The sequence below is a fragment of the Halomonas sp. ALS9 genome (genome assembly GCF_001651035.1).
Classification (GTDB): Bacteria; Pseudomonadota; Gammaproteobacteria; order Pseudomonadales; family Halomonadaceae; genus Vreelandella.
This window is the reverse complement of the sequence record NZ_LXRG01000201.1, coordinates 114433-171584: the sequence shown is the minus strand read 5'-3', so window position 1 is coordinate 171584 and position 57152 is coordinate 114433. Positions and strand designations below refer to the sequence as shown.

Annotated in this window: 51 protein-coding genes (2 of these 51 only partly in view); 17 read left to right on the top strand and 34 right to left on the bottom strand. The window is 56.5% G+C overall.

Annotated features, from left to right (window positions below):
* Positions 1 to 236: the 5' end (the start) of a metal-dependent hydrolase gene (locus A6R74_RS18635; protein WP_064235968.1), read on the bottom strand. The gene continues 835 nt to the left of window position 1, outside the view; only the first 236 of its 1071 coding nucleotides appear in the window; it begins with the start codon at positions 234 to 236; its stop codon lies off the left edge, out of view.
* 129 nt (positions 237 to 365) lie between these two features.
* On the opposite strand from A6R74_RS18635, the gene gloA reads away from it, so the two are divergent.
* Positions 366 to 806 (top strand): lactoylglutathione lyase, encoded by a 441-nt coding sequence (gene gloA, locus A6R74_RS18630; RefSeq protein WP_064235967.1) that lies wholly within the window; start codon positions 366 to 368, stop codon positions 804 to 806.
* Positions 807 to 914: 108 nt separating this feature from the next.
* Positions 915 to 1376, top strand: coding sequence for an META domain-containing protein (locus A6R74_RS18625; RefSeq protein WP_064235966.1), 462 nt, complete (start codon positions 915 to 917; stop codon positions 1374 to 1376).
* A 22-nt stretch (positions 1377 to 1398) separates the two neighbouring features.
* Here A6R74_RS18625 and A6R74_RS18620 read toward each other — a convergent pair whose 3' ends face one another.
* Both A6R74_RS18620 and A6R74_RS18615 read right to left on the bottom strand, forming a co-directional pair.
* On the bottom strand, positions 1399 to 2538 hold the full coding sequence (locus A6R74_RS18620; RefSeq protein WP_064235965.1) for an FAD-dependent oxidoreductase: 1140 nt from the start codon (positions 2536 to 2538) through the stop codon (positions 1399 to 1401).
* Positions 2539 to 2570: 32 nt separating this feature from the next.
* Positions 2571 to 3965 (bottom strand): GGDEF domain-containing protein, encoded by a 1395-nt coding sequence (locus A6R74_RS18615; RefSeq protein WP_064235964.1) that lies wholly within the window; start codon positions 3963 to 3965, stop codon positions 2571 to 2573.
* A 165-nt stretch (positions 3966 to 4130) separates the two neighbouring features.
* Here A6R74_RS18615 and A6R74_RS18610 point away from each other — a divergent pair, with 165 nt between their 5' ends.
* Positions 4131 to 4526, top strand: a complete 396-nt coding sequence (locus tag A6R74_RS18610; protein WP_276204812.1) for a transcriptional regulator — start codon at positions 4131 to 4133, stop codon at positions 4524 to 4526.
* 39 nt (positions 4527 to 4565) lie between these two features.
* Here A6R74_RS18610 and A6R74_RS18605 read toward each other — a convergent pair whose 3' ends face one another.
* The 7 genes from A6R74_RS18605 to A6R74_RS18575 all read right to left on the bottom strand — a co-directional run bounded on the left by A6R74_RS18605 (position 4566) and on the right by A6R74_RS18575 (position 12776).
* Positions 4566 to 6728, bottom strand: coding sequence for an FAD-dependent oxidoreductase (locus A6R74_RS18605; protein WP_064235963.1), 2163 nt, complete (start codon positions 6726 to 6728; stop codon positions 4566 to 4568).
* An 89-nt stretch (positions 6729 to 6817) separates the two neighbouring features.
* Positions 6818 to 7429: a TIGR04282 family arsenosugar biosynthesis glycosyltransferase gene (locus A6R74_RS18600; RefSeq protein ID WP_064235962.1), complete on the bottom strand. Its 612-nt coding sequence runs from the start codon at positions 7427 to 7429 to the stop codon at positions 6818 to 6820.
* Positions 7419 to 8153 (bottom strand): TIGR04283 family arsenosugar biosynthesis glycosyltransferase, encoded by a 735-nt coding sequence (locus tag A6R74_RS18595; protein WP_240488269.1) that lies wholly within the window; start codon positions 8151 to 8153, stop codon positions 7419 to 7421. The genes A6R74_RS18600 and A6R74_RS18595 overlap by 11 nt, the downstream gene beginning before the upstream one ends.
* Positions 8140 to 8802: an ATP-binding cassette domain-containing protein gene (locus tag A6R74_RS18590; RefSeq protein ID WP_064235961.1), complete on the bottom strand. Its 663-nt coding sequence runs from the start codon at positions 8800 to 8802 to the stop codon at positions 8140 to 8142. The genes A6R74_RS18595 and A6R74_RS18590 overlap by 14 nt, the downstream gene beginning before the upstream one ends.
* A complete protein-coding gene (locus A6R74_RS18585) occupies positions 8799 to 10481 on the bottom strand; it encodes an ABC transporter permease (RefSeq protein WP_082906747.1) in 1683 nt (560 codons plus the stop codon). The genes A6R74_RS18590 and A6R74_RS18585 overlap by 4 nt, the downstream gene beginning before the upstream one ends.
* A 3-nt stretch (positions 10482 to 10484) precedes the next feature.
* The gene (locus tag A6R74_RS18580) at positions 10485 to 11702 is read right to left on the bottom strand and encodes an ABC transporter substrate-binding protein (protein ID WP_064235960.1); all 1218 of its coding nucleotides are present in this window, start codon (positions 11700 to 11702) and stop codon (positions 10485 to 10487) included.
* Between the two features lie 30 nt (positions 11703 to 11732).
* Entirely contained in the window at positions 11733 to 12776 is a 1044-nt protein-coding gene (locus tag A6R74_RS18575; protein WP_064235959.1) for an aminoglycoside phosphotransferase family protein, read from the bottom strand.
* A gap of 458 nt (positions 12777 to 13234) precedes the next feature.
* Between A6R74_RS18575 and A6R74_RS18570 the strand changes: the two genes are divergently transcribed.
* A complete protein-coding gene (locus A6R74_RS18570; RefSeq protein WP_064235958.1) occupies positions 13235 to 13759 on the top strand; it encodes a GNAT family N-acetyltransferase in 525 nt (174 codons plus the stop codon).
* Positions 13760 to 13820: 61 nt separating this feature from the next.
* On the opposite strand, the gene A6R74_RS18565 is transcribed toward A6R74_RS18570, so the two are convergent.
* From A6R74_RS18565 to A6R74_RS18555, 3 genes are all read right to left on the bottom strand, one after another.
* The gene (locus A6R74_RS18565; RefSeq protein ID WP_064235957.1) at positions 13821 to 14897 is read right to left on the bottom strand and encodes a TauD/TfdA dioxygenase family protein; all 1077 of its coding nucleotides are present in this window, start codon (positions 14895 to 14897) and stop codon (positions 13821 to 13823) included.
* A 204-nt stretch (positions 14898 to 15101) separates the two neighbouring features.
* Complete coding sequence (locus tag A6R74_RS18560) at positions 15102 to 17996, bottom strand: valine--tRNA ligase (RefSeq protein WP_064235956.1); 2895 nt, start codon at positions 17994 to 17996, stop codon at positions 15102 to 15104.
* Between the two features lie 95 nt (positions 17997 to 18091).
* Positions 18092 to 19279 (bottom strand): MFS transporter, encoded by a 1188-nt coding sequence (locus A6R74_RS18555; protein WP_064235955.1) that lies wholly within the window; start codon positions 19277 to 19279, stop codon positions 18092 to 18094.
* A gap of 161 nt (positions 19280 to 19440) precedes the next feature.
* On the opposite strand from A6R74_RS18555, the gene A6R74_RS18550 reads away from it, so the two are divergent.
* Positions 19441 to 19899 (top strand): Spy/CpxP family protein refolding chaperone, encoded by a 459-nt coding sequence (locus A6R74_RS18550; protein WP_064235954.1) that lies wholly within the window; start codon positions 19441 to 19443, stop codon positions 19897 to 19899.
* 98 nt (positions 19900 to 19997) lie between these two features.
* Here A6R74_RS18550 and A6R74_RS18545 read toward each other — a convergent pair whose 3' ends face one another.
* The 3 genes from A6R74_RS18545 to A6R74_RS18535 all read right to left on the bottom strand — a co-directional run bounded on the left by A6R74_RS18545 (position 19998) and on the right by A6R74_RS18535 (position 23314).
* Positions 19998 to 20429, bottom strand: coding sequence for a DNA polymerase III subunit chi (locus A6R74_RS18545; protein WP_064235953.1), 432 nt, complete (start codon positions 20427 to 20429; stop codon positions 19998 to 20000).
* A gap of 100 nt (positions 20430 to 20529) precedes the next feature.
* A complete protein-coding gene (locus tag A6R74_RS18540; protein ID WP_064235952.1) occupies positions 20530 to 21627 on the bottom strand; it encodes a branched-chain amino acid aminotransferase in 1098 nt (365 codons plus the stop codon).
* Positions 21628 to 21793: 166 nt separating this feature from the next.
* On the bottom strand, positions 21794 to 23314 hold the full coding sequence (locus A6R74_RS18535; RefSeq protein ID WP_064235951.1) for a leucyl aminopeptidase: 1521 nt from the start codon (positions 23312 to 23314) through the stop codon (positions 21794 to 21796).
* 146 nt (positions 23315 to 23460) lie between these two features.
* On the opposite strand from A6R74_RS18535, the gene lptF reads away from it, so the two are divergent.
* From lptF to A6R74_RS18505, 6 genes are all read left to right on the top strand, one after another.
* A complete protein-coding gene (gene lptF / locus A6R74_RS18530; protein ID WP_082906746.1) occupies positions 23461 to 24540 on the top strand; it encodes an LPS export ABC transporter permease LptF in 1080 nt (359 codons plus the stop codon).
* Positions 24540 to 25619 carry an LPS export ABC transporter permease LptG gene (gene lptG, locus A6R74_RS18525; RefSeq protein ID WP_064235950.1) on the top strand — a complete coding sequence of 360 codons (1080 nt, stop codon included), beginning with the start codon at positions 24540 to 24542 and terminating at the stop codon, positions 25617 to 25619. Before lptF ends, lptG begins: the two co-directional genes overlap by 1 nt.
* A 68-nt stretch (positions 25620 to 25687) precedes the next feature.
* A complete protein-coding gene (locus A6R74_RS18520) occupies positions 25688 to 26164 on the top strand; it encodes an RDD family protein (RefSeq protein WP_064235949.1) in 477 nt (158 codons plus the stop codon).
* A 169-nt stretch (positions 26165 to 26333) separates the two neighbouring features.
* The gene (locus tag A6R74_RS18515) at positions 26334 to 26540 is read left to right on the top strand and encodes a (2Fe-2S)-binding protein (protein ID WP_040479399.1); all 207 of its coding nucleotides are present in this window, start codon (positions 26334 to 26336) and stop codon (positions 26538 to 26540) included.
* Between the two features lie 191 nt (positions 26541 to 26731).
* Positions 26732 to 27214, top strand: coding sequence for a bacterioferritin (gene bfr / locus A6R74_RS18510; protein ID WP_009288515.1), 483 nt, complete (start codon positions 26732 to 26734; stop codon positions 27212 to 27214).
* A 273-nt stretch (positions 27215 to 27487) separates the two neighbouring features.
* Positions 27488 to 29659 (top strand): esterase-like activity of phytase family protein, encoded by a 2172-nt coding sequence (locus A6R74_RS18505; RefSeq protein ID WP_064235948.1) that lies wholly within the window; start codon positions 27488 to 27490, stop codon positions 29657 to 29659.
* Positions 29660 to 29824: 165 nt separating this feature from the next.
* Here A6R74_RS18505 and A6R74_RS18500 read toward each other — a convergent pair whose 3' ends face one another.
* The 9 genes from A6R74_RS18500 to A6R74_RS18460 all read right to left on the bottom strand — a co-directional run bounded on the left by A6R74_RS18500 (position 29825) and on the right by A6R74_RS18460 (position 40212).
* Positions 29825 to 31291: a carbon starvation CstA family protein gene (locus A6R74_RS18500; protein ID WP_064235947.1), complete on the bottom strand. Its 1467-nt coding sequence runs from the start codon at positions 31289 to 31291 to the stop codon at positions 29825 to 29827.
* A 189-nt stretch (positions 31292 to 31480) separates the two neighbouring features.
* Positions 31481 to 32032: a superoxide dismutase family protein gene (sodC, locus tag A6R74_RS18495; protein ID WP_064235946.1), complete on the bottom strand. Its 552-nt coding sequence runs from the start codon at positions 32030 to 32032 to the stop codon at positions 31481 to 31483.
* Between the two features lie 80 nt (positions 32033 to 32112).
* On the bottom strand, positions 32113 to 33285 hold the full coding sequence (locus A6R74_RS18490) for a M20 family metallopeptidase (RefSeq protein ID WP_064235945.1): 1173 nt from the start codon (positions 33283 to 33285) through the stop codon (positions 32113 to 32115).
* Positions 33270 to 34691: a M20 family metallopeptidase gene (locus tag A6R74_RS18485; RefSeq protein ID WP_064235944.1), complete on the bottom strand. Its 1422-nt coding sequence runs from the start codon at positions 34689 to 34691 to the stop codon at positions 33270 to 33272. Before A6R74_RS18485 ends, A6R74_RS18490 begins: the two co-directional genes overlap by 16 nt.
* A 38-nt stretch (positions 34692 to 34729) precedes the next feature.
* The gene (locus tag A6R74_RS18480) at positions 34730 to 35743 is read right to left on the bottom strand and encodes an ABC transporter ATP-binding protein (RefSeq protein ID WP_064235943.1); all 1014 of its coding nucleotides are present in this window, start codon (positions 35741 to 35743) and stop codon (positions 34730 to 34732) included.
* The gene (locus A6R74_RS18475; RefSeq protein ID WP_064235942.1) at positions 35740 to 36789 is read right to left on the bottom strand and encodes an ABC transporter ATP-binding protein; all 1050 of its coding nucleotides are present in this window, start codon (positions 36787 to 36789) and stop codon (positions 35740 to 35742) included. Before A6R74_RS18475 ends, A6R74_RS18480 begins: the two co-directional genes overlap by 4 nt.
* The gene (locus A6R74_RS18470) at positions 36782 to 37690 is read right to left on the bottom strand and encodes an ABC transporter permease (protein WP_064235941.1); all 909 of its coding nucleotides are present in this window, start codon (positions 37688 to 37690) and stop codon (positions 36782 to 36784) included. Before A6R74_RS18470 ends, A6R74_RS18475 begins: the two co-directional genes overlap by 8 nt.
* A gap of 11 nt (positions 37691 to 37701) precedes the next feature.
* Positions 37702 to 38619, bottom strand: a complete 918-nt coding sequence (locus A6R74_RS18465) for an ABC transporter permease (protein WP_064235940.1) — start codon at positions 38617 to 38619, stop codon at positions 37702 to 37704.
* Between the two features lie 75 nt (positions 38620 to 38694).
* A complete protein-coding gene (locus tag A6R74_RS18460; protein WP_064235939.1) occupies positions 38695 to 40212 on the bottom strand; it encodes an ABC transporter substrate-binding protein in 1518 nt (505 codons plus the stop codon).
* A gap of 234 nt (positions 40213 to 40446) precedes the next feature.
* On the opposite strand from A6R74_RS18460, the gene A6R74_RS18455 reads away from it, so the two are divergent.
* Entirely contained in the window at positions 40447 to 41430 is a 984-nt protein-coding gene (locus tag A6R74_RS18455) for a LysR family transcriptional regulator (protein ID WP_064235938.1), read from the top strand.
* Here A6R74_RS18455 and A6R74_RS18450 read toward each other — a convergent pair.
* The 4 genes from A6R74_RS18450 to A6R74_RS18435 are packed head-to-tail and all read right to left on the bottom strand — an operon-like array spanning position 41369 to position 46084.
* Positions 41369 to 42784: an ABC transporter ATP-binding protein gene (locus A6R74_RS18450; protein ID WP_064235937.1), complete on the bottom strand. Its 1416-nt coding sequence runs from the start codon at positions 42782 to 42784 to the stop codon at positions 41369 to 41371. The two genes, A6R74_RS18455 and A6R74_RS18450, sit on opposite strands and share 62 nt — an antisense overlap.
* Complete coding sequence (locus A6R74_RS18445) at positions 42781 to 43608, bottom strand: ABC transporter permease (RefSeq protein ID WP_064235936.1); 828 nt, start codon at positions 43606 to 43608, stop codon at positions 42781 to 42783. The genes A6R74_RS18450 and A6R74_RS18445 overlap by 4 nt, the downstream gene beginning before the upstream one ends.
* On the bottom strand, positions 43605 to 44564 hold the full coding sequence (locus tag A6R74_RS18440) for an ABC transporter permease (protein WP_064235935.1): 960 nt from the start codon (positions 44562 to 44564) through the stop codon (positions 43605 to 43607). The genes A6R74_RS18445 and A6R74_RS18440 overlap by 4 nt, the downstream gene beginning before the upstream one ends.
* Complete coding sequence (locus A6R74_RS18435; RefSeq protein ID WP_121499425.1) at positions 44561 to 46084, bottom strand: ABC transporter substrate-binding protein; 1524 nt, start codon at positions 46082 to 46084, stop codon at positions 44561 to 44563. The genes A6R74_RS18440 and A6R74_RS18435 overlap by 4 nt, the downstream gene beginning before the upstream one ends.
* Before the next feature lie 174 nt (positions 46085 to 46258).
* On the opposite strand from A6R74_RS18435, the gene A6R74_RS18430 reads away from it, so the two are divergent.
* Genes A6R74_RS18430 through A6R74_RS18420 form a run of 3 tightly spaced genes read left to right on the top strand, consistent with a single transcriptional unit; the run spans position 46259 to position 48143 of the window.
* Positions 46259 to 47032 (top strand): pseudouridine synthase, encoded by a 774-nt coding sequence (locus A6R74_RS18430; protein ID WP_064235933.1) that lies wholly within the window; start codon positions 46259 to 46261, stop codon positions 47030 to 47032.
* A 53-nt stretch (positions 47033 to 47085) separates the two neighbouring features.
* The gene (gene tcdA, locus A6R74_RS18425; RefSeq protein ID WP_064235932.1) at positions 47086 to 47928 is read left to right on the top strand and encodes a tRNA cyclic N6-threonylcarbamoyladenosine(37) synthase TcdA; all 843 of its coding nucleotides are present in this window, start codon (positions 47086 to 47088) and stop codon (positions 47926 to 47928) included.
* The gene (locus A6R74_RS18420) at positions 47925 to 48143 is read left to right on the top strand and encodes a DUF1653 domain-containing protein (protein ID WP_064235931.1); all 219 of its coding nucleotides are present in this window, start codon (positions 47925 to 47927) and stop codon (positions 48141 to 48143) included. The genes tcdA and A6R74_RS18420 overlap by 4 nt, the downstream gene beginning before the upstream one ends.
* A 51-nt stretch (positions 48144 to 48194) precedes the next feature.
* Here the strand turns inward: A6R74_RS18420 and A6R74_RS18415 are convergent, their stop codons facing one another.
* Positions 48195 to 49163: a helix-turn-helix transcriptional regulator gene (locus tag A6R74_RS18415; RefSeq protein ID WP_064235930.1), complete on the bottom strand. Its 969-nt coding sequence runs from the start codon at positions 49161 to 49163 to the stop codon at positions 48195 to 48197.
* A gap of 228 nt (positions 49164 to 49391) precedes the next feature.
* On the opposite strand from A6R74_RS18415, the gene A6R74_RS18410 reads away from it, so the two are divergent.
* On the top strand, positions 49392 to 51587 hold the full coding sequence (locus A6R74_RS18410; RefSeq protein ID WP_064235929.1) for a CHASE2 domain-containing protein: 2196 nt from the start codon (positions 49392 to 49394) through the stop codon (positions 51585 to 51587).
* 7 nt (positions 51588 to 51594) lie between these two features.
* On the opposite strand, the gene A6R74_RS18405 is transcribed toward A6R74_RS18410, so the two are convergent.
* From A6R74_RS18405 to A6R74_RS18390, 4 genes are all read right to left on the bottom strand, one after another.
* Complete coding sequence (locus A6R74_RS18405; protein ID WP_064235928.1) at positions 51595 to 53277, bottom strand: FecR family protein; 1683 nt, start codon at positions 53275 to 53277, stop codon at positions 51595 to 51597.
* Between the two features lie 9 nt (positions 53278 to 53286).
* Entirely contained in the window at positions 53287 to 54711 is a 1425-nt protein-coding gene (locus A6R74_RS18400; RefSeq protein ID WP_064235927.1) for a hypothetical protein, read from the bottom strand.
* A 108-nt stretch (positions 54712 to 54819) separates the two neighbouring features.
* Positions 54820 to 55578 (bottom strand): 3',5'-cyclic-nucleotide phosphodiesterase, encoded by a 759-nt coding sequence (locus A6R74_RS18395; protein WP_064235926.1) that lies wholly within the window; start codon positions 55576 to 55578, stop codon positions 54820 to 54822.
* 103 nt (positions 55579 to 55681) lie between these two features.
* The gene (locus A6R74_RS18390) at positions 55682 to 56317 is read right to left on the bottom strand and encodes a cyclic nucleotide-binding domain-containing protein (RefSeq protein ID WP_064235925.1); all 636 of its coding nucleotides are present in this window, start codon (positions 56315 to 56317) and stop codon (positions 55682 to 55684) included.
* A gap of 165 nt (positions 56318 to 56482) precedes the next feature.
* On the opposite strand from A6R74_RS18390, the gene A6R74_RS18385 reads away from it, so the two are divergent.
* Positions 56483 to 57152, top strand: the 5' portion of a protein-coding gene (locus A6R74_RS18385; protein WP_064235924.1) for a RecQ family ATP-dependent DNA helicase. Its footprint extends 1337 nt past the window's final position; only the first 670 of its 2007 coding nucleotides appear in the window; it begins with the start codon at positions 56483 to 56485; its stop codon lies off the right edge, out of view.

The window sequence follows — 57152 nt, the reverse complement described above, 5'->3', positions numbered from 1 at the left end:
AATCGCGTACATAGCAGCGCCAACAGGGTAGCTAGCCCTGTGAGTACAAAAAGCGAATGGCTAAAACCGCGATGCTCGGTGACATTGGCTACGGCATCGCCATAATCCAACGCGACATCAAGATCTGGCAGGGTGCCCACTATGGCGCCGATAAGGATGGCCTTGCGGCCAAGGCGTCGGCCTAATACGGCACCGCCAATGGCTGCGCCGAGCGCGGCTTGAGTGACTGAATCCATAGGTTTCTCCGACGGGTAAACCCAGCTAAGATAAATGGTATTGTTTAATTATACAGCGTTGCAGCGGTTTATTTCTGCTGTCACGTTTTTGTAAAGTATGGCAAAGGTGTTTTTCTCTCAGGAGTCGATATGCAATATCTACATACTATGGTGCGTGTCAGCGACCTAAAGGCTTCGCTGCATTTTTACTGCGATCTACTGGGTCTTAAAGAAGTTCGCCGTAAAGAGAATGAGAAGGGGCGCTTCACTCTGGTATTTCTGGCCGCACCAGAAGATGCGTCACGTTCAGAGCGGCTGACGGCTCCGGAACTTGAACTGACTTATAACTGGGATCCCGAAGAGTACACCGGTGGGCGTAATTTCGGCCACCTAGCCTACCGGGTAGATGATATATATGCGCTCTGCCAACACCTTCAGGATAATGGCGTGACGATTAACCGCCCACCTCGTGATGGCCATATGGCGTTTGTTAAATCGCCGGATGGCATCTCTGTAGAGCTACTGCAAAAAGGCGATGCCTTGGCGCCGCAAGAGCCATGGGCCTCAATGGAAAACACCGGTAGCTGGTAAGGGCTCGTCGTTAAGCGCTTGTTGTTAAGAACTGTTTTTAAGAACTGTTTTTAAGAACTGCTTTTTTAAAAACCAGCGGGTAATCGTTTAAACAAGGGAAAAATCACCATGACCATGAAAGGTTGGCGTTTACTGCCACTCTTAGCTTCGGCTGCACTGCTGTTAAGTGCGTGTAGCAGTGCGCCAGGGCCAAGCACTGCGCCGCAATCAGGGCCAAGTGACGCCTCGCTATCGGGGGCTATCGTTGATCAGCGCTGGAACCTGCTGTTAGTGGGCACCGATGAGCGGCTCTCCATGCCGGAAACGCCTTTTTTCCAGATATCTCGCGATGGCAGTGTCAGTGGCCACGACGGCTGTAACCGCTTTACCGGGCAAGTCACCCTGGGCGAGAACCAGCGTATTGAGTTTGGCGATCTAGCCACCACTCGCATGGCGTGCCCGCAAATGGCCAATGCTAAACGGGTCACGGATATGATGGAGACCGCCTATCGATACCTGATTGACCATGACCGGTTAGTCTTTTTTGGCCCAGACAGCCGGGTCTTAGGCGGTTGGCGCGAAGGAAACTAGCTGAGCCAGTTAGTCCTCAAAATTAGTCCTCAAAAGGCGGATTGAAGCGGGCAATAAAGCGCGCGTCAATCCGCTTTTTCCATTCCCATACCCACTTTCCTGATACCCCAAAGCCGCCCCGGCTGGCAATGGCGCGGCGATCGCCGGTACCAATCAGCGCCAATACGCGTTTGGGGGGGTGCCAGGGGGCTAGCGGCTCACCGCGGCAGACGAGGCGCAGGTTGTTCGCTAAGTGTGGCCCCATGCGCACTGCATATACACCCGCATTGGGCAGCGCTGGAGTAAATCCTGCACAGTCGCCAACGGCAAAAATATTCGGCTGGCCGGTGACTTCCAGTGTGTTTTCTACGCGGATAAAACCGTGTTTATCCAACGGCAGCGGGCTGTCTGCAAGCCAAGGGTGGCCAACCGCCCCGGTTGCCCACAGCACAATATCCGCATCGAGGCGTTTATCGTTCTGGGTTGCGACGCCACCTTCAATCAGTGTTTCTCCGCGCTGTTCAAAGTGAACGGTAATAGCAGCTTTGGAGAGCGCTCGCTTTATTAGCCAGCGAGGCAGGTGCCCGGCACCTGGCAGCAGTTCGTTAGCGGCGCTGAGTAAGTGCCCCTGCCACTCAATATCCGGGCGCTGTTGGCGCAACTGAGCCAGTACGCTCATTAGCGTTTCACAGCCTGCGGCGCCTCCGCCAACGCCCATCACCCGTTGGGTGCCGCCGTTAGGTAAATGGCTAATCTCGTTTTGCAGTGCCAGCCAGCGCTGGTGCAAACTGCTTAATGGGCGCATGGCGAGTAGCTTGGGGAGGCTCTCTCCAAGCTGCTGGGGAAGCGTCAGTGTCGAGCCGATATTGAAGGAGGCTACGTCAAAATTAACGCACTCGCCGTTCGCCAGTGCTACGTAACGCGGCTGAGTGCTGATCATGCTCGCTGGGGAAAGAATGAGTCGAGCGTTGGCTCTTTGGCACAATGCCGCCACGTCGATTTGTGTCTCACGCAGCGTACACTCTCCCGCTAACCATGCTGGTACGCTGCCGGAGTAAGCCGCTAAAGGATTATCGCTAACCACGGTAATCGCGATGTTGGGTTCAGGCTTTTTGGCAAAGGCTTCGAGTACAAGGGCGTGAGCATGGCCCGCACCAATCAGTAATAATTGCTGCATGGGCATCGCCTATAGAGAAGCAAGGTGCTATTGGATGTTTAGCAGACAAAGGCTTGGTTTTTACCCGCCATTTTGGCTAGATACATACCTTGATCCGCCCGTTCAAATAGCTGTCGAGGCTGGTCGCCGGGCTGTAATAGGGTCAGACCGATACTCACCGTTATATGGTCGGCGATGGGGAAGCTGTGTTGCTCCACGCTGCGGCAGAGACGATTAGCCAGCTTCAAGCTGGCGTCTTGGTCAAGTTCCTTGGATATGATGACGAACTCTTCGCCTCCCCAGCGACCAAGGTGGTCATCAGCTCTCAGGGTCTGCTGCACTAACTGCGCTATATCACACAAGATATCATCACCGATGGCATGCCCATAGGTATCGTTAATATTTTTAAAATCATCAATATCAAACATCAACATGGCGAAACTGACTGACGAATGGAGCAAGTCCTCAATCACCAGTTCTGTATAGTAACGGTTCCAGCATTTTGTTAAGGGGTCGGTATGGGCCAGACCCTCAAGACGTCGATTAGATTTGGTGAGCTGACGATTAAGATGAACGACTTCCAAGGCAGTGATGGCTACTGCCAAATCGTCGGCCAGCTCAACCACCATGGAAGCTTCCCGCGGCATCCAATAACTTAAGGCGTCTTGAAGCGTCGTATTAGTAACCAAAGCGGGGAGGAGAGGCTGTTGGCGAAACAGCACTAGCCAGCCTAACGAGGCATTCGCAACGCAGAGATGGGTCGCCAAGCCCCCTTGACAACTGCCGGTTAGCTCGGCGATTTCGTTATGGGTGCTCTGGTGGTTTAACTGCTCTAGCTGATGAAATAACTGGTGCTTAGAGGGGTATTCGCCATAGCAGTGTAGATCGCCCTGATAAGCTAGCGCGATGCCTTCGGCCTGAAAAATATCGCACCAGCTAGCGCCATGATGGTGCAAAATATCATCAATGGAAGTCAGTCGTTTAATATCCCTGGAGAGTAATTTGCGGCGCGACTTTAAACCTAACTGACGAGTGGCCATACGTTCCGCTTTTAACAAGCGTAAGCGTTGGGAAGCAATATCGATGAGTAGCTCGATCCACTTGCCTGGCCCTGTGTAGTCTGCAGGTGGATGCCCAATATACCCCCACACTTCATGCTCACCATTTAGCTCGTACAGTTGCAGCTCTGAGGCGGTTAGATCGTCGTAACAATGAATCGCGAGCAGTTCGTGATGGGTGGCGAGGGCACTTTCCAACGGATAGCAGTACGCCAAACGAAGGTTTCCTGTGTTTAAGCGGCGATAAAGCGCGATCGGTTTAGCCTGTGTGAGCGCATGTAGTGTTTTGGCTAGCAACTCAAAAAGTTCCAGCGGAGTGGCCGAGCTGCATAGTAGCGCCAGCTCATGACATAGGTGGTCAAGATTTTGCACCGATGGAGATAGTGTGCCACTCATCCTGAATGACTCCTCAAGCGCCGCGCTTCAGCGTTTAGCATAGCCACTCGCCCGCAACGGCTATGCGAAAACTCAAAATTGAATTAATGATTCAATCAAAAGGTGAACCGTTATTCAACTATTATTGAACAATCGCTTCACATTGGCGGCATGAATGAAAAAATCATGTTCGCCGAACGCCTAAAAGCGTCGCTAGAAGCAGCCGGTTACGAAGCGCGGCCGTCAGTGCTTGAGCGGGAATTTAACCTTCGCTATTGGGGAAAGCCGATTACGTTTCAGGCCGTGAGGCGCTGGCTGCGCGGTGACTCAATCCCCAGTCAGGATAAGCTCCAGGTATTGGCCCGCTGGCTATTAGTCGATCCGCATCACTTGCGCTACGGCGACAGCAGTGCCTATACCGTCAGCGAGCCAGCCGCAAGCTGGGACATTTCCTCGACCAATGAAGAGCGCCAGTTGCTGTCACTCTACCGAGGGCTCCCCGCTGCCCAGCGTAGAGTAGTGCGCGAAATCATTGAGACTTTTGCCAAAGCACACCCGTCGACTGATGACCCAAACGATTAACTGTGCACGTTTTTCCTAGTTATAATTTAATTTGATTGGCTAGGTATCAGTTTCTTTAGCCGAGATCTCTCCACGCCGCCAATTGAAGTAGCGCTTCAATAGCTTGAGAACCCGTTCGGGTTTGTGGGCGTTTTTCCATACGCCAGCGATGGCTTTGGCTGCCTCACCCAGGGTGGGGTAAGGGTGAATGGTACCCAGCAGTTTATTGAGCCCGAGCCCATGCTTCATAGCGAGGGTGAATTCACCCAGCCATTCGCCAGCATTTTCCGCCACGATAGTGGCGCCAAGGATTTTATCTTTGCCTGGCACCGTGAGCACTTTGATAAACCCCACGGTGGCGTCTTCGGCAATGGCGCGGTCGCTTTCTGCCATGGCATAGCGGGTAATTTCATACTCAATGCCTTTTGCCTTGGCCTCCTTTTCATTCAGCCCGACTCTTGCGACTTCCGGTTGTACATAGGTGACCGCGGGCATATAGCGATAGTCCACCGCAAAGCTTTTTAATTCACCAAACAGCGCATTGACCGCCGCGTGCCACGCCTGGTGAGCCGCCGCATGGGTAAGCTGGTACGGCCCGGCCAAATCGCCGCAGGCCCAGATGTTAGGTAGGCGGGTTTGCAGCCGTTCGTTAAGCTCTAAAATGCCCGCTTGAGTGGTGGTAATACCCAGTTCGTCAAGACCTAAGCCTTCCACATTGGCTTGTCGGCCCACGCTAACCAGCAGGTAGTCAAAGGGCAGTAGCTTGCGCTCTCCGTGATGCTCCACGACCAGTTGGTAGCCAGCATTGTCGTTGAGCACTTCCAGCGCCTTGGCGTCGGTCATCACTGTCACACCCTCGCTCGCTAGGGTGTTTTCGACGACCTCGCCGACATCCTGATCCTCTCGGCCCAGCAACTGGGGCATGCCTTCCACCAGGGAAACTTGGCTACCCAGACGGGCAAAGCTCTGGCTTAGCTCGCAGCCAATGGCGCCGCCGCCAAGCACTACCAAGCGGTTGGGCAGTTCTGTCAGTGACCATAGGTTTTCAGAGGTGAGCACGGGAGCATGTTCAATACCCGCTAGCGATGGCACCTTGGGGCGGGCACCGGTGGCCAGCACGATATGGCGGGCGGTGAGGCGTTTTTCGCCCACCTGAACTTCCCAAGGCGAGGTCAGCTTGGCGTGATCTTGGTACACCTCAACGCCTAAGCCGTTATAGCGTTCTACGCTGTCGTGGGGTTCGATAGCGCTAATCGCCTGTTTGACATGGCCCATCACCTTGGCAAAGTCGATCTGTGGTTCGCTAGCGGTCACGCCGAAACGATGCGCGGTGCGAATTTCATGGGCGGCGCGGGCTGCGCGAATAAGCGCTTTGGAAGGCACGCAGCCAGTATTCAGGCAGTCGCCGCCCATTTTATGTTTTTCTACCAGCGCGACTTTGGCCTTAACAGCGCTGGCGATATAGCTGGTCACCAGTCCTGCCGAGCCGCCGCCGATCACCACTATGTCGTAATCAAAGTGCGCTGGGCGGGTAAAGCCCTGGTAAGCCTTACGCTTTTGCACTAACAGCACGATCCTTCGGGCGATCCAGGGGAAGATAGCGAGCAGTAAAAACGACGCGATGAGCGTTGGTGAAAGAATGCCGCCCAGGCTCTCTAAATCACCTAGCTGGCCGCCCGCATTCACATAAATAGCAGTGCCGGGCAGCATGGCGACCTGGCTTACCCAGTAAAATGTGACGGTTTTGATCTGCGTGAGGCCCATCACCAGGTTGATCATAAAAAAAGGAAACACCGGCACTAAGCGCAGGGTGAAAAGATACAGGGCACCGTCGCGCTCGACACCGCGATTCACAGAGGCAAACTGGCGCGGAAAGCGCTTCTCAATGGGTTTTTGAAATAAAAAACGCGAGAGTAGAAAGGCCAGCGTGGCGCCCATTGTGCTGGCAAAGGAGATGATCAATAACCCCCATCCCAGGCCAAAAAGCGTGCCCCCCAGTAGTGTCAGCAGCGTGGCACCAGGAAGCGATAGCGCGGTGATAGTGACGTAAACGGCAAAAAAGAGGCCTGCCACCTGCCACGGGTGTTGGTTAAACGCCGCTTGAAAGTCGCTTTGGTACGCCTTGATGGTCTCTAGCGTGAACCATTGATGGGCGCCACTAAGGAAAAACACGCCAATGGCTGCGATCAGTAGCGCGGCAATAATTAAACGTTGTCGGGTCACAATAAAAGCTCCAGCGCTAAGAGATAAGCATAATGAGAGATGCTAACTGAGTGGTAAGAGAACCCGTTTCCTTACACTGGAGTGGCTAGTCAGAGGTTTTCTGACGCTTTCCAGCGCTGCCAATCCTCGGGGCGATCTACGTCCCAGATGATCGCCGGGTAAGCAGCGTGCAGCCCCAGCGCCTTAATGCGCTGCTGTGTGGTGGTCAGCACGCTTTGGGTGCCCCATGGGATATCGGCAAACAACGCAGGGTAGTCTTGTCGGGTGCCGACAAAGCCATAGCCGCCATCTTCAGCGGGTAAAATCACCACATCATGGCTTGCCAGCTGCTGCGCGCAGGTAGTAATCAGTGTGCTGGTAATACTCGGGCAGTCGCTGCCCATCAGCATGGCAGGCCCTGGCGTGCTGTTCAGAGCATGGCGAACCCGTACGCCTAGATCGCCGTCTGGCTGGGGGATTAACGTTAAGCCAAACTGCTTGCGAAGCTCAATAAACAGCGGGTGTGCGTGATCAAGCGCCGTCCACAGCGTGACTTTTTCCGCAGGCAATGCTTCGCAGGCATTGGCGACGCAGTGGCGTACCAGCTCCGCATGGGCGTTGGCGGCGCCCTCTGCGCCCAGTAAAGGCGACAAGCGCGTTTTTGCTTGCCCCGCCAGCGGCGCTTTGGCCAGCAGGTGCAGGTGGGGCATTTCAGCGGGCATCACGATACTCCTTAGCGAGTTGGGTTGCGCTAACGCCGCGCCAGTAGCGGTAGCGTAGCCGCCACATCAGACGGATCGTTTTCCAAGCGCCGACTTGATCCCAGCGCCTGCCCGAGCTTATCACTTTCGTCGCTAGGCAGGCGGGGCGCGATACCTGTTTGAGCCGTTTAGACAGTTCAATATCTTCCATCAGCGGCTGCTCGGGAAAGCCTCCGACTGCTTTGAAAGTGCTCGCGCGCACAAAGATACCCTGGTCGCCGGTGGCAATGCCGGTCAGCCGTGAGCGCTGATTCATCATCCAACTCACCACGGGCAGCCAGCGGCTGCGGCCTGAAAGCTGAATAGCAAAGCGCCCCCAGGCGTGGCGGTTAAGTGCCCGCGTTATCTGTTCAACGGCATCGTCGGGCAGTTGAGTATCGGCATGCAGAAAAAGCAGCGCAGGCGCTCGGGCATGCTGGGCCCCCAGGTTCATTTGCACCCCTCGGCCGGGTGAACTGCCGAATACGCGGTCAGCCAGCGGCGTGGCGATGCGAACGCTGTCGTCGCAACTACCGCCATCGACCACAATCACTTCCACCTGTGTCGACAGGCGCTGGGCGCGTAGCAACTGTAGCGGCACCAGTGCGGCCTCAATACCGGCAGCCTCGTTAAGCACCGGTATCACGATGCTGAGTTGAGGCGCCTTTTCAACCGAGCTCTTAACCGAGTTTTCAACCGAGTTCAATCACTGGCCCTCCCGCTGTCTTGGCATCCGCGTGGTCATGGGTGACCAGTAGTGCGGGCAGGCCTGCTTCGTGCAGTTGACTAAATACCAGCGTGCGCATTTCCTGGCGCAGCGCCGTATCCAACTTGGAAAACGGCTCGTCCAGTAGCACTGCGCGGGGCTTGGAGAGCAACAGGCGCATCAACGCCACCCGCGCCTGCTGGCCGCCAGAAAGGGTAGCCGGGTCGCGCGCTTCAAAGCCTGCCAGCCCCACTTGTTCAAGCGCTTGGGTGACCTGCTGGCGTTTATCGTGAATCTGGCGAGGTAGCCCAAAGCGCAAGTTGCCGCCTACGCTTAGGTGCGGAAACAGCAGTGGATCCTGAAATAACAGTCCGATGCCGCGCTTTTCAGCAGGCAGGTTATCCAGGCGCTGATCATCAAGGAAGAGCTGGCCCTGGGCTTTAAAGGCGGGCGAGAGAAAACCCGCCAAGTAAGCCAGCAGGGTTGATTTGCCCGAACCCGAAGGGCCCATCACGGTTAATACTTCCCCTGGCTGAATAACGCTGTCGATAGCTAGCAGCGTCTCGCCATGCAGCGAGATAGTTAGTTGCTTGATGTGAAGTTGCTTGGTGTGCAACTGATGGGTGTGAAAATCAGCATTCGCGGTCATACCACTCCTCGCATATTGCGCCGCTTCGCCCACACTAAACGCGGTACCAATAGCGCCAAGCTAAAGCCGATAAAGGGCAGCAGTGCCTGCAGTAACGCCAGTACGGCGATTAGGCGTCGGTTGCCGCCGGAGGCCATGGCAACGGCCTCGGTGGTAATGGTGGGAACGCGCCCGCCGCCCAGCAACAGCGTGGGTAAATATTGGCCAATACTCACTGCTAAACTAACCGCGCAGGCGGTAAGCAGAGGGGCGAGCAGCAGTGGCAGTCTCACCCGCCAAAAAGCCCGCCAGGGCCCCACACCAAGCGAGTGGGCAACCTGCACCCAGCGTGGATCCAGACGCCGATAGGCTTCGGACAGCGACAGATACAGATAAGGCGCCACAAACAGCAAGTGGGCCGCCACTACTAACGCCAGCTGGGGGCGAACGCTAATACTTTCTGCGGCGACCACTAAGCCAAACAGAAAAGCGACTTGAGGCACGATAAGCGGAAGGTAGAGCAGCCACTGGGAGCGGCTAACCGGTAAATGGTGGCGCACCGCGTTCTCAAGGGTTGCCACCACCAGCACGGCGGCAATCAGGGTCGCGGCTAGACCCACGCTAAGCGTATTCAGCAGCGGAGTCGTCACACTGGGTAGAATGCGCTGCCAATGATCCAGGGTGAACGTGCCAGGGAGGGCGTCTGGGAAGCGCCAAAAACCAGCCATTGAAAAGATCACCAATCCCCCAATCGCGCTAATGGCCAGCAGTGTTGAGGTTGCCAGCAACACACGGCCGCCAATGGCAATTGCAATAGAGCCAGTGTTTCGCGACCCATTGACCAGCCAGCTTTGACTGACCCACTTGACGCACTGCTCGCCAAGCCACCAGGTCAAGAGTGCGGCCAGGGAGACCCCGAGCTGCAGTACTGCACCGGCGGAAGCCATATAGCGGCGTTCCAGATCGGGGTCGTTGAACCAGCCAAGAATCGACACGCTCAGCGTGGGGGGGAGCGTTGGGCCGAGAATCATCGCCATATCGACCACCGAGGTGGCGTAGGCAATCACCGCATAGACTGGCAATCGAATTAGCGGATATAGCACCGGGAGGACACTTTTCAGCCAGGCAATATTCGCTGAGTAGCCCAGCGAACGTGCCAGTGTGACGCGCTTTTCAGTATCCAGCTGGGGCAGCGCCGCTAGGCACATCAAAAGTAAAAAGGGCACTTCCTTGAGCACCAGCCCTGCCATCAGCGCTAAGCCCATGGGGTCATTGACGATAAGCAAGTCTGGTGGACGCTCCCAGCCGGTTAACCCAGGAGAGAACCAGCGAACGACCAGCCCGGAAGGGGCGATAAGAAAGGCTAAGCCAAAGGCCACTGCTGCGTGGGGAATCGCCAGCAGCGGTGAGACCAGCCGCCGAATGCCGCGGTCTAGCCAGGTGCCGCGGCTGGCCGCCAGAAACAATACCACGATAGAGAGCGCCACCAAGGTGGTGATCAGCCCGCTTGCGTAACTCAGCAATATTGAGCGATGTAGTCCGGGGCGCTGCCAGAGGTCATACCACGCTTCAAGATGGAAGGTCTCACTGCCGAGTACCGGCAAGTAACCAAATGCCGGAAGAATAACCATCAGCAGACCGGCAGCTAAGGGCACTACCAGCACGCTGATTAATAGCCATGGGGCCAGGCGAAGCAGCATCGACTAGTTCACATAGCGGTTTTGCCACGCCTCGGCCAGGGCATCGACCCAGCTCGGGTGTGGCTGGCCAAGCACTTCGCCAAGCTCGTTGGGCGGCAGTGTGGCGATGCCTAGATCAATGTCGTCGAACAGGGCACGCTCCTCTGCGGAGAGCTGCTCTATGGATAGAACGGTGTTACTTCCCCATACCGCGGGGTCTTGTTTTTCCGCTTGAGCTTCGGGCGACATCAGGTAATTGGCGACTACCATGGCGCCCGCCTTGTGTTCGGCGTTGTAGGGAATCGCCATAAAACTCATATTGCCAATCATGCCGCTGTCGTGAACGTAGCTGCGTACCGTGTCGGGAAGCTCATAGTTGGCGATAGCACCTGACGCTTCCGTGGTGCTGAACGAAAGCGCGATGCTGATTTCGCTGTCACCCATCAGGCTGCGCAGATCGGCACTGTTGGAAGGGAACGCCCGGCCAGAGCGCCATAGATGGGGGTGCAGTTCATCCAGGTACGCCCAAAGTGGCGCGGTGGCGGCTTCAAAATCCTCTTCTTGCATCGGTGCGTAGAACACCTCGGTGTTATCGCTCAGCTCTAACAGCGCCTGGGTAATAAACGCATTGCCCAGGAAGTTGGGCACCTGCGGGTAAGTAAATTCGCCGGGGTTCTGCGCAGCCCACTCCAGAAGTTCCGGCATGTTGTCGGGGTGCTCTTCTACCAGCGCCGTATCGTAGTAAAACACCACCTGGGAGCTGCTCCAAGGCGATTCCAGGCCGTCTACGGGAATAGTCCAGTCGTAGCGCACTGCTGGGGTGTTGTCCGGATCGGTGAGCGGGTAGTTGGGCAGAGACTCTGCCCAAGGCCCAAACAGCAGGTCGTTGTTTTTCATGGCGGCAAAGTTCTCGCCGTTAATCCAGATCATATCCACGCTGCCGGCGTCGTCGTTGCCCGCCTGCTTTTCCGCCAGCACACGTGACACGGCTTCCGAGGTATCGCCGAGTTTGACGTGAACCAGGTCGATGCCATAACGCTCATCGACCTGTTGCGCCACCCACTCAATGTAGGCGTTGGTGCGGGCTTCACCGCCCCAAGCATTCCAGTAAACGGTTTGGCCCTCGGCTTGTGCCACGACGCTTTGCCAGTCGTCCGGATCAGGGCTAGCCATGGCCGGAAGGGTAAGGGCTACCAGTGTGGTGGCGATAGTGAGATTTAAGGGGTGACGATTAATCCGCATTGCATATCTCTTTTGTAGGAGGCACAAGCGTTATAGAGAGGCTTGTAAGCACTGAAGCTCGCTATGAACGTGATCAATAATGGGCAGCGATAGATAGTGCTCAACGCGGTCGCGTACGTGGTCAATCACGGCGGGGTCGGTGAGCTCTGCTGACCAATCTTCTCCCTGTTGCTGGGCATCTTTAGCATTTAGGTGCTGGGCGCGCCATTTAGCGCACCAGGTCAATGACCACAGCCAGGTAGCGCGGCGGCAGGCGACCAGGGTGTCGGTATCGGGTGATTCATTCATGGCCGCTTGCCAGCGGCGGTAAAAGTGAATCACGTCATTCAACGATAGCACCGCCTGGCTGTTTACGTCCCAGGTGGTGGAGGTGTAGAGGCTGGTGTGGGCGAGATCAATGCCTGGCAGGCCGTAGCGACACTTTTCTAGATCCACCAACACCGCGCGGCCATCGTCGCGGATTAAGAAGTTGCCAGGGTGGGTGTCAAAGCTGATCAGCGTCGCGGTTTCATCGTTTAACCGGGGCGGAAGTAAATCCAGCTCCTGCTTAATCCGCTGAGTTACTTTACTCGAAAGCTGTGCATCGCCTAGCCAGTTAGCCTGCTGGCGCACTTCATCCACCATTGCCTGCCACGGGTTTTCTGGGGCCAGCAGCGGTGCCTGCGCCGAAGCATTAGGTAGTATTTGGCGATGCAGGCTGGCCAGGGCGTCCGCGATGGCGGGAAGGTCGTCGGGTAGTTGCGCCAGACGACCACTGATAGCCTCAACCAGTAGTCCGCCCCGAGGCAATGCCTCACTGGGTGGTAGAGTGTCATGAAGCTTCGGCGTGTGCCCGCCAGGGCTAGAGCGCTGGTAACAGGCGGTCTGATAGGCAAGGTTCTCTTCCGGCGGCAGGTTCATCTGGCTCTGCTTTGGCAGCCGTGCCACCCAGTCATCGCCGTCGCTGCGATGAAGCCAGACATGATCGTGGGCAAGCCCAGTATCCGCCATCGGGGTAAGCGCTTGGTAGTCAATTCCAGCCCGCTTTAATTCGCTTGCCAGCGCCTGCAAACGTGCTTCAGTTGGTATTGGCATAGAGCAATCCGTGTCGTTGCTGAATCAGCGATGCCACTTAGTGGCTGTTCTTGTACCAACCTTACACCTTTGGTAAGAAAATGTGGTTAGGGCACGGTGGAATAGGACGAGAATGCTTAGATGGGATAAGGTGTTGTCGTCGGGTTTTTGTAATGCTTATGTGTAGCTGTATCTAAGCCGATTTGATTGTGGTGTCGCGTCGCTTAACGATTTTTTGATTCAAAAGGCGCGTAATAGCCTAAAGAATAAAGCCTCGATAACCTATGTCATTTGCCTTGCTGGTGCTGATCAAGTGGTGGGCTATTATTCATTAAGCTTTGGTGCTGTGATGCAATCCTCTCTGTCTAAGGCTCCGCAGCGTTACATGCCCGACCCCTTTAGCAGTGTTAGGGCGTTTGGCTCTGGATCTTTCGATAAAGGTCAGCGGATTGGGCGCTGTATTTCGGAAACTCACGACCATGTGTGAAATTAACATTAGTGTATTAACGCGACACGATTGGTCGCGTTATAAATCGGTGCGGTTAAACTCGCTTCAGGATTCACCTGACTCTTTTGGCTCAACTTACCAGCAGGAAGTGGCACTTTCAGATGCTGAGTGGCAGTCCCGCTTGGATTTGAAATGGCGAGGGCTGGAGGCTCTGCCATTAATTGCTGAGCTAGAGGGCCAGTCGGTTGGCCTAGCCTGGGGGGTAATACATGAGCCTGATACGAAAATTGCCCATATTTACCAAATGTGGGTGTCACCTGCAGTGCGAGGAAAAGGTATCGCCAAGGCTCTTCTGGGTAACATAAGTACGTGGGCTTTAAACAAAGGGTGTGAGTGTATAAAGCTCACGGTAACGACTAGTAATGCAGCTGCAGTTGGTTTGTATGCTTCGTCTGGATATCTTCCAACGGGGCCGCTTGAAGAGCTCCGGGCTGGTTCGTCGCTGATGGTGCAGCCAATGGTTAAACGGTTGGTTTCTACTGCTCGGTATTTGTGAAAGTTACCCTGCATAAAGAGCGACGCTGACTTGGCAGGGCTAAATGAAGCGTCAACAGACCCTAGTTTTGCATCGGGATGTCATCTTTCCAGCGAAACCCAACGCCACCGGCTTTCCAGATGCCATCGCGATTAAAGGGGTGAGGCCCGGCTAAATTGATGTATTGCGGTAGGCCAAAGTGAGGCGCTAAGTTCTGAATGGACTTGATAGTGACGCGATCCATGATCCTTAACCCTTGTGCCTCGGCCGACATATGCGCTTCTGGCGCAGCTCTATGAGCCAGTGCCCAGTTATCAACATAGAGTAAATCACCCGTTTGATAGTGATAGCGGATCCCATAGCCCTTCTCGAAGGAAGCATCGAGAAGATCGTTATAGTCATTGAAAAGCTGTTTCATTTCATCTTCGTTGAGTAAGCGAAGATTATCGACAGAGGCGGGTGCTTGTTGCAGCTCATCAATAGCAACGCCTTCTTCTGGTAGCCGCTCTATCACGGCACCGGTCATTCCCAAATGGAGCCATACGCTCTTGCGTCCCGAAATAGGATGGGTATGAACGACGGGGTGGCTGACCCCTGAATCAGAATTCACAGAGACAAGCCGTTCCCAAAATGCCTGTTTTTGTTTGGGAAGTACATCAAAGGCGGCGCCTTGATGAGCAAAGTGTGTGCCGCCACCCTGCTCAGGGGCGCGCGCCATGTAGTAGGCGGCGTGAGAAAACGTGGCTGCCTCGAAGCTGCCATCGTTATGCCTCTGGGGGCCAACGCCGAGAATGCCGTAGCGCTTGTCATTGGAGCAGCGGAATATATCCCGGTTCATGTCAGGTGTGGCGGGGTGGACGCCATGTGTGGAATGGATTTCGCCAGCGCCCCACCATTTACTCGTATTGACTAGGTTTGTTGCCGAGAGGTCGGTTTGGTGTTTAAAGACGATGAAGCCCCGGTTCGCCATTTCCACTTCTAACGCGTTGATAACGGGCTCGGGGAGCCGGGAACGAACGTCTGCGCCATATATCTCGACGCCAAGCGGTTCTAGCTGTTTGACCGTCAATCCCGCCTTCTCAAATAGCGCAATACGGCCAGGGTCGAGCGGCGGTATGGTGGGAGGCGTGTTGTTAAATTTGTCTGATGTCGTTGCCATATTCGAGTGGCCTCAATGGGTGAATTCGAAATGGCTCAGCTCAAGGAGTGCAGCGAAAGGCAGCTAAGAACCAGAACCAAGCGAGCTTATAGTCGTTGGTCAGAGTGTCATGGGTTTTGTTCCTGATGCAATCAGTGCGTTGGCCGTAGGGCGAAACTAAAAACGGCACCTTTTCGGGTGCCGTTTTCGATGCTTAGCGTGTGATTACAACGCCTCAATCTTGGCTTTTTGCTCTTCCAGCAGCTGTTTGGTGGCTTGGAATTCGGCCAGCTTGCCACGCTCTTTTTCGACCACGGACACCGGCGCTTTGGCGATAAAGCCGTCGTTGCCGAGTTTCTTCTCGATGCTACCGATCAGCTTGTCCTGCTTCTCGATCTCTTTGCTCAAGCGGGCGATTTCGGCGTCTTTGTCGATCAGATCTGCCATCGGCACCAGCACTTCCATATCGCCTACCAACTGTGTTGCCGAAAGCGGGGCATCATCCGGGTTTTCAAGCCAGGTAACGCTTTCCAGCTTGGCGAGTTTGGAAAGGAAGCGGCGGTTGCTCTCCAAGCGCTCGGCGTCTTCGGGCTTGCCTTTGGTGAGTAGCACGTCGAGCGGTTTGCCGGGGGCGATGTTCATCTCGGCGCGAATGTTACGCACGGCGATGATGACGCCTTTCAGCCACTCGATATCCAGGCTGGCCTGATCATCGATTTTGCTTTCGTCGACTTCCGGCCAGGCTTGCAGCATGATCGAGGCATCGTCGCCCATATACACACCCGCCAGCGGCGAGACACGCTGCCAAATCTCTTCGGTGATATAGGGCATCATAGGGTGGGCAAGGCGCAGAATGGCTTCGAGTACGCGTACCAGCGTGCGGCGCGTTCCCCGCTTGCGTTTCGCAAGCTCCGCCGCTCCCGACGTCCTGTCTCCCTCGGCATTAGTACTTCCCTGTACGTCATCCTCCCACAATACCGGCTTGGAAAGTTCCAGATACCAGTCGCAATACTCGTTCCAGATGAATTCGTAAAGCGCCTGGGAAGCGTGGTCGAAACGGTACTCGTCGAGTGCTTTGGTGACTTGAGCTTCGGTTTTCTGCAGCTGCGAGATAATCCAGCGGTCAGCCAGTGAAAGCTCAACCTCTTCGCCGCTGGTACCGCAATCTTCGCCTTCGGCGTTCATCAGTACGTAGCGCGAGGCGTTCCACAGCTTGTTGCAGAAGTTGCGGTAGCCATCCAGACGGCTCATATCGAACTTGATATCACGCCCGGTGGTGGCCTGGGAGAGGAACGTAAAGCGCAGCGCATCGGTGCCGTGGGCTTCAATGCCGTCTTTGAACTCGTCTTTGGTGGCTTTGGCAATCGCCTTGGCCTGTTTCGGCTGCATCATATTGCCGGTGCGCTTTTCGAGCAGTTCATCCAGCGTGATGCCGTCAATCAGGTCGATGGGATCCAGCACGTTGCCCTTGGATTTGGACATCTTCTGCCCTTGGCCATCGCGCACTAAGCCATGTACGTAAACCGTCTTGAACGGTACCTGCTTGGTGAACTTCAGGGTCATCATGATCATCCGGGCGACCCAGAAGAAGATGATGTCAAAACCGGTGACCAGCACACTGGAGGGGTGGAAGGTCTCCAGCTCCGGTGTTTCCTCCGGCCAGCCGAGGGTGCCAAAGGTCCACAGGCCCGAGCTAAACCAGGTATCGAGGACGTCTTCGTCTTGGGTAAGCGCAATATCGTCGCCCAGCTCATGCTTCTCGCGAGCTTCGGCTTCCGTGCGGGCAACATAGACATTGCCTTCGGCGTCGTACCAAGCGGGGATACGGTGGCCCCACCACAGCTGGCGGGAGATACACCAGTCCTGCAGGTCGCGCATCCAGGCGAAGTACATGTTCTCGTAGTTCTTGGGCACGAACTGGATATCGCCATTTTCCACCGCCTCAATGGCGGGCTTGGCGAGGGACTCCACGGCCACAAACCACTGGTCGGTGAGCAGCGGCTCAATCACATCGCCGGAGCGGTCGCCGTAGGGCAGGGTGTTGTTAACCGCTTCGACCTGCTCCAGCAGGCCCAGGGCATCCATATCGGCAACGATCTGCTTGCGCGCTTCAAAGCGATCAAGCCCTGCGTACTTGGCGGGCAGGTTGGCGTCTTCATCCGGCTGGGGCTGACCTTTTAGATCGAAGATCTCGGCCTGTTCAAGGATCGCCGCGTTTTTGGAGAAGACATTGATCAGCAGGTGGTTCTGGCGCTTGCCGACTTCGTAATCGTTGAAGTCGTGGGCAGGGGTGATCTTGACGCAGCCGGAGCCTTTTTCCATATCGGCGTGCTCGTCAGCGACCACCGGGATACGACGGCCGACCAGCGGCAGCTCGATAAATTTACCGACCAGCGAGGCATAGCGCTCGTCGTCTGGATTCACCGCCACGCCGGTATCGCCCAGTAGGGTTTCCGGGCGCGTCGTGGCGACCACCAGGTAATCCTTGCCGTCGGCGGTTTTAACGCCGTCCGCCAGCGGATAGCGGAAGTGCCAGAAACTGCCCTGCTGCTCTTTGTTCTCCACTTCCAGGTCGGAAATAGCGGTGTGCAGGGTCGGATCCCAGTTGACCAGACGCTTGCCACGATAGATCAGCTTCTCTTCGTGCAGGCGCACAAACACTTCTTGTACCGCTTTGTAGAAACCGTCGTCCATGGTGAAGCGTTCGCGAGACCAGTCGACGCTAGCGCCCATACGGCGTAGCTGGCGGGTAATGTGGCCGCCAGACTCTTGCTTCCACTCCCACACCTTGTCGATAAACGCATCGCGGCCAAGGTCGTGGCGGGTCTTGCCCTCTTCAGCCGCAATCTTGCGCTCCACCAGCATCTGCGTGGCGATACCGGCGTGGTCGGTGCCTACCTGCCACAGGGTATTGTTACCCTGCATCCGCTTCCAGCGCGTCAGGGTATCCATAATGGTGTCCTGGAACGCATGGCCCATATGCAGGCTGCCGGTCACATTGGGCGGTGGAATCATGATCGAAAAAGGCGCGCCCTGGCCGGAAGGGGCAAAACGATTATCGGCTTCCCAGCGCTCGTACCAGCGGGTTTCGATCTGTTCGGGTTGGTAGGTCTTTTCCATGGAGAGTTGGCTCACGGCTGGCAATAAGTGTGCAAAATATGAAAATGTATTGCGCGAGAGTATACCGCGATAGAGCCCAGATCGTCAGGGGCTACTCACCCTCGATCGTCGACCGTGACGGTATGGGCAGAAAACCCGCGCATGGCGATTAGCCCGAGAATGGGCCCCGGCAATAGCCACCAGATTACCGTCAGCGACTGGGTCGACCACAGTGCGGTGACCAGCGCGATTGAGGGAATGGTTATCCCAAAGCCAATTGCGTTCATCATCGCCAGCGCCGCGCCTAGTCGATCAGCGGGAGCCGTAGCGCTGGCCAGCGCCGAAAACTGTGCGGAGTCGGCAATCACGCTAACACCCCATAAGCCCAGAAGCGCCAGCAACAGCCAGGGCGAGGCGCTGCCCAACAGGGGATAGACCAAACACAGCGCACCCGAAGTGGCCAAGGCGACGCAGGCGACTCGGTCGCTGCCAATCTGGCGACTCCACCTGCCTGCGAGTACGCAGCCTGGTAAGCCCAGCGCAATGACCGCAAAGCTTAGCCACGGCTGCGCAGTGTTGGAAGCGCCCAAGCGTTCCAGCTCACGGGCAACCAGAAACGGCACCAGCGCCCACAGCGCGTACAGCTCCCAGCAGTGGCCAAAATAGCCCAGCGCGGCGGCGCGAAAGCGCGGATGCCTGAATGCGGCTAACCCTGCCCAGGGGCGGCCGCTTTTGGCAGTGGCAGGCAAGTGCGGGCCTACGCCTAGCTTGAAAATCATCAGCGCGGCAACCAGCGCCAGCAGTGAAGCCAGCAGCAGTGGCCACTGCCAGGGTAAATGTAGCGTTAAACCGCGCAGCAGGTGCGGTGAGGCAATGCCTAGGGTCAGCATGCCCACCAGCCAACCCAGCGCGGCGCCGGCGTGGCTGGGTGTCCAGCTCACAACCAGCTTCATTCCCAGCGGATAGATACCCGCCAGGCAGAGCCCTGTCGCAAAGCGCGCCACAGCGGCCAGCGTTACGCTTTCCGCCACGCCGATAAAAGCGGCGTTGATCAGCGCGCCGAGGATGGCCGAAATAGCAAACAGGTGGCTGGCGCGCACGCGGTCAGCCAAACCCGTGGTGGCAATCGCCAGGGTGCCGGTAATAAACCCGGCCTGAACGGCGATGGTGAGCAGGCCTAAATCGCTTTCGCTAAGGCCTACGGCCTCCTGCAGCGCCAAGCCAACGCCATTGACGCTAAACCACAGTGAGGTGCCAAACAGTTGGGCGATAACAATAACGGCTAAAGGGTAGCGCGTGAGCACGTTGACGTCTCCATGGATGCGAATAGCGCGGCAAGGCCACACTTATGGTAATCAACAATTTACCGTTACGACGAATTTTTTAAAAACAGCAGTGTCGGATTACAAGACCCGTCAGGATTCGTCGGGCAGGAAGTACAAATTTGTTCGCAATTGGAGTTTTTATGCACGTAGCCAAGCTTTTCCTTCCAGCAGTTGCAGCACTGGCATTCAGTGTTCCCGCCATGGCCCAGCAAATGGGGGGTGGTGCCCCCAGTGTCGATGACCAGGTTAACCAACTCGACGAAATGGTGGATCTGAATGATGGGCAGAAGGAAGAACTCAGCAACCTTTTGACCCAGATGCAAGACGACGTTGGTGCCAATGAGCAGGAAGCCCAGCAGTTGCAACAGCAACTCAGTGAGCACGTTCAGCCTGATTACGACGAAGCCGCCATTCGGGCAGATGCAGAGCGTCTTGGTGACCTAACGGCCGAGATGACCGCGGATAGCATTATCATACAGTCTCAGATCGAAGGCGTTTTCACTCAGGGGCAGCGCGATCAACTGGATGAGGCCGTGGCTCAGCAGCAGGAGCAAATGCAACAACAGATGCAGGAGCAGATGCAGCAACAGGGTGGCTAAAGCGAAGACGTCCCGCAGTGATATCAACTGCCTAACTTTGTTGATGACCCCGCCAAGTGCGGGGTCATGTGTTTATGGTGGATGGCCTCCCCGGCCATTTAACCCAACTTATGCGGCACGACCTCATGACCCATTTCTTTATAGCGCTGCCAACAGGCGCGTTTGGCGACCAGTACTTGTTGGTGCTGGTTGATGATCTCGGCAATTCTCGCGTAGTTTTCTACGCCGTCAGGGATCTCAGGGTGCAGATTAAGCAGCGCGGTCTCTTCCGTGGGCATTGGCAACTGCTGCCAGCCTAGCGTGATCGGCACGCTGGCGGCCATCTCGCTGTCTTCCAAGGCGTGGGGTAGGTAGGCGTCCGGGCGGAAATTCCATAGCGCGTCGTCAGCTTGCTCGGCGAGGGCTTTGTCTTCACAGTGGAGATGCAGGCGGTAGCCTTTGCGCCAGATGGTCTCGGCCAGTTTGCAGGCAAACTGCAAGCGTGCCTCCAAAGTGGTATCGGGCAGAATGTAGAAATCAATGCGCGCCATGGCGGTTCCAGGTAAAACGATATCAGATACGTCGATTACAAACAGCACCGCCGCAAGAGTGCGGCGGTGCTGGAAGGATAAGCGTTGGTTTTAAAACCGCTTAAACCAACTGGGTTAGCCAGCCGTACTTATCTTCGCTGCGACCGTACTGCAGGTCGAGCAGTTTGGTACGGATGCGCATAGCAATCTCATTATTGCCACCGGCAGCTAGCTTGATACGTTCGTTCTCGGTGACCAGCTCTCCCACCGGAGTGATGACCGCAGCGGTACCGCAGGCAAATACCTCAGTGATTTCGCCCGACGCCGCGCCTTCACGCCACTCATCGATGCTGATCGGGCGTTCTTCTGGCGTTAGACCTTCATCTTTGGCAAGCGTGAGTACCGAGTTGCGCGTTACGCCTTCCAAAATGGTGTCGGTCAGGCGTGGTGTCACTAGGCGGCCATCTTTGAAGACAAAGAACAGGTTCATACCGCCCAGCTCTTCGACCCACTTGTTTTCAGCGGCATCAAGGAACGCGACCTGGCCACACTGGTGGGCTTCGGCCTCTTTTTGCGCGGCCAATGAAGCGGCGTAATTGCCGCCACACTTGGCAAAGCCGGTGCCGCCGGGAGCAGCACGCTTGTAGTTAGACGAGAGCCAGATCGATACCGGGGCAATGCCGCCTTTAAAGTACGCCGCCGCGGGGGAGGCGATAACATAGTAGTCGACTTCATGGGCAGGGCGAACGCCTAGGAAGGCTTCTGAGGCGATCATAAACGGGCGCAGATAGAGGCTGCACTCGTCAGAGGCGTTGGCGGGCGTGGGTACCCAGGCGTGATCTTGAGCGAGCAGCGCTTTTAGCGAGCCAATAAAGTCTTCATCGGAAAGTTCCGGCAGTGCTAACCTACGGGCACTGCGGCGGAAGCGCTCGGCGTTTTTCTCCGGGCGGAATGTCCAGATCGAGCCGTCGGCGTGGCGATAAGCTTTGATGCCCTCAAAAATCTCCTGGCCGTAATGCAGTACAGAAGCAGCCGGGTCGAGGGTTAGCGGGCCGTAGGGACGTACCTGATGGCCGTGCCAGTCGGCGTCGACGGTCCAGCGCACATGGGCCATGTGATCGGTAAAGTGTTTGCCAAAGCCGGGGTTCTTGAGAATGTTGTCACGGATCTCATCGGCTATCGGCTGGTTGGATGGCAAAATCTCAAAGTTAGTGGGCACGGCATGTTCTCTCTACTTGATCCAAGCCCTGAAGGGCAAATATAGGCGTCGTAATATAAGCGTTAAAGTGGGCGTAGCGTGTGCCTTGAGATAAGGCACACGCTAATGTGTTTAGGTGTAACGGTTGCGTCAAATAAAGGCAACCGTTGATTGCCTGATTGTGTTGTTAGACGTCGCTATTTTCTACCTGGGCGTCCGTTTCACGGTCAAGCAGGTACTGGGTTAACAGCCCGACCGGGCGGCCGGTGGCGCCTTTTTGTTTGCCGGAGTGCCAGGCAGTGCCAGCGATATCCAAGTGCGCCCAGGGGAAGTGGTCGGCAAAGCGCGACAAGAAACACGCGGCGGTAATGGTGCCCGCGGGGCGGCCACCAATATTGGCTAAATCAGCAAAGTTAGACTCCAACTGCTCCTGGTACTCGTCCCATAGCGGCAGGTGCCAAGCGCGATCCCAAGCGGCTTCGCCCGCATCCAGAAGATCCAGCGCTAGATCGTCGTCGTTGGAGAGCAGACCGGTGGCGTGGTGGCCTAGGCCAATAATTACGGCACCGGTGAGAGTGGCGATATCCACTACGCTGGCCGGCGTAAAACGCTCGGCGTAGGTCAACGCATCGCACAGCACTAAACGGCCTTCCGCGTCGGTATTAAGCACTTCGACGGTCAACCCTTTAAGGGTTTTGATGATGTCGCCGGGCTTGGTGGCATGGCCGTCGGGCATGTTTTCCGCAGCGGCAACAATAAACACCAGGTTGAGCTTGGGTTTGATCGCCAGCACGGCTTTGACGGTGCCGAAAACGCTGGCAGCGCCGCACATGTCGAACTTCATTTCGTCCATGCCTTCGCCGGGCTTGAGCGAAATGCCCCCGGTATCAAAAGTGATGCCTTTACCGATCAGCACATGAGGGGCTTCATCACTGTTTTCAGCACCCTGGTACTTCATCACGATCAGGCATGATGGCTCTTTACTGCCAATGCCCACAGAAAGCAGCGAGCCTGCGCCCAGCGCTTCCAACGCTTCTTCATCAAGAATATCGACTTCAAGTGCGCCTTTTGAATCGCGCCCCAGCTGCTCTGCTTGCTCGGCCAAGTAGCGGGGGGTGCAGACGTTAGCGGGCATATTGCCCAGGGTGCGGGTGTAGTTGATGCCCTGGCCGATGGCGTTGCCCACTAACGCACCCTGCTTCACCTGGGGCACGGCGTCGGCATCGTTGATAATTAGCGTCAGCTTGGCAAGGCTGGGAGCCGGTGTAGGGGTCGATTTGAACTGATCAAAGCGATAAATGGCCCGCTCTGCGGCTTCCATCACCTTGCGCGCTTTCCAGGCCGCGTCGCGATCGGTCAATGGGATATCACTAAATACCACGCTGGCTTCATCGATGGGCAGTTTCACCAGCGCCGTCATGGCCGCATCCAGCGACTTGATAAAGGCGGCTTCCTGGCATTTTTCGCGCTCACCCAAACCAATCAGTAAAATGCGCTCGGCACCCAGGCCTGGGGCAAAGGGTACCATTTGCACGTTGCCCAGCGCGGCGTCAAAGTCGCCGCGCTCCAGCAACTGGCCGATCAGGCGCTCGCTGGCGTCGTCCAGTTTGGCGACAGTGGGCAGCAGGTCGCCCGCTTTAAAAACCGGCACCAAGAGGCAGGGTGTTTCAGCTTTGGCTGGGTTTGCGGTCTGAACGGAAAATTCCATGACGTCTCCAACAAGACAAGCATCGAGGGATTCGGGATAATGCCTCGTTGCTTTTGATTTTGAAAAGGGACTGAGAATAGTTTGATTAGTGTACCCAAGCCATACGCTTATTGCATGGCATCCTGCACGACTAGCCGGAGAGCGCGTTGATTTTATTTCGGTATCTAACTCGCGAAGTGTTACTCACCATGTCGGCGGTCGCTGGCATTCTGCTGCTGGTGATCATGGGCAGTCGCTTTATCCGCTATTTTTCGGATGCGGCAGAAGGTGATATCCCCGTCACCATGTTAGGCAGCCTGATGATGTTTCACCTGCCTGGCTTTATGGAACTGATCCTACCGCTGTCGTTTTTTCTAGGCATCCTGCTCGCTTACGGGCAGCTTTATATGAACAGTGAGATTACCGTGATGGTTGCCTGTGGGATGAGTCCCACGCGGCTGCTGAAAGTAACGCTGTTGCCCGCCAGCGTTGTGGCGTTGCTGGTCGGTATCTGCAGCCTGTGGTTGACGCCTTTGGGGGCGCTGCAAACCGAGACCGCGCTGGAAGAGCAGCGTAGTCGCCTGGATGTTTCGGTACTGGCCCCTGGGCGCTTTCAGGAGTTCGGCGGTGGCCGTACCGCGTATATCGGTAGTTTCTCCAGCGATGGTACGGAAATGCAGAACGTGCTGGTGCACGAGCAGAATCAGCAGAGCGACGAAGGCACCCATGACTACGTTACCCGTGCGGCGTCGGGCTATCAGGAAACTCGGCTCGAAACGGGCAGCCGTTTTCTGATGTTGAATGACGGTGAGCGCTACGGGGTGACGCCGGGCGAGAAGAGCGCCGAGCGGCTCACGTTTCAACGCTACACGTTAAGGCTTGGGTTGAATCGCGACCGACAGGAGCTGGATTCACTGGAGTATGCGACTACGCCCGCGCTTTGGAATAACCCTAGCTCACGTGCGCAAGCGCAGTTCCAGTGGCGTGCAGGCCTGCCATTAATGGTATTCGTGCTGGCCTTATTGGCACAGCCGCTATCCCGGGTTAATCCCCGCCAGGGGCGCTTTGGCAAATTGCTCCCCGCCGTCTTTTTATACGTCGCCTATCTCAGCCTGCTGTTGGCAGTGGTCGATGCCATTGGCAGCGGTACCTGGCCTACCACGCTGGGCGTATGGCCGGTACACGGGCTGTTTTTGGGGCTGGGCCTGCTAATGCTGTGGCGCTCGCAACGGAAGGGGATGCGCTGATGCTGACCTTGTTAACGGCGGCTGACCGTCTTGATCGTTATATCGCCCGCAACGTGCTGGCAGCCATTGTTGTCGTTCAATGCGTGCTGTTGGGGCTGGATATTACCATCGCCTATATCGATGATTTAGGTGATGTACAGGCGGGCTATACCGCCTTTGATGCGCTGCTTTACCTACTCATGCGTACGCCTTGGCGCTTCTATCAATACGCCCCGGTGGCGGTGTTGATCGGCGCGCTAATTGGCTTGGGCAGTATGGCCTCGAGTAACGAGCTCACCGTTATGCGTGCTGCTGGCCGTTCCCTGGCGCGCATTGTCTGGGGGGTAATGAAGCCAGTGCTGTTGGTTGTGGTGGTTGTACTGTTAGTGGCTGAATACGTTAGCCCGCGTACCGAGCAGTATGCAGAGGCGTGGCGGCTGGAAAAGCGCCAGGGCGAAGGCGCTATGCTGACTAGCCGCAGTGGCTGGCAGATCGAAGGTGACAGCGTCTACCGCTTCGGGGCGATTCGTGCCGATGATGTGGTGCTCGATTTAACTCGCTATCGCTTTGATAACCGTCAGCTTGTCGAAGCCACCTATGCCCAGCGGGCACGCTGGGAGGGCGATGCCTGGCGGTTGGAAAACGTCGCTACCACGCGTATTTTTGACGACCACACCGAGTCTGACCAGGCCGCAAGCATGGGCTGGGAAACCTCTTTTACCCCCACCCAGTTAGAGCGGCTGCTGCGCGATATCGAGAGCCAGGCGCCCAGCGAGCTTTGGGCCTATGCCCAGTTCCTTGAAGCACAAAACCTGCAGAATGACCAGGCTCTGCTCTATTTTTGGCAGAAGATGCTAATGCCACTCACCATGGGTTCACTGGTATTGATTGCCGCTTCTTTCGTGTTTGGCCCGCTGCGCACGGTGGCAGCAGGCACCCGGGTGTTTTACGGCGTTGTCACCGGGCTGAGCTTTAAATACGTTCAGGACCTGCTAGCACCCGCCTCGACGATTTTTGGCTTCTCGCCCGTTTGGGCGGTGCTGGTGCCGACACTGGCGTGCGCGGGAGTCGGGATCTACTTTCTACGTCGCAACGGTTAATGCCGCATCGGCAGCGCTGCTACTTATCGCTTAAAAACCGCTAAAAACCAGCCAGGAGCTGAGCAAGAATGAGGCAAACACGACGCTTTACTCAGTTGGACAGCGTATGGCCAGCGGGCCTTGGCCGCCGTTTGGGCGCCATGCTGTATGACGGTTTTTTGGTCATTGCCATATGGGTCGCGGTGACGGTCGTCCATATGCTGTTTTTTCGCTATGTGCTGGGTCAGCAGCCCGAAGAAATTGGCACAACGGCCAGTGACATCTGGAGCCTGCGCCTCATGCTGGTGTTTTTTGTCACGCTGTTTTTTGTTTTTTCCTGGTCCCGTGGGGGTATGACCTTGGGCATGCAGGCGTGGCGGCTGCGGGTGCAAGCGGCAGATGGCTATTCGCTGAACTTGAAGCAGTGCCTGATTCGCTGCGCGGTGGCGTGGCTCTCGCTGCTGGCCTTTGGTTTGGGCTACTTATGGGTGCTTTTCGATAAACAGCGGCGTAGCTGGCCGGATATTGCTTCCAACACGCAAACGGTGGTTTTGCCGAAAAAATAATTTTTCCGGGCACTCGGCATTTTTTTTGGAAAAAGTATCGCTTCGACAATACTTTATCGCACTCTCTATAGTTACTAAGACGAATGGATAGCAAAAAGCAGCAATTTCTACTTGATAAGATGTATGCGAATCATTTACATTCATCTCATGATTTCTATGAGGTGTCGCCATGTACGTTTGCGTGTGCAAGGGAGTAACCGACCATCAAATTCGCCAGCACGTTAACGACGGTGCACGCAGCTGGCGAGAAGTACGCGAGGCAACCGGCTGCGCAACGCAGTGTGGTAAGTGCGCGTGCTACGCCAAAACGATTACCCGCGATGCCGTTCAGGAAGCGCGCCAGGAAGCCAATATGGGACTCGCTTACGCCGTGTGACGCGAATCACTATTGTTAGGGTTATCTTTAGCAAATGACTGATTTGCTTGAACTTTTCATTATCTTATCTATACTCCCAGAAACGCTGGGGGTATAGCTATTTGCGTCTATACTCTTCTCCAAACGTAACTGCTTGATCGTATTGTCTAAACTAGATTAAACATCAGCATTACAGTAGAAAAGGTGACGTTATGAAAGGTGATACGAAAGTTATTGAGCATCTCAATAAGGCGCTCGGCAACGAATTGGTTGCGATCAATCAGTACTTCTTGCACGCCAAAATGTACAAAGATTGGGGCCTGAAAGCCCTCGCCAAATGGGAATACGATGAGTCCATCGAAGAGATGCAGCACGCTGACAAGATCATCGAGCGCATTCTGTTCCTGGAAGGTATCCCCAATCTGCAAGACCTGGGTAAGCTGCACATCGGTGAAAACGTCAAAGAGATGCTCGAAAGCGATCTGAAAATCGAGCACGATGGTCGCAACGACTACATTGAAGCGATCACCTATTGTGAAAGCGTCAAGGATTACGTTACCCGCGATATGCTGCGTGACCTGCTTGCAGACGAAGAAGATCACATCGATCACATCGAAACCGAGCTGGGTTTGATCGACAAGGTGGGCATCCAGAATTACATGCAGCGCCAAATGCAGATGGCAGGCGACGAGTAAGTCATTGGCTGTTGCATGCTTAACAAAAGCTAGCAACCCAAACTAGCTAGAAAGCAGCCAGTCAGCACTCACTGACTGGCTTTTTTCATTCTAAGGTATCCCAATTCTCAAAGCGCTTTCGGCTTCCCCGCTCTACCACCACTTCCTGTGAAAACCTGCGTTCGAATGTCATAAGCCTGACACGGTCATGCTGTTTGATAGTCCAGTTGATGCTGCAAGTTTAATGACTTAACCAGATGTTTCTTCGGCTTAGGCAAGGAATCAACCTTCATCATGACATTCACACGTACACCCTCACTGTTGGCGCTCGCTATTACGCTGGCCGCTTCACATTCGGTCAGCGCGGCGGATAAGCACTTCAACCGTATTGCTAGCTTCGCTATCCCCAGCAACATGGCGGAGGGCGAAGATCGTAGCCGTGAAACCTCGGCGGAAATCATTGCTGCCTCAGGCGACGGTATGACGCTGGTTTACTCGGACAGCCCGCTGGGTGTGATCGGGCGAATTGATATTAGCGACCCCGCTAATCCGCAGCCGCTGGGCAATATCGATGTCGGCGGCGAGCCCACGGCAGTAACGGTGCTCGACAATCTCGCCTATGCCGGGGTGAATACCTCGGTCTCTTACCGCGAGCCTTCCGGGCAACTGCTCACCATCGATATCGATAGCGGTGAAGTATTAGCTTCCTGCCCCTTGAACGGTCAGCCCGACAGTGTGGCTGCTGCAGCAGCGCCCGAAGGGCGTTTCGTCGCCGTCGCCATTGAGAACGAGCGCGATGAAGATGCTGGCGATGGACGTGTGCCGCAGCTGCCTGGCGGCTCTGTTGCCCTGATGGAGATCAACGATGCAGGGGAAGTTAACTGCAACAGCCTGCTCTACGCCGACGTGACCGGGCTTGCCGAGATCGCTCCCGAGGATCCCGAACCAGAGTTTGTCGATATCAATGCCTTAGGTGAGATTGCGGTTACCCTACAAGAGAATAACCACCTGGCGGTGATCGACTACAGTGGCAAAGTGGTGTCGCACTTCAGCGCTGGGGCGGTGGATCTGGACGGGATTGATGCCAGCGACGACGGTGCGCTGATTTTTAATGAGCAGCAGACTCAGCGCTTGCGCGAGCCGGATGCGCTGCAGTGGATCGACAGCGATCACTTTGCCATTGCCAATGAGGGTGATATGGATGGTGGCTCCCGGGGCTGGAGTATCTTCCATAAAAGCGGCCGCTTAGTGTATGAATCCGGGGCGGATTTCGAGCATGCGGTAATTGAGGTGGGCCACTACCCCGATAAGCGTTCGGATGCCAAGGGCAGTGAACTAGAGGGGATGGAGTTTGCTGTTTTTGACGGCACGCCCTACGTATTCCTGCTCGCCGAGCGAAGTTCGCTGGTGGGTGTTTACGACGTCAGCAACCCTGCCGAACCGCAGCTCACCCAGCTACTCCCCTCGGGGCTTTCACCGGAAAGCGCGGTGGCAATCCCCAGCCGCGGCTTGCTGGCTACCGCCAATGAGACCGATCTGGGCGAAGAGGGCGGCCCGCGCTCCCATGTCATGATCTACCAGCACCAGAATGCGCCAGCGGTCTACCCCACGCTCACCTCGGCGGACAGTGATGAGCTGATCGGCTGGGGCGCTCTCTCTGGCATGGTCGCCGCAGATGGCGTGCTCTATGCAGTCAACGACAGCTTCTACAGCGGCCAGCCGCGCATTTTTACCATCGATCCTTCCACGTCACCCGCGCGAATTACCGCGGCGTTGGATGTGACCCGTGATGGTGAGCCTGCTCTAGGGCTGGATATGGAAGGCATCACCACCGATGGAGAGGGTGGCTTCTGGGTCGCTTCCGAAGGGAACGATAAAGGGCTAGCCAATACTCTCTATCATGTTGGCGCCGACGGCGAGATTGACCAGGGCATTGCGCTACCCGAGGTGCTTGCCCAGCAGGCACTGAAGTGGGGTTTGGAGGGCGTTACTCGGCTCGATAATCAGCTCTGGCTGGCGGTGCAACGCCCCTGGAAGGATGACCCCGAAGGCATGGCCAAGCTGCTGCGCTACGATCTCGATAGCGGCGAGTGGGGCGCTGTACACTACCCGCTGGATCGTGTTGATAGCGGCTGGGTAGGCCTTTCAGAGATTACCGCGCACCAAGGCGACCTGTACTTGATTGAGCGGGACAATCGTATCGGCGCAGATGCCCAGGTCAAGCAAGTGACCCGCGTCGCGCTGGACGGCCTGACGCCAGCGCCACTGGGTGGTGAGCTGCCGACGGTCGAGAAGCACATCGTGCGCGATCTGATACCGGATCTCGCCAGCTACAACGGCTTTGTGGTGGACAAGGTTGAAGGGATGGCAATCAATGAGCAGGGCCATGCCTGGTTGGTTAGCGATAACGACGGTGTTGACGACAGCAGCGGTGAGACCTACTTCTGGTCAATTGCATTGGACTAGCTCCCTGTCTGTATGGGGCGATACGACAACAGTATGGAAACGATAAAGACGAGGAGTAGGAGCGAAAAAGGAGGTTAAACGAGGTAGTAGAAGAAGTGAGGGCACACACCAAACACGCTTACGTGGTGGGTGTGTGCCCTTTTTGATGGCGTAGTCAGCGTCTAGCTATTTCGCTGCTAGCGCCTCACTGCTGCCTGTGACCTGGCCCGGCACCGGCTCGTCCACGGCAAAGGTCGCTCGGCTTAAGCGGCGTACACGCTTCATAAACAGCGCGATGCAAATCAGCGTACCCAGCGCGGCGACCACGTAGCTTAGCTGCAGCGGCAGACCAAAACCAATTGGCGCGTAGGCTAAGTAGGTGAACGTTGCCATGGTCATAAAGGTCGCCGGGATCGAAGTGATCCAGTGAGGCTTACGTGATAGCACTAGGTACATGGTGCCTACCCACAGCGCGATGACGGCGGTGGTTTGGTTGGCCCAGGAGAAGTAGCGCCACAGCAACGTGAAGTCCATATGGGTTAAGGCGTAGGAAACCACAAACAGCGGCAGGGCAACCATGATGCGCTTAATCACCGGCTTCTGATCGATCTTAATATAGTCAGCAATAATCATCCGCGCGCTGCGGAAAGCGGTATCGCCCGAAGTGATCGGCAGCACAATAACGCCGAGCACGGCCAAGGTACCGCCGATCGCGCCAAGCATGGTGGTAGACACTTCGCTTACCACTGCGGCAGGGCCACCGGCAGCCAGGACGTCGGAGAGTGACTGGTCGCCGTAAAACAGGCTCATGGCGGCGGCTGCCCAGATCATCGCGATGATGCCTTCGGTGATCATCATGCCGTAGAAGATTTTGCGGCCATTGGTTTCGTTTTGCGTGGTGCGCGAAATGATCGGTGTTTGGGTGGCATGAAAACCGGAAAGTGCGCCACAGGAGATAGTTAAAAACAGTAGCGGGAAAATCGGCGCAGCGTCTGGGTGCATGTTTTGGAACGAAAGCTCGGGGATCGGCGCGCCCGTGACAATCAAGCCAATACCAATACCTGCGGCACTGAACAGCAGCAGAGCGCCAAAGTAGGGGTAAATACGGCCAATGACTTTATCAATTGGCAGCAGCGTGGCGATCAGGTAGTAAATAAAGATGGCGACAATGATCAGCGTCAGCGACAGCGAGGTCATATTGGCCAGCAGCGCCGCAGGCGAGGTCACAAAGACGGTGCCTACCAGCAGAAGGAGTAGAATCGCGAAGCCATTGACCACATGCTTCATCGCTTTGCCAAGAAACTTCCCCGCTAGTTGCGGCAAGTGGGCGCCGTGGTTGCGAATCGAGATCATACCGGTCAGATAATCATGCACGGCACCGGCAAAGATGCACCCAATTACAATCCATACAAAGGCGACCGGGCCATAAAGCGCGCCAAGAATGGGGCCGAAAATGGGGCCCACACCGGCAATGTTCAATAACTGAATCAGCGAGTTGCGCGTAGTGTTCATCGGCACGTAGTCGATGTTGTCGCGCATGCTGAAGGCGGGCGTCTGACGTTTGCGGTCAGTCACAAACACGCGTTCAACGAACTTCCCATAGGTAAAGTAGCCCGCTATCAGCAGCAGGATCGATACGATAAAGGTGATCATCTAAGGTACCTAGAGCAGTGAGGGGGATGGGCGAGCATGCCAATTAGCACACAAGCAGGCACTTCTTTAGCAGGGCTGAATGTACAGATAAGCGCTATAAAATCACAGTTAGACTTTAGTGGGCGGTAAGCAAAAAAACGGACAGCCTAGAGGCTGCCCGTTTCATCTGATCAAGGTGATCGCTGACGTTTAGGACTCCACGACACCACAGGCCATGCGAGTACCACCTCCACCCAGGTGTGGCTCATCTGCGTAGGTGTCACCGCCTTCGTGAATCATCAGGCTGCGGCCGGGCATATCTTCCATGCTCAAGCGCGGGGCCAAGACGGGGAGATTGGCTTCGCCATCTTCATTAACCGTTAGCACCGGCAGGTCGCCTAAATGACCTTCTCCATAGGGGCCTTGGTGCGTGCCGGTTTCTTCGGGATCATAGTGGCCGCCAGCCGATAGGGCAGCGGTCATTTCGCCGCTGTCGTTCTCAGCGGGATCACAGCTAGCATTCTGGTGAACGTGAAAACCGTAAACACCGGGCTCAAGTCCCGTGAGTGAAGGTGTCAGCAATAAACCGAGATCCGTATGTTCAAGGGATACGGTACCGATTGACGCTTCATTACCTTCGGCGCTGACTTTATGCATCTCGACATCGAGCGTTTCATTGGCCTGGGCCGCTGAAGTGGCGAGCAGCAGCGAGGCGGCAATAGCGGTAAGCGGTGTTGAGAAACGTATAGTGGAATAGCGCATAGTGATGTTCTCCCGAGTCCATGGAAATAGTGTATAGCGTTGCCCATTTAAGGTAGCTGTCTAAGGAGGACTTCGCCAATCTATCGCTCAAAAGCAGCTGACATATTGTGTAAATTCAATAGCGTAGCGGCCAGAGCTTGCGTGCGCGGCACCAGCGTATCAAGTAAGCAGTACTCCTCATCAGTGTGCATTTTTGCGCCGACGGGGCCTAGGCCACACAGAGTGGGGATGCCCAAGCTGGCCGTCCAGCCTGCATCAGAACAGCCGCCGGTGAATTCGCCGTCAACAGCAAATCCAATGGCCTGAGCTTGGGCCTGATAAAGCGCAAACAGCGCGCTGCTCATAGGCTCTTCGAGAGGGTAAAACTCTGATGTCTGCTCAATGGTGGCCACCGTGCCGAGAAGGTCTGGTTCAGCGATAATCGCCTCAATGGCTTGATAAAGCTGGTCGCGCTGGGCGGTGGTAACAAAACGAATATCCAACTGCGCGGAAGCCGAAGGCGCGACGGTGTTGCGGGATACGCCGCCGGTGATGGTGCCTACGTTAGTGGTGATGCCTGCCGCGTAATCGGTTAAGGCATGCAGTTGGATGATTTTTCGAGCCAGTGCTTCGATGGCGCTGGCGCCATCGGCGTGGCTAACGCCGGAGTGGGCGGCTTTGCCGGTGACATTGATCACAAAACCGGCGCCGCCTTTTCGCCCAGTGACCACATTGCCGCTGACACGCCCCGGCTCAACGTTCAAGACAGCGCGTGCCCCCTGGGCGGCGGCTTCAATAAACGCCCGTCCATCCGGCGAGCCTATCTCCTCATCGGCGGTAAACAGGGCGCGAACGGGGAGGGGGCAAGTGGGCAGGCGGCTCAACGCGCGTAGCACAAAACAGTTCATCACCAGGCCGCTTTTCATATCGGCAACGCCAGGGCCATAGCCAAGGTTGTCTTTCTGGCTATAGCCGCGGCCTGCCACAGTGCCAGTGGGAAACACCGTATCCCGATGGCCCATCAGTAGCGCATGGCCTTGGTCAGTTCCCCCCAGCTGTGCCTCTAAAATATCGCCTGAGTCTGGGCGCTGGTGACGTATCACGGTGATGCCATCCTGCTCAAGCCATTGGGTGATCAGGTCGGCGACCGCATCATTGCCGGCTTTGTCGTCGCTGTTGGAATCGATATTCACCAGGGCCTCTAAGCAGTCAATCATCGCCTGCTGCTGTCCCCTTAGCCAATCACATGCTTGCTGTATTAGTGGCTCTTGCATGACGCTCGCTCCTTTTTAATCGCTGCCCCCTGGGTGCTAAGATCCCAGAAAAGCCCCGCCATCAAAAGCAGTGCTTCGGCGGCGATGCTGCCCAGCAGGTGTTCGTCGGGGGCATGCTGAGAACAGGCGGGGTAGGAGTGCGGCACCCATAGGGTGGGTAAGCCCAGTGTTTCAGCAAACACATCGTTGGGTAACGAGCCACCCAGGTTGGGGAGTAGCGTGGGTTGCTTGTTCGTTGAGCGTTGGATGGAGGTTAATGCCCAGTCAACCCAGGGGTCTTCAGGATCAAGCCTAGTTGCGGCCATTTGCGACATGCGTGCCGCGCTCACCTCAATATCGCTAAAGCCATGTTGATCCAGGTGGTGGCGTAAATGGGTAAGAAAGTTATCCTGATCGCTGCCCACTACATAACGCAGTTGGCAATGGGCGTAGGCGTGGGGTGGAATCGCATTGGCCGGCGCATCGGGGTTACCCGCCTTCATAGCGAGCACTTCTAAGGTGTTCCAGCCGAATAACCGCTCAGCGGGGGAGAGCCCTGGCTCGCCCCAGTCCGTATCAATCGCTGGGGCATTGTCGCCGACGCCTACTTTGAGTGAGGCAAGGGCACTGCGCACGGCGTCAGGAATAGGCTCTGGCCGTAACCCTTGAATTTGAATCACGCCGTTGGCATCCACCAGTGTAGCGAGAGCATTGGCCAGGCGCACAGCCGGGTTTTTTAATACGCCGCCCCAGTTGCCAGAGTGGTGAGCGCCTTCACGGGCCTGTAGTTTAAGATCGAAATTGAAAGAACCCCGTGAGCCTAAAAATAGCGTCGGCGATTCGGCGTCCAGGCGGGGCCCGTCTGAGCCAATAAACACGTCGGCCGCTAAACGCTCGCGATAGCGGTGGCAGACTTCTTTTAGCCCCGGTGACCCGGTTTCCTCGCCCATCTCCAGCACCAGCTTGACGTTATAGCCCAGGCGCCCGTTGCTGGCTTTCAGTACGCAGCCCAGCGCGGCTAAATTGATGGTGTGCTGGCCTTTGTTATCCGCCGTGCCACGCCCGTACCAGCGATCCCCTTGCTGGGTGATTTTCCAGGGCGAAAGCCCTTCAGCCCACTGGTCGTCATAGCCGCGGATGACATCGCCATGGCCGTAAGTTAATACGCTGAACGAGGCTTCTGGCTCAAGGCGCTCAGCAAGCAGAAACGGCCCAAACCCTTCAGCCGGGTTATCAACAATTTCCCAGCTAAAACCGAGCTGCTCAATATCCGGAATGATCTGTTCAGTAAGATAGCGGCGAAGCTCTTCCTGCCTATTCGATTCCTGGCTTTCACTGCGGATGGCGATGCGCGGGGCAAGCTGAGCATAAAACTCGCCACTCTCAAAATAGGCTTTGGCATTGTCCAGGGCGTGTTGGCGCGTCATAAGCGTTCCTTTAAATGTTAGGCATTGATTAAGCGTGTTTAGGCAAAGTGGCAGGCGACACGGGCCTGGCTGCCCTGATGAGTAGCCTGAGCAGTACCCTGAGCAATAGCGCTGAGCGCTGGCGACTGCTGTGAACATTGCGGCTTCGCGACTGGGCATCGAGGGTGAAAAGCACAGCCGGAAGGAGGTTGCGTAGGGTCGGGTTGGCCCGCCCCGAGGCCGATATCGGGCACGCCCAAGCCAGGTTCTGGGGTAAGCGCGGAAGCCAGCAGCGCTTGGGTATACGGGTGGCGTGGGGCGTTAAATATTTGCTCGCGGGTGCCCTCTTCCACAATTCGCCCCAGATACATCACCGCGAGCCGATCCGCGAGATGTTCCACCACAGCAAGATTGTGGCTGATAAACAGGTAGGTGAGGCCAAATTCATCTTTCAGGTCGAGCAGCAGGTTGAGGATCTGGGCCTGAACCGATACATCCAGCGCTGAAGTGGGCTCATCACAAATCACCAAGTCAGGGCGCATAATCAGTGCCCGGGCAATCGCCACCCGCTGGCGTTGCCCTCCCGACATTTGCCCTGGGTATTGCTGGGCAGCGCGTTTGGGCAGCCCAACCATATCGAGCATTTCATCCACTTTGGCCGCCTGTTCCTTGGGTGTGCCAATGGCATGAATGCGCAGTGGTAGGCCGACGATTTGAGCAATCCGTTGGCGTGGGTTAAGTGACGAGTAAGGATCCTGGAATATTGGCTGAATATGGCGAGCGAGTGCTTTTTGATTAGCATTCACAATCGCTTTACCGTTGATCAATACATCGCCCCCGCTGGGTTTCGTCAGCCCCAGTAGCATTTTGGCCAAGGTGCTTTTACCGCAGCCGGACTCGCCCACCAGCCCCATCACTTGGCCGCGGGGAACGCGCAGCGAGACATCATTGACGGCTTTTAAGGTTTGGCTCTTATGCAGCATGCCGCCGCCCAACTTGAACGTTTTGGACAGCGCGCAGAGTTCCAGAGCGAGAGGGGCAACACTGTTGGTGGCAGCGGTGGGGCTACTCATAACGGTTCCTCCTGAGCGTTTAACGGCGCTGGTTTCGCCAGCTGTTGCGCATAATGGCAGCGCGACAAGTGCCCATCTGCGACGGCGTGCAAGGGCGGTGTGGTGTGGCATCGCTCATCCGCTTGGTCGCAGCGATTACAAAAGGCGCAGCCGTTAACCTTCTCTACCAAGCTGGGCACTACGCCCTGAATTGCCTGTAAGCGGCTGCCCGGCAGTGTTTTGCCAGGTGTCGGTATACAGCGCAGTAATCCCTGGGTGTAGGGATGGCTGGGGGCTTGAAAGAGCGCTTTGGCTGAAGCGGTTTCAATCACTTCGCCGGCATACATCACGGCGACCCGGTCGGCGATGCGTGCAACGACGCCCAGGTCATGAGTGATGAAAATGATCGCTGTGCCAAACTCCTGCTGTAAGTCGCGCAACAGGTGCAGAATTTGCGCCTGAATCGTCACGTCTAATGCAGTGGTGGGTTCATCGGCAATGATCAGATCAGGTTCACACATCAGCGCCATAGCGATCATCACCCGTTGGCGCAGCCCGCCAGAAAGTTGGTGAGGATATTGGCGCATACGCTCTTCGGCGGCGCTGATGCCTACCCGCTCAAGCAAATAGAGGGCGCGATCATGAGCCGCTTTCCGCGATACCCGCTGGTGACGGCGGAGGGCTTCGCAGAGCTGGTTGCCTAGGGTGTATGCGGGGTTGAGCGCGGTCATGGGTTCTTGGAAAATCATCGCCATACGCGCGCCGCGCAAATTGCTCCGCTCGCGCTCCGAAACCGTAAGCAGATCAACGCCGTCAAAATTGAGGCAGTTGGCGTTTACTTGCGCCTTACGCGGCAGCAGGCCCATTAATGCCAGCGAGGTCATCGATTTACCGCAGCCCGATTCGCCCACCAGGCAGAGCATTTCTCCACGCTCAACGTGAAAGTCGATACCCCGTACCGCGTGAAGGGTGCCCTTTGCCACAGGCAAGTCGACGCGTAGCTGTTTAACCGTCAGTAGGGGAGAGCTTGTCGCTGCTGAATGCTCAGCAGTTGATAGATTACTCATTGCGGCCTCCCGGTGCGCTGAGATCGCGCAATCCATCACCCAGCAAGTTAATCGCCAGCACCAGAACAAACAGCGCGCAGCCGGGAATCGTAATCACCCAGGGCTGAAAGAACATATAGGTTTTGCCTTCAGCGATCATTAGCCCCCAGGAGGGCGAAGGTGGCTGCACGCCCATGCCCAGAAATGACAGGGTTGCTTCGAGCAAAATAGCATTGGCAACCTCGAGGGTGGCCACGACAATCAACGCGCCAGCAATATTGGGGAGTACTTCGCGCAGCAAAATATACGGCAGCGGACAGCCTAGCGCCTGGGCAGCCTGTACATACTCGGCATCGCGCAGTTGCTGAGTGGCCGAACGGGCAACGACTGCAAACCGATCCCATAGCAGCAGCCCCAGTAGTAGCGTGACGGTTAGCATTGATCCGCCAATCAGTGAGGCCATGGCCAATGCCACGAGTACCACCGGCATGGCCAGGCGGGTGGTGAGTAGGTAGCTCACTACGGCATCAACGCGCCCGCCAAAGTAGCCCGCCAACACGCCCATAGTGGTGCCAATTAGCCCGGATATCAGCGCAACCACCAGCCCGATAAACAGTGAAATCCGGGTGCCATAGATCAGTCGGCTCAGGTAGTCACGGCCAAGGCGGTCGGTGCCTAATGGATGTGTCCAGCTTCCGGTGTCATGCCAAAAAGGCGGCACCATGCGATTTGCGGTGTTCTGCAAATAGGGATCATGGGGAGCCAGCCAGGGGGCCAGCAGCGCAACAATCCCTAACGAGGCAATGATTAAGAGGCCGATGGCTAAACTGCGGTTATTAAGCGTGCTGCGAAACAGGCGCGACTGCCAATGAGCAACCAAGTGCTGCTCTGAAGCCACCTGGGGGGAAAGAATCTGTGCCATGGTGTTCTCCGTTAGCGTGCGCGCAGGCGTGGGTCGAGTACTGCGTTGAGAATGTCGGCAAGCAGCGTCAGCACGATATAGAACAGCGCAATAATCAGCACGATGGCCTGAACCACCGGGTAGTCATTGCGGGAAATAGCGTTCCAGGCCAGTTGCCCCAGGCCGCGTAGCGAAAAAACGGTCTCGATGACCACCGAGCCGCCGAGCATAAACCCCAGCTCTACAGCGGCCAGCGCGACCACTGGGATAACCGCATTGCGTAGGGCGTGTTTGAAGATCACCGTGCCGGTGCGCAGCCCTTTAGCTCGTGCGGTGCGAATGTAGTCCGCTTCTAGCACTTCCAGCATGCCGCTGCGGGTTAGCCGCATCATGGCGGGGGTGGCGTAATAGCCCAGCGCAATGGCAGGAAGCACAAAGCCTTGCCAGCTATCGCTGCCCGCCGCAGGAAACCACTGCAGCTTGACGGCAAACACGATGATCAGCGTTAAGCCAAACCAGAAGTTGGGCATTGCCTGCCCGGTAACCGCAATCGTCATGGCCGCTCGGTCAATCCAACTGCCCCGCTTGAGCGCAGCCACCACGCCTAGGGGAATAGAAACACCCAACGCAATCGCTAAGGCCAATATGCCTAGCGTCATTGTCACCGGTAGGCGCTCAACGACTAAATCCATTACCTCGCTTTGGTAGTAGTAAGAACGCCCAAAATCGAGCTGCACCGCCCCCCATAGCCACGTTGTAAATTGCTGTACTACCGGGCGATCCAGGCCGTATTCAACGCGAATTTGCTCAACCTGTTCGGCGGTGGCTTCGGGGCCACCAATGGAGAGCGCCAAGTCTCCTGAGAGCTGCAGCAAACTAAAACAAAGAACTGAAATAGTCAGAGCGACGCTTAGCGCTATTAGCGTGCGCTTTAAAACAAATGCCCACATAAAGCATCACCCCTTCGCTATGGAAGGCTAGCCGTGGAAAGAGCCACGGCTGCCGATAGTTCAAACGTCACGCCGTTACTTCCAGCTTGCCTCGTAAAAGCGCGGTAGTTCGTCGGGGTAAGCGGTGAACTCAAGATCAGCGGTGTGGGCGTAATAGGTGGAGTACGAGAATAGCGGTGCCCAATACGCTTGTTCGGAAATGCGAGCGAACGCTTTCTGGTAGTGCTCTAAGCGCACATCAGGATCAACTGAGGTATCGGCGGTCTGAAGCCACTCCTGTACCTGGGTGTCCTGCCAGAGATCGTCAATGCCGCCTGTGAAATAGACGCTGACGAAGGCCGAGACATCGTTAATAGAGAAGGAGCCCCAGGCTTTGAAGGACATATCGGTTTGGCCGTTGCGCTGGAGTTCCAGCAGCGCGGGGGAGGTCATAAAGCGCAGGTTGGCATTGATGCCCACGGCGCGTAGATCGCCAATCATGGCTTCGGCGTAGTCCCGTTCCCGATAGGCATGAAGGTCGATATCGAAGCCATCGGCATAGCCTGCCTCGGCGAGCAGTTCACGGGCTTTTTCAGGGTCGTACTCGTACTCAATAACGTTTTGTGTTTCACAGCCAAACTGAGTAGGAAAGCAGGGGGCGTAGAGGGGCTGACTGCCGCCGCGCACCAGATCATTAGCGAGGCCTTCCCGGTTCATGGCGTGGTTAATGGCCTGGCGTACGCGGATGTCATTCAGCGGTGAATTTTCTCGGGCGGCGGCATCCAGGCCAATATAGCCAACGCGCATGGTTTCGCCACCTAGCACGCTAAGCTGTGGCATACCGCCCAGCGACTCTGCTTGATCCGACGGCACGCGCCAGATCCAATCGACTTGACCGGACATTAATTGCGCCATACGTGAGTCCGCATCGGCAATGGCCTTGAACTCGATATTGCCGATCTCAGGTTGGCCGATTGGGCTATCGGCAAAGTAGTCTTCAAAGCGCGTTAGACTGACGCCATCCCCAGGGCGCACGTTGGTAATCCGGTAGGGGCCGGTACCCACAGGCTCACGGCTAAAGCCTTCAATACCGACTTCCTGAAAATACGCATCGGGATAAATCGGCATCGGCCCGGAAAGGTACTCAAGGGCGGCAGGGAAAGGCTCTTTAAGGTGGATGCGCACCTGATAGTCATCCAGTTTCTCAACGCTTTCAATCCAGTCAACATTCTGGCGTGTTACCACCCGAGACTCGGGTGACACCGCATAGTTAAAGGTGAAAACAACATCATCGGCGTCGAAGGCCTCGCCGTTGTGAAAGGTCACGCCCTCGCGAAGCACAAGATCCAAGGTCGAGTCATCGGCCCACTCCCACTCTGTTGCCAAGCGTGGCTCGTACTCATTGGTTTGTGGGTTGCGATAAATCAGCGTGTCCCAGGCCAAGTGGGCGAGGATAACGCCTTCGCGCAGGTTGTTGTGGTAAGGGCTTACGTTTTCAGGCTCGCTATCAGACGCATAGACCAGGGTATCGTTGGCCTTACCGGCTAATGCGGGTGTCGCGAAGCTGAGTAACGCAAGGGATGTAGCGCAGTAGAGAGTTCTAGATGATTGCATGCCATACCTCGTTTTTTTTAATAAAGGAAGGTTATGAGCGTTTGGCGTACCGTCGGTGCTGTTGTTATTTGATGAATCAGTTGAATGAATCAGTGATTAGGTGACTCAACGATGTGATGCGTCGTCGCCTTATCTTTAAAACTAATCTATTGTTTAAGCGTGCCACAAGTGCAATGTTTAGAACTTATCGTTGCTGTTTCGGCAATGCTGGGTGCGATGTGCAATGGAGGGGATATGAATCCACGGGTGCTGCAAGAAACGGCGCTACGCTACTTTTTAGAAGTGGTGCGCTGTGGCTCTATCAGCGAAGCCTCGGGCAAGCTGAATGTGGCGCCCTCGGCGATTAGCCGGCAGATTGCGCGGCTGGAGAGCGAGTTAGATACGCTGTTGTTTGAGCGCCGTGCGAGAGGCATGGTGCCCAGTGCCGCAGGCGAGTTACTGGCGGTGCATGCGCGTCATATGCAGCTTGAAGCCGACCGCATTGGCAGTGAAATGCTGGCACTGCGTGGTTTACAACGGGGAAAGGTGCGACTAGCCAGTTCCGAAGGCTTTGCCGTGGATTTTTTGCCTGCGGCAATCGCGGCCTTTCGCGAGCGCTATAGCGGTATCAATTTTCATTTGATGGTGGGGCCACCGTCGGAAGCGACGCGTCATGTGCGAGAGGGCGAAGCGGACATAGGCATCACCTTCAGCCTCAAGCCAGAAGCCGATATCAATGTAGCGCTTAGGCAGCCCGCACCGATTATGGCGCTGGTTGCTACTCATCATGAGTTAGCGACTAAGAAGTATATTTCGCTGGCGCAGTTGCAGCGTTACCCGTTGGCGTTACCTTCACCAGAGACAACGCTGCGCCAGTTGTTTGATATCTGCTGTAGTCGCCAAAACCTAGCGTTTGAATCTATTTTTAGCAGCGATTACACCGAAGCGCTGATCAATTTCGCCATGCTGGGGGGAGGCGTGGCGCTTGCCGGTGAGATTTCCGTTCGTTACCGCATTCAACAGCAGCGTGTGGTTGCTATTCCTATCCGCGACCAGGGCATGGACTTGCGTTTTATCGAAGTCCAAACCCTGGCTAAACGCACCTTGCCGAGAGCAACCCAGGCGTTCTTAGCGTTTATCAAAGAGCATATCCCGACGGGGCAATTGCCGCTTTCGCCTAACCCGCCAATGCCAACTGCCGATCACATACCTTCGCAATCAGTGCCGGGTCGTGGCTGACCAGCATTACTGCGCAGGCTTGTTCCCGGGCCAGCTCAATCAGCAGGCTAAGAGTTTGCTGTTGCGTTACCGGATCAAGCCGCGAGGTGGGCTCGTCGGCAAACAGAAAGCGAGGTTTAAGCAGCAGCACGCGTAGAATCGCAAAGCGCTGCAGTTCACCGCCGGAGATCTCGCCGGGACGACGATCCAATAGGTGTTGATTAAGGCCCAAACGCTCCATGAGTGGCGCAACCGCGCGGTACTCGAATTGATGGCGGCGGAGTAAATCCTCAAGCAGCTGGTTTAGTGTCCAGTGGGGAGAAAACGCCGCCGGTGGGTCTTGGTAGAGTTTTTGCCGCCCCAACCTGGGCATGCCGTCTTGGTAGATAACGCTACCTGCGCCCGGTTTGGCAACGCCGAGCAGTATATCCCCCAGAGTGCTTTTACCGCAGCCTGAGGGGCCGACCACACCCACTATTTCGCCAGGGCGCACCGCTACGTCTAGCTCGCTAAACAGCTGGCGACCGCCACGGGCAATGCCTAGCCCGCTGGCGCTGACCACGGGAGAGCTGGCTTGATGGCTAAAGGGCGAAGGATCTGACCAGCGGCTGGGTTCTGCGCTCAGCAGCCGTTGGGCGTACTCGGTTTGCGGCTGATTAAGCAACTGCTCGGCGGGGCCGCGTTCGACCACCTGGCCTTGGCGTAGAATGATGACTTCGCCACCCAAGCGCCGTGCCACATCAATATCGTGGGTAATGGTCAGCAGCGCGCCGCCCGCATCGGGGGTTTTAGCTAGCAGTTTGACAACATCATCCCGGCGGGGGGCATCCAGGCCTTTGGTGGGCTCATCGGCAATCACGATCGAGGCGCCCGCCGCGCTGGCGGCGGCAAAGGCCACGCGCTGGGCCATACCACCGGAAAGCTCGCCGGGCAGTTTGTTAAGCCCTTCTTCCAAGCCGAGTTGAATCAAGTCATCGCGGGCGGCGCTGTTGGCGTCTGGTTTAGAACGCCCTGCGACATAACGGTGTGTCTCGGCGACCTGGGGCAGCGCACGCATGGTCGGGTCTAGTGCATTCCAGGGTTCCTGAGGCAGTAGTGCTAGTGTGCGGCCCCAGAGTGCGCGCCGTGACGTTGTGTCGGCTGCGGCACAGGTGTGGCTGGCAATGGTGAGCTGACCGCTGGTGGTTAGGCCGTTAGGCAGGGTGCCCATAATCGCCTGGGCGATCAAGCTCTTCCCGGAGCCGGTTTCGCCTAGCAGGGTGAGGCGTTGGCCGGCTTCCAGCGCAAAAGTGATCGGCGCGATGCTTACGCCGTCGCCATCAACGGTGAGTGCTTCAACGCTCAGCAAGGTCGTGGTCAGCGTCATAGAGGTCATCGCGGATCCTTCCCTGCCAGTAGGTTTAAACTCATCACTACCACAAACAGTACGATGATCGGCTGTGCCATGGCCCAAGGGGCCTCGTGGTAGTAGGGCAGTAGCTCAATCATCATTAGCCCCAGCTCGGCGGTGGGAGGGCGCAGCCCTACGCTGACAAAGCCTAACGCGGCCATCGCCAGAATAGCGCTGGCGGCGCCAAAAGCTGCCAGGGTGAATACCTGGGGAGCAAGTTCTGGCCATAGGTGGCGGCGGAAAAGCATTGTCGGCCCAAAGCCGAGCAGGCGGCTGGCCTCGATCTGCGGCGATGTCACCAGCGCCTGCGTTCGAGCACGCACCACGCGGAAGTACTCAATCCACAGTACCAGCGAGATACCCACATAAAGCGCCCAGAAGTTGCCCGGCGCAATAGCGACTAATAAAAGCACCAACAGCAGGCCAGGTAGCGCTAGGCAGGCATCGGCCAAGCTGCCCAGCAGACGGTCGCTCCAGCCACCGCGCCAACCGGCGACCACGCCCAGCAATACGCCGGGAATAGCGGCGGTGGCCACACTGAGCAGCGCCATCCCCAAGGAGAGGCGAATCGCCGCCGCAAGGCGGGCTAACATGCTACGCCCTAAGTGGTCGGTGCCGAACGGCTCGGCTAGAGAAGGCGCTTGCAGAATGCGGGTTAGCTGCTGACGAGCAGGGTCAGCATCAAATAGCCACGGCACCAGCCAAGCAAAGGCTAGCAGCAGGGCGAGCAAGAATGCGCCCAATTGTTGGCGGCTGCTGAGCTGGGGCAGCGAGAAGCGAGATGACAAACGAGTAGTAGCGGCCGTCATGCGTGGCGCCTCCGTGGGTCAAGAAAGTGGCAGGCGATATCCACGGCGGTATTGAGCATGACGAACAGTAGCCCCATGACCAGCGCCGTGCCCTGAATCATCGGCACATCTCGTGCCACGATAGCGTGCACCAGTGCATGGCCAATTCCCGGCCAGGCAAACAGGGTTTCCACCACCACGACACCTTCAATTAAATAAACAAACTGGACACCCAGGTACGCCACCACCGGTACCGCGGCGTTGCGCAGCCCGTGGCGCATAAAACTCTGGCGTTCGTTGAGACCTTTGGTGCGCGAAAAAGCGTAGTAGGCAGAGTGGGACACATCGGCCATGGCGTTGCGTGCCACGCGGCTGGAAACAGCGGCAAGCCCCAACGCCAATGTCAGTGCAGGCAGCACGTTGTGCAGCGCGCTGCCGTGCCCCGCCACGGGTAGCCAGCCCAGGGTGACCGCAAACAGCATGATCAGTAGCAGCCCCACCGCAAAGGGTGGCAGAGCCCGCAGCACGTTAGCGGCGACTTCACTGCTACGATCCAGCATGCCGCCGGGCTTGAGGCCGGCCACCAACCCTAATGGCGGGCCGATCAGCAGCGAAAGCAGTACGGCAATAATCGCCAGGCTCAATGAGTGGCCCAATTGGTGAGAAAGCTCCTGAATCACTGGGTTCCCGCTGACCAATGAGCGACCCAGATCCAGTTGCAGCAAATCCCATAGCCAGCTGAAATACGCGCCAGCGGCAGGTTGATCCAGCGCTAATTCGGCCCTCACTGCTTCAGCTGCGGCCCCATCCACCATGTCGTAGCCGTAACGCCCGGCGGCGATACGATAGGCCATATCACCGGGCAGGCTGCGGGTGAGAATAAAGGTTAGCGTGCCGACTAACCACGCCACTAGCCCCGCTTGAAATAGCCGTGATAGCAGCAGTCGGCCAAGTCCTTGCGTCCAGCGTGACGTCATTCGGCCCACTCCATCTGGTCAATCCGGTAGCTGCGCTCTAGTGGGTCGATGGAAAAGCCCTCTACCTCATCGCTGACAGCGGCGGTTTGCTGATACCAGGCCACCGGAATCAGCGGCATCTCTTGATGTAGCCGTTCGGCCACCAGCGGCGCCAGGTCGTTTAGCGCCTGCTCCTCGGTGGATTGGCGCAGAGTGTCCAGCCACTCGGCTACCTCATCATCCCGCCAATTCATGGTGCCCCAGTCGCCGCCCATGTTGTCCGGGTCGGAACCGATATCATCAAGCAGCGAAACCAGCGGATTGGGCACCAGGCCGTAATTGCGGCCTGATAATCCCACTTCTAGGCTGTCGTCATGGTGGCCTGAGGGAATAGCACTGGCATTGCCCACCGCAACTTCTAGATCAACACCCAGTTCGCGCCATTGGCTCTGTAGAGCAGTGGCCACTAGCGGCAGCTCGGGGCGGTCAGCGTAGGTGCGCAGGGTTAGCTTGAACGGCTGGCCATCGCGTTCCAACAGGCCCTCTTCATTCGGCTCCCAGCCCAGCTCGGCGAGTAGCGCCTGGGCTTTTTCAATATCCTGGCCACTGGAAGGGGCGACGCCTAAGTGCCAAGCGCCAAGGCTCTCGGGGAATAGCTCCGTCGCCGCTGCCTCCGGTGCGCGCAGCAACCCCGCCGCAATACCTGCTCGGTCAATGGCCATACTGAGGGCTTGGCGAGCGCGCTTATCATCAAGAAACGGATGGCTCGCATTAAGCTTGAGCATGATGGTGCGCGGCAGCGGTTCACTGTGCAGCGAAAGGGAGGCGTTGCGGCTTAGGCGTGCCTGGCTGGCAGGATCGAGGGTGAAAACGATATCCGCATCGCCACTTTCCGCCATCAGCGCGCGGGTTTCGCCGCGGCTCACCGCTAAGTAACTCGCAGCTGCTATGGCCGGGGCAGCCCCCCAATAGTCGTCAAAACGGGTGACCGTCATACGCTGGGGCGGGCTGAGTTCATCGACCTGATAGGGGCCGCTGCCGATCATCTGGGTAACGTCGCCATTCTCGGCATAGGCGGCCTCGGCGAGAATCAGCGTTGTCGAGTGCGCCAGCAGCGCGGGTAGGGGGGCAAAAGCGCTTTCCAGTTTGATGACGACGTCATCACCAACGGCTTCGACGCTAGCAATAGGCGCTGTATCCAGCATGCCGGGTTTGGCGATGGAGGCCTCTAAACTATTGACGACTGCATCGGCACTCACCGCCGTGCCATCATGAAAGTGAGCGTTCTCGCGTAGTGTAAAACGCCACTCAAGGCCATCGTCGGATACCTCCCAGGCACTGGCTAGACCAGGAGCAAGTTGGCCCTGGTTGTCGGTGGTTACCAGATTTTCCGCCACCCGCATACGGCTAAACACATACCCTGATGTGGATGGGTCAGCGCTTTTAATTTCCCATGGCGCAGCAATATCCAGGCTGCGATCCGCCGCCCAGGTATTAAACGACGCCAGAATGGCCAGCCACGCAGCAGAAGAACGTTTCATAAGAGACTCCTTATTAATCATTAAGGTTATCTTATAACATTGCGCTAGTGGTGAGAAGGTTTGTTGAGAAACATTATTGTATTGCGTGGGTGACATCTCACGACCAAGCCGCGACAATAGCGCCCTGCTATAAATACTCGCTACGGCTACTCGTCATTATTACTTCGGAGCGTTATGACGCCACTCAACCTCCTTTACCAGGATGAGCATCTTGTTGCGGTGCATAAGCCGTCAGGGCTGTTGGTGCATCGCTCGGCATTGGCGCGTGGCGAAACCGAGTTTCTACTTCAGCGCCTACGCGACCAAATTGGCAAGCGGGTTTATCCTGTTCATCGGCTGGATCGACCCACGTCCGGGGTGATGGTGTTTGCCCTCTCTTCAACAGTAGCAGGCTTGCTCAGCGACGCCTTTAGCGAACGTCAGGTGGAGAAGCGCTACTTGGCGGTGGTACGCGGTAAAGCGCCGGAGAGTGAGCGTTTGGACTACCCGCTGCGTGAAGAGGATGGCACACGACCCAAGGCAGAAATGCCCGCTATGCCCGCGATGACGGATATTCGCCGTCTGGATAGCGTCGAGCTGCCGGTGCAGGTCGATCGCTACCCGGTGGCGCGTTATTCGCTGGTCGAAGCTCGGCCGTTGACCGGTCGACGCCATCAAATTCGTCGCCATCTATCCCGGCGGGGCTATCCGATTATTGGCGATGCCAAGCACGGTAAGAGTGTCCACAACCGCTTTTTTGCCGAACAGCTGGGGGCGCCACGGTTACTGCTGGCGGCCACCTATTTGGCCTTTGACCATCCGCTGTTCGACAAGCGGGTACAATTAAGCTGTGCCTTGGATGACACCATGATTGCGCTGTTTAACCACCTTGGTTGGGCGGGGCATCTACCGCTGGATAGTCTGCGCACGCCACCCCACACCAAGCCTTCAGCCCTTCAAGTGCTATGAGTGAGTCTGCAATGTCTTCATTAAGCCCTCCAGGCATACCACCTGCTTCTTCAATGCCCACGGTTAATGTGGAACCTGCATCTGCAGACTATGAGTTTCGTTTTGGCGGCATTCGGCGCCTTTACGGGCAGCGCGCGGCCAACGCGTTTCGTCAAGCCCATGTGGTGGTGGTTGGCGTTGGCGGTGTGGGTAGTTGGACGGTTGAAGCGCTGGCTCGCTCGGGTATTGGCAAACTAACGCTGATTGATCTTGATGACGTGTGCGTTTCCAACGTTAACCGCCAGCTCCATGCGCTGGATGGCACCATTGGTCAGCCCAAGGTGGAGGTGCTTGCCGGGCGTTGCCGCCTGATTGCTCCAGAAATTGAGATTATGGCCGACACCGCCTTCGTCACGCCCACCAACCTTGCTGAGCGCATTCCCGATGACGCCGACCACGTGGTCGATGCCATCGACAGCGTGATTGCCAAAGCTGCGCTCATCGCCTGGTGCAAGCGGCGCAAAATCCCCATTACCGTCACCGGCGCGGCGGGTGGTCAAACCGACCCCACGCGTATTCAGGTGGCGGATTTAACCCGCACCGAGCACGACCCGCTGCTCTCCAAAGTACGCTCGCGGCTGCGCCGGGATTACGGCTTTTCCCGCAACCCCAAGCGGCGATTCTCGGTAGAGTGCGTCTACTCCGACGAGCAGTTGGTGTATCCCAGCGCCGATGGTGAAGTGTGCCTGCAAAAGCCGGGTGGCGGCGACGCTACGCGCTTGGATTGCGCCTCCGGTTTTGGCGCGGCGACCTTCTTGACCGGCACCTTTGGCTTCGTTGCCGCTTCTAAAGTGCTAGAGCGACTCGCCAAGAAAGCCAATAAGCCCGCCGCCGCCACACAAGAGGAAACTAAATGACCACGCCTGTTCCTGGCATTTACCGTCACTACAAAGGCAATTTGTACGAAGTGATGGGCACCGCCCAGCACAGCGAAAGCGAAGAGCCGCTGGTGGTTTATCGCGCCCTGTATGGCGACTATGGCCTCTGGGTGCGCCCGCTTGAGATGTTTACGGAAACGGTGACCAAAGAGGGCCACACCCAGCCCCGCTTTGCGCTGGAGAAGGCGTTTTGACAATCACGCTAAACGTTTAGAGTGAATAGACGCAAAGTCTGCGGGTCTGTGTTAGGTGTATTTTGATCGGCCAACGCCCCGAGCCTCGCCTGGGGTGATTCCAAAGCGCCGTTTAAACGCACGGTAAAACCAGGAAAGGTGATTGAAACCCGAATGTAGGGCGATATCGTTTACGGAACGTTGCGCAGCCTGAGAGGATATCAGCGTACTAAAGGCGCGCTGAAGACGCTGTTCAACCAGGTAGTCGGTAAAAGAAGTGTCCGCATTCTTGAACAACGCCCGGATATAGCTTGGCGATACAGCGTGGCGTCGTGCCAGGTCATTTAAGGTGATGGGCGTCCGCGCATGAGCGTTAATATCGGCTTTAATGGCTTTTAATCGTGCTGCGCGCAGGCCTCCACGCTGGGCATGCTCGCTGGCCTCTGGCGTGGCTCCAAGTGCCAGGCACGCCAGATCCAGCAGTTGATTTGTCAACTGAGAAGTGGGTTGACCGTCAACCGCACCGGGGCATTCTGTCAGTGCCAGCGAGAGCCGGCTAAGGTGCTTTAACGATTCGCCGGGCAAAAGCAGGTGTTTGGGCAGGCGATCCATATCGCCAAGCAGCGGCGCCAGTTGCGCGCGTGAAAACGCCACGCTTAGAAAGTTAACCCGCTCGCCGTAAAAGTCGACGCTACCTGACTGATGGTTATAGACGACGCGTGCTCTGCCCGGCGTGCAAGCAAGAGAATCATGGGCTTGGAGGTGAGAGAGCCAGCCGCCCAGGCCACCGGGATGGATTAAAAGCGTAATATCATCGTTGCCATCAGCGACTTGTGGGTTTTCACGCGCCGCATGCAGCGATGATGCGGTCACCCGAGCGATGGAAATTCCCGGCAGTAGCCTGATGCGTGTTTCAACATGCGGAATCTGCTTTCTGGGCGCATCAAGCTGTACTTGCGCCATGGCGCTGTATATATCCTGCGCAGCCTCCAGGCGTTCGCTGGGTGCAAAGTCGTCTGTTGAAAATGAAAAAAAAGCCATGGCTGTCTGATGGGTTATTAGAAGTGTTATTTATCATTAGTAAGTATTATGAACGTTGAAATCAAGTAGGCTGATTGTCTCAGGGAAAAGTGTAACCTGCAGAAAACCACTAAAAGAAGTTAACCAATCAGGATGGTTAACGTAGGACGATAATTGAGTTTTTTAATAAAGTAACAACTTATATTGTCCGTTATAGCGTCTTAGCATCAGGCAAATAAGGTCGCGGGTATGTCGAAAGTTTATGCCAAAAAGGGGCGTTGGCTGCAATGGGGCGGCGGCATTGCCATCGTGGTGGCGCTGTTGCTGGATCTGGTGGGCTGGATGCCGCTGCCGTTTCTGGAGCGCTTGGAGTGGCAGACTTACGACGCCCGTGTGCGGGCAACGCTAAGCGAGGAGGCCGCCGACCCCTCGCTTGCGATCATTGATATTGATGAGCGCAGCCTTTATGAGGTGGGCCAGTGGCCTTGGCCGCGCACTGTCGTCGCTGAGCTGGTAGAAACACTGTTTGAGACCTACGATGCGGGGTTGCTGGGGGCGGACATTGTGTTCGCCGAGCCTGAAGGGCGGGTGCTTGAATCGTACTGGGAAAGGTTGGTAAGCGATTACCCCGAGCTTGCAGCGCGCTCTCCACCTGAAAGTGGCGATGCGGTACTGGCCAATACCCTGGCTAACTACCCGGTCGTGCTGGGGCATTATTTTCAGGCAAGTATTGCCGAAAATGACCCGCCGCCGGTGGGTGCGTTGCCCGCGCCGGTGGCGGTGAACGAGGGTGACTCGCTTGCAGTCCCGAAACCCGAGCGCTTTACCGGCAACCTGCCCGAACTGCAGCAAAGCGCGATGGGCGGCGGTTTTTTTGATAACCCACACGTGGATGGCGACGGTGTTTTTCGCCGGGTACCTTTATTGCAGCGCTGGGAGGGCGAGCTTTATCCGAACCTGCCGCTTGCGATGTTAATGGCAATGATAGGCGGGCCGACGATTGAACCGCAGGTGGGTGAGGGCGCGGGCGTGGCGCAACTGGAAGCGCTGGACGTCGGCGGCTTTAAAATTCCGGTAGATAATCAGGGGGCGGCGCTGGTGCCGTGGTACGGCGAGCGGGGGCATTTTGCGTATATTTCAGCCGTCGATGTACTCAACGAGCGCGTCGAGCCTGAAGAGCTTGCTGGTAAAACATTGATTATGGGCGCTTCAGCGCCCGGCTTGATGGATTTGCGCTCAACCCCGGTGGGGGGTGTGTACCCCGGGCCGGAGATCAATATGACGCTGCTGGCCGGGATGTTGCACCAGAGCTTCAAATCCCAGCCGCCGTGGGTGGCGGGAGCGGAACTGGTGAGCCTGGTCTTGCTGGGGGCACTGATGACATTGTTGTACCCGCGTTTAAGCGCTCCCGTGTTGCTCGCGGTTAGCGCGGGGCTACTGGGTCTAACGCTGGGCGGTAACCTCTGGGCCTGGCAACAGGGGCTGGTGTTGCCGCTGGCCTCTTTCGGTGTGCTGCTGGTGCTGCAGATGCTTTGGCACCTGGCACTGAATTTTTTACACGAGTCGCAGCATAAACGTTGGGTGGCCGAGCGCTTTGGCCAGTATGTGCCGCCCAAGCTGGTGGATGACATGATCGACAGCGGCGAGAGCCTGGGTCTTGCGGGTGAAGAGCGCGAGCTAACCGTGCTGTTTTCAGACGTGCGCGGTTTTACGGCGTTTTCTGAGACGATTCCGCCTGCTGAGCTGACCCATGTCATGAACCGGCTGTTGACACCGCTGACCGGCGCCATCCACGCCCACAACGGCACCATCGATAAATACATGGGCGATGCGATCATGGCGTTTTGGGGCGCGCCACTTCACGATGCCGCGCACGCTGAGCATGCCCTTGAAGGGGCGTTTGCCATGCTGGAAGCACTTGAGGATATCAACCACACCTTCACCCAGGAAGGTAAGCCTGCCCTGGCGATGGGCATAGGCCTAAATACAGGCCCTATGAGCGTGGGCAACATGGGTTCGAGCTTCCGCATGGCCTATACCGTGATGGGCGATAACGTCAATTTGGGATCGCGCCTGGAGGGTCTGACCAACGCCTACGGAGTGAGCGTGCTGGTGAGTGAGGCGACCGCGCACCAAGCGCCCAACTGGTGTTTCCGCAAGCTGGACAAGGTTCGGGTCAAGGGCCGCGGCGCGCCGCTTTGGGTGTTGGAGCCGATTGGTAAATGGCAGGCGCTAACCCAGCGCCAGCGCGAGTGGCAGGCAGCGTTTGAGCAGGCTGTGGCGCTTTATCAGGCGGCGGCGTTTTCTGAGGCGCAAGCGGCGTTCAACGTGCTTGACGACCAACAAGACCCGCCCACCCAGCTATATTTGCAGCGTATTGCGTATTTCCAGCAAGCCCCTCCCCCCGACGACTGGGATGGGGTGTGGGAGCATACTGAGAAGTGAATTCAGCTCACTGAGGGTTCGGTGGTTCAATGATATTTTCATCTAGTAGCCTTTGAAATAAGCCAGTGCCGCTATAGTTGCCCAGGTCACCGGAAGCTTCGATCAGACTCATAATGGCGGCGGCGTCTTCGGCGATATATTGGCCTTGTAGGCTACCGCCGCTTTCAAAGCAAACGGATTCGCAGCCTGTGTGGGTAAGGCTGATGCTATTTATTGGGAAAGTTTCGAAAGTATCGCTGCCTGCTTCAGTGACGAGGCCACCAAACAGTCGACCAAGCCCTTCCAACCTTATATCTACTTCCACGCTGCTTTCCGTGCCACTACTTGCGAGTGTGATGGTGCTGTCGCCAAGAATGGGAATAACATTATTGCCTGCTTCGCTGATAAGCCCGGTACCGCCTACCCAGTTAAAGGCCACGCCCTCGGCTAACTGTCCGTTTATTGCATCGAGCGCTTGGTTGCTTAGCTCGTTGCTTAGCGAATCGGCTAACTCATCCGAGACAGAAATAAAGGGAATACTGCTGCCAATGGGCGTGTCCTCCGGGGCGAAGGGGTCAGGGGAGTCAGCGTTCCAATAGCCCCATACCACTTCGCCACCGGCGATATTTTCGCTGCCTTGGGCAGTAGGCGTCGTATTTTCTACGTAAAAGCCATTGAGAAGGTCGCTGCCGATAATCGTTGTTAAACTGTTTTCGGTGTTAGGCGGGAAGTCGATCCAGACCTCGGCTTCGGGCTCAGGTTCGGGCATCGGTTCTGGTTCAGATTCTTGGTTGACGTCGTCTTCTAAATTATCAGCAAAGGCGCGGGCACGGTTAGATTGTTCTTGGGTGAGGTTGGTGGTTTGCTCACGCTGAAGTTGTTCATTGGTGACCGGTGCGAGCGCTATTCGGTCGAAAAACGTGCCGTCAGCAGCATCGCTATCGGTATTGGCATCCAGCGTGATACTGGCAATGGTCGTGTTGCTGCCAGCTTGCTGGGAGGTGTCTGCGCTTGGGCTTTCATCCTCTTGGCGGGTTTGCTGGCGGCGCTGGTCTTCCAACTGTTCAAAAATCGCTATGCCGTCAACCAGAAATTCTGGCGTGGCATCCAACGTGGCGGAAAAAACGACTTGTCCCGGGCGCACAATACGCTCGCCAGCGTCAGTTCTCATGGAGAGCATACCACTCTCTACATATAAGTAGCTGCCGGTAGCCATGCCGGGCAAGGGGGGCGCTTCGCCTTCGGGCACGTGAACCAGTTGAAAGCTGGTGCCGCGAATGCCCATGGTGGCTACCGGTGTTTTATGGCTGACGTTTTCGGGAGCATTACGTCCAATCAACCCGGTCACAGCGCGTAACCCGCCGCGCAGCAGCTCACCGCTCTGTACGGATTCTTCAGGGTTTTCTTGGTCTTCGTTATAGCTCTCCAGGGTGTAGGTGCTTTCTGGCTGAATGGCTTTGGTGCCACCGTCGCTATAGCGGATCTGCAGCGTACTGGCGCTTTGCGTTCGGAAGGTGTCGCCAGCGAAGATATCATCACCGCGCTCGGCGGCGATCCGTTCTCCGTCGCGCTCAATTGAGGCATTGCCGTGAATAAACATCACCTTCCCGGCGGGGGTGTTGGCCCACACGACCATGGGGATAACCAGGCTGCCGACAGTGGCATGGAGCGATACCCAACGGGCAATGGAGTGTTGTATAAAACGAGCCATAAGCCCTCCTTAGAACAGGTAGCGCACGCCAACCTGGGTTTGCAGGCGAGTCGAGTCGTAAAATTCGATGGTGGCGTCACGCTGTTCATAATTGGCAGAGGTTTCGACCAGCCAGTGGCGGTTGAGCTGGTAGAGCCAGCTCAACCGCGCTTCCCATATCTGCTCCTCACGGGCAGTGGGCTGGTAGCGGCTGGTGATGTTGTTAACGTCATCCTGATAGTTGCGTTCGCGGTAACCCACATCGCCGCGTATGAGCTGGCGGTTGCCAATGGGGACATCCAAACCCATCCCGACCTGCCAGTGGTTGAGGTCACCGCCCGCGCGCTGTTGGTTGCCAGTGCCACGGGCCCATTCTTTGCCCACCCGCGCCTGCCAGCGCACATTGACGTGAGTAAGCGGGGTGGTAAGTTCAACCCCCAGGCGGCCCGCGTCGTAATCGCTTAGCGCGTTGTCAAAGTCGTTACGTTGGGCGCGAAGTTGCCAGGTGAGCTGGCTGTCGGTGCCTACCGTGTAGGCGTAGTGTCCGCTAAGGCCCCAGCGGGTTAATAGGGGATCCTGGTTGGCTCCACCCCAGCCTTGCAACACGTTGGGTTGCAGTGTCCAGGTGTGGCCGTTGCTTAGCTCGCGCTGGTAGGCAGGCGCTAGCTGTAACAGCGTCAGGTCAATTTCCTCGGCGCTATCCTGAGTGTAACGCTGGGTTTGGGCAGTGGCGTCAAGCAACCAGCGTGATCGTTCGTCAATCGGGTAGCGCCCCCGGTAATTGGCTTGAAGCCGATGGTAAAGACTTGAGCGGCTGGCAAAAGTGATGTCGTCGAGCTGGTTGGGGCCGTCGGGCTCCAGGGCACCGCTATCGATGAGTTGGTCAACCACATCGCGTAGTGACGGGGGTAAAGGATCAAGTTCGATATCACGACTGTAGCGCTGGGGGTTGCTATCGTAGCCAAGAGCGACGCCTACGCTCAGATTATGCTGTGGGTCGTTGTCTTCCCCGCGGCGCTGTTTGATGACTTCTTTGAAACGGCGAATGGCCGCTTGTGCTTCTGGCGGAGGGGAGAGTGCTTCCAGGCGCTCAATTTCCTCTTCAGCGGCGCGGCGCTGATCCAATTGCAGTAGCGCGGCGACGCGTTCCATTCGCGCACCTGCGTGTTCCGGGGCTGCTATCAATACCCTGTCCAGGGCAATCAACGCGTGGGAGACATCTCCTGCTCGCAGCGCAAACACACCCAGCCAGTAGTCAAATTCGGGCTCACCGCTGCGGTCGACCTCAACGGCTTTCATGCTTGCGTAGGCGGCGTTGGCGTCACCTTGCTCTAGCATTTGGCGAGCGTTTTGTAACGTGTCTTCATAGGCATGGGCTTGTGTAGTTAATAGCAGCCCCAGCGCGATACTCAGCAGGCAGTAAAGACGAAAAGGCCGGACTGTTATTGATCTCATAGGCAACCCCAGTTCCTTGCTAACTATACGGATGCCAGTGTACGGGGTGGTAAAAGGTATGGCTTCCACTCAGCGCTACACTTGTGACTTATTCCTCTAGCGGTTTTATCAAAGAGCCTGCCATGGCTGTGTCCCAGGCAGGGCGGCATTAAGCTGCTGGATAATTTTTGACCGATACGGTGGTTTCAGGTGGGTTATCAATAGCTTTTTAGGGGGTATCGCCACCCGGTTAACTAGTTCGGCGAGCCGCTGTGGGGTCAAGTGGTAAGCTGATTCGGCAAGGCAGTCTAGATCGTTGGGGAAGGCACACTCAATCACCAGCGTGTCGAGTGCGCCTAGCCGGTTAAGCGATTGGATGGTGATATCGGAAAGCCCGGTATCGCCGCTAAACGCGACGGCGCCTGTCGGGCTACTTATCCAATAACCACAGGTGGGAACGCCATGAGTAACGGGAAACGGGGTCACTGAGACGGTGTCGTCAAATGTATACATATGCCAGTGGGTGAGCGGCATATAACGCAGCACAGGGTGTTCTGGAGAGGGCAGTTGGGTGAAATCAGGCCAAATAACATGATTGAAAATATGTGTCTGGAGGGCCTTGATAACGTCTGGCAGCGCGTAAACAGTCAAGGCTTGGCGGCGTGATACAAGCGATTCAAACAGGCTGTCGATGAGCAGCGGCAGGCTGGCAATATGGTCAATATGGGCATGGGTCAACAGGATGTTTTTAAGGCCACTCATTTGTTCGTTGCTAAGTCGATTAACGCCTGTGCCAGCATCCAGCAGTAGGGTGGGCGTGAGCAGAAAAGCGGTGGTTCCTTGTGTGTGCTCTAGGCCTCCGCTAGTGCCAAGAGGGGTGATATTCACAACGCTATCACTCCTTAAATGTTAGAGCTAAATGGGTCAGCCGCATAAGAGATGTCGTCAACCAATAGTGTTTTTGCTGTTTTATAGTGGCCGGTTGGGCTTTTTATCGCGCCAGTTTAGAGGCCATATCAAACCCTATGATGCTTTGTATCGCATTTTTCATCTCAGGGTCGCGTTGGTATAGCCGCTCAAGAACCGAGGATGGCCAAATTAAGTAACGTACCGGCTCGTTTGCGATCACATCAGCACTGGTTAATCGGCCGGTAATAAAGCTCATTTCACCGGCAAAGTCGCCTGGGGAAAGCGTGGCGCGTTCAATGCCATTAACCTTAACGCTGGCGCTACCTGAAAGCAAAATGATAAGCGCACGCAGCTCTTCCCCTTGTTCGATTAATGCCTCTCCAGGCTGTATTTCATGGGGCTCCGCCTGCTGTAATAAGCGGCGCATGCGGCGAGGTTTAAGCAGCGAAAAAGTGGTTTTGTGCAGCCACTCTTCTTCTTGGGTGAGTTTAATCGGGCGGCGTTGGAGCAGTAAGATCGTTAAGTTGATGGCATTAATCGCAATAAAGGCGATTTGCCAGGACATAGCGCCATAAAGTGGCGTGGATTGAAAATAAAAGTACGGTAACGTGGATAACGCCGCCAAGATGGTAATGGCGCGTAGCCACGCCATATCACGAACAATATAGGCCAAACAGAAAAGGATATTAGCGATAAAAAAAAGCCCAACACTGAGCATCCCATCTCCAAAAATTAATTCATCGCATCATAGCGGTGGCACCATGCTACACAAAAATATTAGCGGAATCGCAACGAATTTGATGGTTTGTGGTATGGATTTACCCCTGCCGGTAGTATCGACATAATGGCATCGGCTAGTGCCCTGTTATCTTCTGGAGAACGTATGTCCCCCACATCACCCCAGCAAACGCTGAAAGACGTATTCGGTTTTGACGACTTTCGTGGCGGCCAGCAGGCGGTGGTTGAAAGGGTATTGGACGGTCACTCCACGGCAGCGATTTTTGCCACCGGCGCGGGCAAGTCGCTTTGCTACCAGCTTCCGGCGCTGCATCTTCCCCATCTCACCCTGGTGGTATCGCCGTTGCTGGCGCTAATGCAGGATCAGCTCTCCTTCCTGACTCGCCACGGCATCGTGGCGGCAAGTATTGATTCTACCCAGGATCGTGACACCACCCGCGATGTCATGGAGCGGGCTAAAAGCGGCGAGCTGAAGATTCTGATGATCTCGGTGGAACGGCTGAAGAACGAGCGTTTTCGCCACTTTCTGCGCCAGGTTCAGATATCGTTGATGGTAGTTGATGAAGCCCACTGTCTTTCCGAGTGGGGGCATAACTTCCGCCCTGATTATTTGAAGCTGCCGGACTACCAGCGCGAGTTTGCTATTCCCCAGGTGCTGCTGCTCACCGCCACGGCAACGCCGACGGTGATCGCCGATATGGGCGAGAAGTTCGCCATCGCTCACGATAACGTCATCACCACAGGCTTTTATCGTTCCAATCTTGAGCTGCTGGTGGCACCCGCCATGGAAGATCGTCAGCAGCAGTTGATTGAGT

Excerpts from the sequence above, each read along its gene's own strand:
- gloA (WP_064235967.1), top strand. The coding sequence starts at position 366 with ATGCAATATCTACATACTATGGTGCGTGTCAGCGACCTAAAGGCTTCG.
- A6R74_RS18625 (WP_064235966.1), top strand. The coding sequence starts at position 915 with ATGACCATGAAAGGTTGGCGTTTACTGCCACTCTTAGCTTCGGCTGCA.
- A6R74_RS18620 (WP_064235965.1), bottom strand. The coding sequence starts at position 2,538 with ATGCCCATGCAGCAATTATTACTGATTGGTGCGGGCCATGCTCACGCC.
- A6R74_RS18615 (WP_064235964.1), bottom strand. The coding sequence starts at position 3,965 with ATGAGTGGCACACTATCTCCATCGGTGCAAAATCTTGACCACCTATGT.
- A6R74_RS18610 (WP_276204812.1), top strand. The coding sequence starts at position 4,131 with ATGTTCGCCGAACGCCTAAAAGCGTCGCTAGAAGCAGCCGGTTACGAA.
- A6R74_RS18600 (WP_064235962.1), bottom strand. The coding sequence starts at position 7,429 with ATGCCCGCTGAAATGCCCCACCTGCACCTGCTGGCCAAAGCGCCGCTG.
- A6R74_RS18590 (WP_064235961.1), bottom strand. The coding sequence starts at position 8,802 with ATGACCGCGAATGCTGATTTTCACACCCATCAGTTGCACACCAAGCAA.
- A6R74_RS18585 (WP_082906747.1), bottom strand. The coding sequence starts at position 10,481 with ATGCTGCTTCGCCTGGCCCCATGGCTATTAATCAGCGTGCTGGTAGTG.
- A6R74_RS18580 (WP_064235960.1), bottom strand. The coding sequence starts at position 11,702 with ATGCGGATTAATCGTCACCCCTTAAATCTCACTATCGCCACCACACTG.
- A6R74_RS18575 (WP_064235959.1), bottom strand. The coding sequence starts at position 12,776 with ATGCCAATACCAACTGAAGCACGTTTGCAGGCGCTGGCAAGCGAATTA.
- A6R74_RS18570 (WP_064235958.1), top strand. The coding sequence starts at position 13,235 with ATGTGTGAAATTAACATTAGTGTATTAACGCGACACGATTGGTCGCGT.
- A6R74_RS18565 (WP_064235957.1), bottom strand. The coding sequence starts at position 14,897 with ATGGCAACGACATCAGACAAATTTAACAACACGCCTCCCACCATACCG.
- A6R74_RS18560 (WP_064235956.1), bottom strand. The coding sequence starts at position 17,996 with ATGGAAAAGACCTACCAACCCGAACAGATCGAAACCCGCTGGTACGAG.
- A6R74_RS18550 (WP_064235954.1), top strand. The coding sequence starts at position 19,441 with ATGCACGTAGCCAAGCTTTTCCTTCCAGCAGTTGCAGCACTGGCATTC.
- A6R74_RS18545 (WP_064235953.1), bottom strand. The coding sequence starts at position 20,429 with ATGGCGCGCATTGATTTCTACATTCTGCCCGATACCACTTTGGAGGCA.
- A6R74_RS18535 (WP_064235951.1), bottom strand. The coding sequence starts at position 23,314 with ATGGAATTTTCCGTTCAGACCGCAAACCCAGCCAAAGCTGAAACACCC.
- lptG (WP_064235950.1), top strand. The coding sequence starts at position 24,540 with ATGCTGACCTTGTTAACGGCGGCTGACCGTCTTGATCGTTATATCGCC.
- A6R74_RS18520 (WP_064235949.1), top strand. The coding sequence starts at position 25,688 with ATGAGGCAAACACGACGCTTTACTCAGTTGGACAGCGTATGGCCAGCG.
- A6R74_RS18515 (WP_040479399.1), top strand. The coding sequence starts at position 26,334 with ATGTACGTTTGCGTGTGCAAGGGAGTAACCGACCATCAAATTCGCCAG.
- bfr (WP_009288515.1), top strand. The coding sequence starts at position 26,732 with ATGAAAGGTGATACGAAAGTTATTGAGCATCTCAATAAGGCGCTCGGC.
- A6R74_RS18505 (WP_064235948.1), top strand. The coding sequence starts at position 27,488 with ATGACATTCACACGTACACCCTCACTGTTGGCGCTCGCTATTACGCTG.
- A6R74_RS18500 (WP_064235947.1), bottom strand. The coding sequence starts at position 31,291 with ATGATCACCTTTATCGTATCGATCCTGCTGCTGATAGCGGGCTACTTT.
- sodC (WP_064235946.1), bottom strand. The coding sequence starts at position 32,032 with ATGCGCTATTCCACTATACGTTTCTCAACACCGCTTACCGCTATTGCC.
- A6R74_RS18490 (WP_064235945.1), bottom strand. The coding sequence starts at position 33,285 with ATGCAAGAGCCACTAATACAGCAAGCATGTGATTGGCTAAGGGGACAG.
- A6R74_RS18485 (WP_064235944.1), bottom strand. The coding sequence starts at position 34,691 with ATGACGCGCCAACACGCCCTGGACAATGCCAAAGCCTATTTTGAGAGT.
- A6R74_RS18480 (WP_064235943.1), bottom strand. The coding sequence starts at position 35,743 with ATGAGTAGCCCCACCGCTGCCACCAACAGTGTTGCCCCTCTCGCTCTG.
- A6R74_RS18475 (WP_064235942.1), bottom strand. The coding sequence starts at position 36,789 with ATGAGTAATCTATCAACTGCTGAGCATTCAGCAGCGACAAGCTCTCCC.
- A6R74_RS18470 (WP_064235941.1), bottom strand. The coding sequence starts at position 37,690 with ATGGCACAGATTCTTTCCCCCCAGGTGGCTTCAGAGCAGCACTTGGTT.
- A6R74_RS18465 (WP_064235940.1), bottom strand. The coding sequence starts at position 38,619 with ATGTGGGCATTTGTTTTAAAGCGCACGCTAATAGCGCTAAGCGTCGCT.
- A6R74_RS18460 (WP_064235939.1), bottom strand. The coding sequence starts at position 40,212 with ATGCAATCATCTAGAACTCTCTACTGCGCTACATCCCTTGCGTTACTC.
- A6R74_RS18455 (WP_064235938.1), top strand. The coding sequence starts at position 40,447 with ATGAATCCACGGGTGCTGCAAGAAACGGCGCTACGCTACTTTTTAGAA.
- A6R74_RS18450 (WP_064235937.1), bottom strand. The coding sequence starts at position 42,784 with ATGACCTCTATGACGCTGACCACGACCTTGCTGAGCGTTGAAGCACTC.
- A6R74_RS18445 (WP_064235936.1), bottom strand. The coding sequence starts at position 43,608 with ATGACGGCCGCTACTACTCGTTTGTCATCTCGCTTCTCGCTGCCCCAG.
- A6R74_RS18440 (WP_064235935.1), bottom strand. The coding sequence starts at position 44,564 with ATGACGTCACGCTGGACGCAAGGACTTGGCCGACTGCTGCTATCACGG.
- A6R74_RS18435 (WP_121499425.1), bottom strand. The coding sequence starts at position 46,084 with ATGAAACGTTCTTCTGCTGCGTGGCTGGCCATTCTGGCGTCGTTTAAT.
- A6R74_RS18430 (WP_064235933.1), top strand. The coding sequence starts at position 46,259 with ATGACGCCACTCAACCTCCTTTACCAGGATGAGCATCTTGTTGCGGTG.
- tcdA (WP_064235932.1), top strand. The coding sequence starts at position 47,086 with ATGCCCACGGTTAATGTGGAACCTGCATCTGCAGACTATGAGTTTCGT.
- A6R74_RS18420 (WP_064235931.1), top strand. The coding sequence starts at position 47,925 with ATGACCACGCCTGTTCCTGGCATTTACCGTCACTACAAAGGCAATTTG.
- A6R74_RS18415 (WP_064235930.1), bottom strand. The coding sequence starts at position 49,163 with ATGGCTTTTTTTTCATTTTCAACAGACGACTTTGCACCCAGCGAACGC.
- A6R74_RS18410 (WP_064235929.1), top strand. The coding sequence starts at position 49,392 with ATGTCGAAAGTTTATGCCAAAAAGGGGCGTTGGCTGCAATGGGGCGGC.
- A6R74_RS18405 (WP_064235928.1), bottom strand. The coding sequence starts at position 53,277 with ATGGCTCGTTTTATACAACACTCCATTGCCCGTTGGGTATCGCTCCAT.
- A6R74_RS18400 (WP_064235927.1), bottom strand. The coding sequence starts at position 54,711 with ATGAGATCAATAACAGTCCGGCCTTTTCGTCTTTACTGCCTGCTGAGT.
- A6R74_RS18390 (WP_064235925.1), bottom strand. The coding sequence starts at position 56,317 with ATGCTCAGTGTTGGGCTTTTTTTTATCGCTAATATCCTTTTCTGTTTG.